The 49,345-nt window shown below is 53.5% G+C and carries 46 protein-coding genes, 2 tRNA genes and 2 riboswitches (1 of these 50 running past the window's edge); of the genes, 18 read left to right on the plus strand and 30 right to left on the minus strand.

What is annotated here, in order from left to right:
• The 4 genes from rarD to ggt form a co-directional block, all read left to right on the plus strand.
• Positions 1-319: the end of an EamA family transporter RarD gene (gene rarD, locus MD588_RS20130; protein ID WP_265699465.1), read on the plus strand. The gene continues 593 nt to the left of window position 1, outside the view; only the last 319 of its 912 coding nucleotides appear in the window; its start codon lies beyond the left edge, outside the window; its stop codon occupies positions 317-319.
• 123 nt (positions 320-442) lie between these two features.
• Positions 443-1,237, plus strand: a complete 795-nt coding sequence (locus tag MD588_RS20135; RefSeq protein ID WP_265699466.1) for an AraC family transcriptional regulator — start codon at positions 443-445, stop codon at positions 1,235-1,237.
• An 87-nt stretch (positions 1,238-1,324) separates the two neighbouring features.
• Positions 1,325-1,993: a LysE family translocator gene (locus MD588_RS20140; protein WP_265699518.1), complete on the plus strand. Its 669-nt coding sequence runs from the start codon at positions 1,325-1,327 to the stop codon at positions 1,991-1,993.
• 118 nt (positions 1,994-2,111) lie between these two features.
• Positions 2,112-3,878 (plus strand): gamma-glutamyltransferase, encoded by a 1,767-nt coding sequence (gene ggt, locus MD588_RS20145; RefSeq protein ID WP_265699467.1) that lies wholly within the window; start codon positions 2,112-2,114, stop codon positions 3,876-3,878.
• A gap of 133 nt (positions 3,879-4,011) precedes the next feature.
• On the opposite strand, the gene uvrD is transcribed toward ggt, so the two are convergent.
• Complete coding sequence (gene uvrD / locus MD588_RS20150; protein ID WP_265699468.1) at positions 4,012-6,183, minus strand: DNA helicase II; 2,172 nt, start codon at positions 6,181-6,183, stop codon at positions 4,012-4,014.
• Between the two features lie 372 nt (positions 6,184-6,555).
• Here uvrD and MD588_RS20155 point away from each other — a divergent pair, with 372 nt between their 5' ends.
• From MD588_RS20155 to MD588_RS20175, 5 genes are read left to right on the plus strand one after another with little or no spacing between them, the layout of a single operon-like run.
• Positions 6,556-6,822, plus strand: a complete 267-nt coding sequence (locus MD588_RS20155) for a BufA1 family periplasmic bufferin-type metallophore (protein ID WP_265699469.1) — start codon at positions 6,556-6,558, stop codon at positions 6,820-6,822.
• Positions 6,823-6,863: 41 nt separating this feature from the next.
• Positions 6,864-7,127 (plus strand): BufA1 family periplasmic bufferin-type metallophore, encoded by a 264-nt coding sequence (locus tag MD588_RS20160; protein WP_265699470.1) that lies wholly within the window; start codon positions 6,864-6,866, stop codon positions 7,125-7,127.
• Positions 7,128-7,988 carry an MNIO family bufferin maturase gene (gene bufB / locus MD588_RS20165; protein ID WP_265699471.1) on the plus strand — a complete coding sequence of 287 codons (861 nt, stop codon included), beginning with the start codon at positions 7,128-7,130 and terminating at the stop codon, positions 7,986-7,988. It abuts the gene before it with no gap.
• Positions 7,966-8,757 (plus strand): HvfC/BufC N-terminal domain-containing protein, encoded by a 792-nt coding sequence (locus tag MD588_RS20170; RefSeq protein WP_265699472.1) that lies wholly within the window; start codon positions 7,966-7,968, stop codon positions 8,755-8,757. Before bufB ends, MD588_RS20170 begins: the two co-directional genes overlap by 23 nt.
• Before the next feature lie 2 nt (positions 8,758-8,759).
• Complete coding sequence (locus MD588_RS20175; protein ID WP_265699473.1) at positions 8,760-9,215, plus strand: DoxX family protein; 456 nt, start codon at positions 8,760-8,762, stop codon at positions 9,213-9,215.
• A gap of 87 nt (positions 9,216-9,302) precedes the next feature.
• On the opposite strand, the gene yigB is transcribed toward MD588_RS20175, so the two are convergent.
• From yigB to lptM, 6 genes are read right to left on the minus strand one after another with little or no spacing between them, the layout of a single operon-like run.
• Positions 9,303-10,019, minus strand: coding sequence for a 5-amino-6-(5-phospho-D-ribitylamino)uracil phosphatase YigB (gene yigB, locus MD588_RS20180; protein ID WP_265699474.1), 717 nt, complete (start codon positions 10,017-10,019; stop codon positions 9,303-9,305).
• A 54-nt stretch (positions 10,020-10,073) separates the two neighbouring features.
• Entirely contained in the window at positions 10,074-10,988 is a 915-nt protein-coding gene (gene xerC / locus MD588_RS20185) for a tyrosine recombinase XerC (RefSeq protein WP_265699475.1), read from the minus strand.
• The gene (locus MD588_RS20190) at positions 10,985-11,686 is read right to left on the minus strand and encodes a DUF484 family protein (RefSeq protein WP_265699476.1); all 702 of its coding nucleotides are present in this window, start codon (positions 11,684-11,686) and stop codon (positions 10,985-10,987) included. Before MD588_RS20190 ends, xerC begins: the two co-directional genes overlap by 4 nt.
• Complete coding sequence (dapF, locus tag MD588_RS20195; protein ID WP_265699477.1) at positions 11,683-12,513, minus strand: diaminopimelate epimerase; 831 nt, start codon at positions 12,511-12,513, stop codon at positions 11,683-11,685. Before dapF ends, MD588_RS20190 begins: the two co-directional genes overlap by 4 nt.
• 14 nt (positions 12,514-12,527) lie before the next feature.
• Entirely contained in the window at positions 12,528-13,781 is a 1,254-nt protein-coding gene (lysA, locus tag MD588_RS20200; protein ID WP_265699478.1) for a diaminopimelate decarboxylase, read from the minus strand.
• 30 nt (positions 13,782-13,811) lie between these two features.
• On the minus strand, positions 13,812-13,928 hold the full coding sequence (gene lptM, locus MD588_RS20205) for an LPS translocon maturation chaperone LptM (protein WP_265699479.1): 117 nt from the start codon (positions 13,926-13,928) through the stop codon (positions 13,812-13,814).
• A 77-nt stretch (positions 13,929-14,005) separates the two neighbouring features.
• On the opposite strand from lptM, the gene cyaY reads away from it, so the two are divergent.
• Entirely contained in the window at positions 14,006-14,317 is a 312-nt protein-coding gene (gene cyaY, locus MD588_RS20210; protein ID WP_265699480.1) for an iron donor protein CyaY, read from the plus strand.
• A 64-nt stretch (positions 14,318-14,381) separates the two neighbouring features.
• On the opposite strand, the gene MD588_RS20215 is transcribed toward cyaY, so the two are convergent.
• Positions 14,382-16,946, minus strand: a complete 2,565-nt coding sequence (locus MD588_RS20215; protein ID WP_265699481.1) for a class I adenylate cyclase — start codon at positions 16,944-16,946, stop codon at positions 14,382-14,384.
• Between the two features lie 406 nt (positions 16,947-17,352).
• Here MD588_RS20215 and hemC point away from each other — a divergent pair, with 406 nt between their 5' ends.
• Genes hemC through MD588_RS20235 form a run of 4 tightly spaced genes read left to right on the plus strand, consistent with a single transcriptional unit; the run spans position 17,353 to position 21,431 of the window.
• Positions 17,353-18,285, plus strand: a complete 933-nt coding sequence (gene hemC / locus MD588_RS20220; RefSeq protein ID WP_265699482.1) for a hydroxymethylbilane synthase — start codon at positions 17,353-17,355, stop codon at positions 18,283-18,285.
• Positions 18,285-19,040 carry a uroporphyrinogen-III synthase gene (locus MD588_RS20225; protein ID WP_265699483.1) on the plus strand — a complete coding sequence of 252 codons (756 nt, stop codon included), beginning with the start codon at positions 18,285-18,287 and terminating at the stop codon, positions 19,038-19,040. The genes hemC and MD588_RS20225 overlap by 1 nt, the downstream gene beginning before the upstream one ends.
• Before the next feature lie 4 nt (positions 19,041-19,044).
• Entirely contained in the window at positions 19,045-20,247 is a 1,203-nt protein-coding gene (locus tag MD588_RS20230) for a uroporphyrinogen-III C-methyltransferase (RefSeq protein WP_265699484.1), read from the plus strand.
• Complete coding sequence (locus MD588_RS20235) at positions 20,244-21,431, plus strand: heme biosynthesis protein HemY (RefSeq protein ID WP_265699485.1); 1,188 nt, start codon at positions 20,244-20,246, stop codon at positions 21,429-21,431. Before MD588_RS20230 ends, MD588_RS20235 begins: the two co-directional genes overlap by 4 nt.
• A 361-nt stretch (positions 21,432-21,792) precedes the next feature.
• On the opposite strand, the gene MD588_RS20240 is transcribed toward MD588_RS20235, so the two are convergent.
• The 3 genes from MD588_RS20240 to MD588_RS20250 form a co-directional block, all read right to left on the minus strand.
• Positions 21,793-22,230: a hypothetical protein gene (locus tag MD588_RS20240; protein ID WP_265699486.1), complete on the minus strand. Its 438-nt coding sequence runs from the start codon at positions 22,228-22,230 to the stop codon at positions 21,793-21,795.
• A gap of 106 nt (positions 22,231-22,336) precedes the next feature.
• A complete protein-coding gene (locus MD588_RS20245; RefSeq protein WP_265699487.1) occupies positions 22,337-23,107 on the minus strand; it encodes a class I SAM-dependent methyltransferase in 771 nt (256 codons plus the stop codon).
• Between the two features lie 78 nt (positions 23,108-23,185).
• Complete coding sequence (locus MD588_RS20250; protein WP_265699488.1) at positions 23,186-26,341, minus strand: ABC transporter substrate binding protein; 3,156 nt, start codon at positions 26,339-26,341, stop codon at positions 23,186-23,188.
• 161 nt (positions 26,342-26,502) lie between these two features.
• Between MD588_RS20250 and asnC the strand changes: the two genes are divergently transcribed.
• Positions 26,503-26,964 (plus strand): transcriptional regulator AsnC, encoded by a 462-nt coding sequence (gene asnC / locus MD588_RS20255; RefSeq protein WP_265699489.1) that lies wholly within the window; start codon positions 26,503-26,505, stop codon positions 26,962-26,964.
• Positions 26,965-27,018: 54 nt separating this feature from the next.
• Here asnC and hemB read toward each other — a convergent pair whose 3' ends face one another.
• The 9 genes from hemB to rmuC all read right to left on the minus strand — a co-directional run bounded on the left by hemB (position 27,019) and on the right by rmuC (position 35,050).
• Entirely contained in the window at positions 27,019-28,068 is a 1,050-nt protein-coding gene (gene hemB, locus MD588_RS20260) for a porphobilinogen synthase (protein WP_265699490.1), read from the minus strand.
• Positions 28,069-28,120: 52 nt separating this feature from the next.
• A complete protein-coding gene (gene tatD, locus MD588_RS20265; RefSeq protein WP_265699491.1) occupies positions 28,121-28,915 on the minus strand; it encodes a 3'-5' ssDNA/RNA exonuclease TatD in 795 nt (264 codons plus the stop codon).
• A gap of 75 nt (positions 28,916-28,990) precedes the next feature.
• On the minus strand, positions 28,991-29,746 hold the full coding sequence (tatC, locus tag MD588_RS20270) for a Sec-independent protein translocase subunit TatC (RefSeq protein WP_265699492.1): 756 nt from the start codon (positions 29,744-29,746) through the stop codon (positions 28,991-28,993).
• A gap of 11 nt (positions 29,747-29,757) precedes the next feature.
• Entirely contained in the window at positions 29,758-30,096 is a 339-nt protein-coding gene (gene tatB, locus MD588_RS20275; protein WP_265699493.1) for a Sec-independent protein translocase protein TatB, read from the minus strand.
• A gap of 3 nt (positions 30,097-30,099) precedes the next feature.
• Complete coding sequence (tatA, locus tag MD588_RS20280; RefSeq protein WP_265699494.1) at positions 30,100-30,348, minus strand: Sec-independent protein translocase subunit TatA; 249 nt, start codon at positions 30,346-30,348, stop codon at positions 30,100-30,102.
• A gap of 68 nt (positions 30,349-30,416) precedes the next feature.
• Entirely contained in the window at positions 30,417-32,054 is a 1,638-nt protein-coding gene (ubiB, locus tag MD588_RS20285; RefSeq protein ID WP_265699495.1) for a ubiquinone biosynthesis regulatory protein kinase UbiB, read from the minus strand.
• Positions 32,055-32,057: 3 nt separating this feature from the next.
• On the minus strand, positions 32,058-32,663 hold the full coding sequence (locus tag MD588_RS20290) for a ubiquinone biosynthesis accessory factor UbiJ (protein WP_265699497.1): 606 nt from the start codon (positions 32,661-32,663) through the stop codon (positions 32,058-32,060).
• A gap of 7 nt (positions 32,664-32,670) precedes the next feature.
• Entirely contained in the window at positions 32,671-33,426 is a 756-nt protein-coding gene (gene ubiE, locus MD588_RS20295) for a bifunctional demethylmenaquinone methyltransferase/2-methoxy-6-polyprenyl-1,4-benzoquinol methylase UbiE (RefSeq protein WP_265699498.1), read from the minus strand.
• Positions 33,427-33,499: 73 nt separating this feature from the next.
• Positions 33,500-35,050, minus strand: coding sequence for a DNA recombination protein RmuC (gene rmuC, locus MD588_RS20300; RefSeq protein WP_265699500.1), 1,551 nt, complete (start codon positions 35,048-35,050; stop codon positions 33,500-33,502).
• Between the two features lie 311 nt (positions 35,051-35,361).
• On the opposite strand from rmuC, the gene MD588_RS20305 reads away from it, so the two are divergent.
• On the plus strand, positions 35,362-36,264 hold the full coding sequence (locus MD588_RS20305) for a DMT family transporter (RefSeq protein WP_265699501.1): 903 nt from the start codon (positions 35,362-35,364) through the stop codon (positions 36,262-36,264).
• 162 nt (positions 36,265-36,426) lie between these two features.
• Here the strand turns inward: MD588_RS20305 and MD588_RS20310 are convergent, their stop codons facing one another.
• Positions 36,427-37,629, minus strand: a complete 1,203-nt coding sequence (locus MD588_RS20310; RefSeq protein WP_265699502.1) for a multidrug effflux MFS transporter — start codon at positions 37,627-37,629, stop codon at positions 36,427-36,429.
• 116 nt (positions 37,630-37,745) lie between these two features.
• Here MD588_RS20310 and MD588_RS20315 point away from each other — a divergent pair, with 116 nt between their 5' ends.
• Together MD588_RS20315 and MD588_RS20320 are read left to right on the plus strand one after the other, a co-directional pair.
• A complete protein-coding gene (locus MD588_RS20315) occupies positions 37,746-38,702 on the plus strand; it encodes a LysR family transcriptional regulator (RefSeq protein ID WP_265699503.1) in 957 nt (318 codons plus the stop codon).
• A gap of 156 nt (positions 38,703-38,858) precedes the next feature.
• Positions 38,859-40,646 carry an aminopeptidase P family protein gene (locus MD588_RS20320; protein ID WP_265699504.1) on the plus strand — a complete coding sequence of 596 codons (1,788 nt, stop codon included), beginning with the start codon at positions 38,859-38,861 and terminating at the stop codon, positions 40,644-40,646.
• A 131-nt stretch (positions 40,647-40,777) separates the two neighbouring features.
• Here the strand turns inward: MD588_RS20320 and thiH are convergent, their stop codons facing one another.
• The 9 genes from thiH to MD588_RS20365 all read right to left on the minus strand — a co-directional run bounded on the left by thiH (position 40,778) and on the right by MD588_RS20365 (position 49,312).
• Positions 40,778-41,890, minus strand: coding sequence for a 2-iminoacetate synthase ThiH (gene thiH / locus MD588_RS20325; protein ID WP_265699505.1), 1,113 nt, complete (start codon positions 41,888-41,890; stop codon positions 40,778-40,780).
• A 10-nt stretch (positions 41,891-41,900) separates the two neighbouring features.
• Complete coding sequence (locus MD588_RS20330; RefSeq protein WP_265699506.1) at positions 41,901-42,671, minus strand: thiazole synthase; 771 nt, start codon at positions 42,669-42,671, stop codon at positions 41,901-41,903.
• Complete coding sequence (gene thiS, locus MD588_RS20335) at positions 42,672-42,893, minus strand: sulfur carrier protein ThiS (protein ID WP_265699507.1); 222 nt, start codon at positions 42,891-42,893, stop codon at positions 42,672-42,674.
• A gap of 7 nt (positions 42,894-42,900) precedes the next feature.
• Positions 42,901-43,662 (minus strand): HesA/MoeB/ThiF family protein, encoded by a 762-nt coding sequence (locus MD588_RS20340; protein ID WP_265699508.1) that lies wholly within the window; start codon positions 43,660-43,662, stop codon positions 42,901-42,903.
• The gene (locus MD588_RS20345) at positions 43,655-44,902 is read right to left on the minus strand and encodes a thiamine phosphate synthase (protein ID WP_265699509.1); all 1,248 of its coding nucleotides are present in this window, start codon (positions 44,900-44,902) and stop codon (positions 43,655-43,657) included. Before MD588_RS20345 ends, MD588_RS20340 begins: the two co-directional genes overlap by 8 nt.
• Entirely contained in the window at positions 44,902-46,824 is a 1,923-nt protein-coding gene (gene thiC / locus MD588_RS20350; RefSeq protein WP_265699510.1) for a phosphomethylpyrimidine synthase ThiC, read from the minus strand. Before thiC ends, MD588_RS20345 begins: the two co-directional genes overlap by 1 nt.
• Positions 46,825-46,962: 138 nt before the next feature.
• A riboswitch (TPP riboswitch) is annotated at positions 46,963-47,060 on the minus strand.
• Between the two features lie 103 nt (positions 47,061-47,163).
• The gene (locus MD588_RS20355) at positions 47,164-48,534 is read right to left on the minus strand and encodes a voltage-gated chloride channel family protein (protein ID WP_265699512.1); all 1,371 of its coding nucleotides are present in this window, start codon (positions 48,532-48,534) and stop codon (positions 47,164-47,166) included.
• Between the two features lie 83 nt (positions 48,535-48,617).
• Positions 48,618-48,681: riboswitch (Fluoride riboswitch) on the minus strand.
• 193 nt (positions 48,682-48,874) lie between these two features.
• A tRNA-Trp gene (locus MD588_RS20360) sits at positions 48,875-48,951 on the minus strand.
• A 284-nt stretch (positions 48,952-49,235) separates the two neighbouring features.
• Positions 49,236-49,312, minus strand: a tRNA-Trp gene (locus MD588_RS20365).
• Between the last annotated feature and the right edge of the window lie 33 nt (positions 49,313-49,345).

The following is a 49,345-nucleotide window of genomic DNA, read 5'->3' on the forward strand; positions in this document are numbered from 1 at the left end:
TGTCGCCGACAGCCCTACCGCCGACTGGCGTGCCAACCCGATGAATACCAACCTGCTGCTGATGGCTGCCGGGATTGTGACAACCTTGCCGTTGCTCTGTTTTACCGGCGCAGCAACCAAGCTTAAACTGTCGACACTGGGGTTCTTCCAATACATCGGTCCAAGCCTGATGTTCCTACTGGCAATCACGGTATATAACGAAAGCTTTACCCTGGACAAGGGCTACACATTTGCCTTCATCTGGGGAGCACTGCTGCTGTTTAGCTTCGACGGCATCAAAGGCCACCGTAAAGCAAGGCAACACGCCCGCGCCAGCTAGAACTCGTTGGCGGCTTGTCACTTTTTTACAAGCCGCCAGCCATCGTTTATGTTCTACTGATGGCCTCGCTTGAATTGACCAACGCTGTGTGCCAACTGCACCAGATCTATCATGGGGATCAGGATGAATACAGTCAGCCACCGCAAATCCTGTATTGATGACATCAGCCTGATTGATGCCCACTACCAGAACTTTGCCTTCAAGCGCCACTATCACCTGGACTACCACCTTGGTTTGATCACCGCCGGGCAACAGCAATACTATTTCAACGGAGCCAGCCATCAGGCGGGGGCCGGCCAGCTGGTGATCATGCCCCCCGGTGAAATTCACGACGGTCAGCCAGAGCAGCAACAAGGCTACAAGGTGAAGGTATTCAGCATCACCCCAGACTGGCTCGATCATCAGGCCTGCGAGCTGTCAGGCAATTGTCAGGTATACTTCCCTCAGCATAATGTGACTGACAGCCAGCTGTTTTGTCAGCTCAGTCAGCTCCATACCCAGCTAAGCGATCCCCATTTCCCACAGCTGGCCAAAGACTGTATGCCAATAGAGTACTTTTCCCAGTTCATCAGCCGCTATAGCCAAATCCGTCCCCAACACGTGGTACCTCTCGGCAGCAAAGATCTGCTTCAGCTGCGGGACTACCTGATGGCCAACCTAGATCAGAAAATTAGCCTCGATAACCTCGCGGCCCTGTGCGAACTCAGCCCGTCCCAGCTATTACGCCAGTTCAAGAAAGCAACCGGCATGACCCCCTATGCCTGGCTGGCCCGGCTACGGCTGGAACATGCCATGGCCTTGCTCAAGGCCGGATACAGCTGTACGGATGTCGCCTACCACGTCGGCTTTTACGATCAGGCCCATTTCACCCGTACTTTCAGGCTGACCTTCGGGGTGGCACCATCGGAAATTAAATAGCAGCGACTATTAATTTTTTACAAGCGCTTCCGCTCTGGCTAGGGCATGCTGGCACACGTTGTTCTCCAACCAGATGAAAAGCAAGAAATGAACGAAATAACGCCCCTTCTCACCTTACTGACCGTCCATGTGATCGCCCTGATGAGCCCGGGACCGGACTTTGCCCTGGTAGTTCAAAATGCCGGGCGCCACGGACGCCAGACCGGGATCACCATCGCGCTGGGATTATCCCTGGGGATCCTGCTGCACTCTATTCTTAGCCTGACCGGTGCCAGTCTGTTGATCCACCAGCAACCAACTCTGTTTGCGCTATTACAGGCCGTCGGTGGCGGTTACCTGCTCTGGCTGGGGATCGGAGCCGTCAAAAGCGTGCTGCGGCCACTGTGGAATAAATCCGACCAGCCTTCGTCCGGTGTGGCCACTATTACCAACACTGGCCGCCAGCCGTTGCTCGATAACCGCAAGCAAGCACTGGCAAGAGGGTTTACCACCAATATTCTCAACCCCAAAGCCCTGGTCTTTTTCCTCAGCTTGCTGTCTACCCTAGTGCCCGCCAGTATGTCCATCACCGGCAAAGTCACTGCGATCGGCCTGCTCTGGCTCACGTCTTTCCTGTGGTTTGCGATGCTGGCCTGGCTCCTGACCGGACAGCGGCTCCAGCAGAAGCTACAGCAGTGGACACCGTATATCGACGCCATGTGCGGCCTGCTGTTTGTCAGTATCGGCAGTATGATATTGCTCAATCTGGTGCTTTAGCTCTGCGTCGGCAAGCAATAAATTGTTGATTGCGAGCACAAAAAACGTGCAATAATTCGACAGTTCGCCGTTCCGCTCTTACGCTATTCGAGCCCCGTATGCGAAAAAGGAACGAGCTATGGAATGGAAGACCTCCCGTCTGGCGATAGCCCTGGCAACCTGCCTACTGGTATCACCAGCCTCCAGCAAAGAGCCCAGCAAACAAAGTGCCGACGACGTTGCCCCGGAGGCGACAACCGGGATCAGCCGCCAGCAGCAGATCAGCGGCAAAGACTGGATGGTGGCTTCTGCCAATCCCTATGCCAGTGAGGCCGGGGCAGCAATCCTGCGTCAGGGCGGCAATGCCATTGATGCCATGGTCGCAACCCAACTGGTGCTCGGGTTGACTGAGCCGCAATCCTCCGGCATCGGCGGCGGGGCCTTCCTGGTGTACTGGAATGCGAAAAAAGAAAAACTCACGACCTTTGATGGCCGGGAAAAAGCCCCCTATGCCGTCACGCCACGACTATTTCAGGATCAGCAAGGCCAACCGCTGGCCTTCTTCGATGCTGTGGTCGGAGGCCGCTCCGTCGGTACGCCGGGTACGGTCAAGCTCATGTGGTACACCCACCAACGCCACGGCAAGCTGCCTTGGCGCGACCTGTTCCAGCCGGCTATTACATTGGCTCGCGAAGGGTTCGCTGTCAGTCCTCGGCTGGCGAAGCTGGTTGCCAACGACCAGAAAAACCTCCAGCGCTGGGAGGCGACCAAAGCCTATTTCTTCAATCCTGACGGCAGTCCGCTCCAAGCCGGACAAACCCTCACCAACCCAGCCTACGCAGATACACTAAGCCTAATTGCCGAACGCGGTGCCAGCGCCTTCTACCATGGCGAGATAGCCAAGGACATCGTCAGCACCGTACGCAATGCCAAGGGTAACCCCGGTGTGCTAAGCGTGATGGATCTGGCAACCTACCAGGTCAAAGAGCGAGAGCCGGTCTGCGCGCCCTATCGCCAGTTTGAAATTTGCGGCATGGGCCCACCCAGCTCCGGTGCGCTGACCCTCGGCCAGATCATGGGAATGCTGAGCCACTATCCGCTCGACAAAATGGGCCGCAATGATATCAACAGCTGGCGCCTGATCGGGGACGCCTCGCGCCTGGCCTTTGCCGATCGCGGACACTACATGGCCGACAGCGACTATGTGCCCATGCCGACCAAAGGCCTGCTGGCGGATGACTACCTGGAACAACGTGCCGGATTGCTCAAGGGCAAAACAGCTCTTGCGGCGGCTAAGCCGGGCCAGCCGGCCTGGTCACACGCCATACGCTATACCATGGACGAGTCACTGGAGCTGCCTTCCACCAGCCACTTTTCGATTGTCGACAAGGATCGCAATGTGGTTTCCATAACCACCACGATTGAGAATGGTTTCGGCTCAAGACTGATGGTGCGCGGCTTCCTGCTCAATAACGAGCTGACCGACTTCTCATTCCGCAGCCATATTGACGGTAACCCGATAGCCAACCGCATTGAGCCTGGCAAACGCCCGCGCTCTTCCATGGCGCCCACCATCGTAATGAAAGAAAACAAGCCGTACCTGGCTCTCGGATCACCGGGTGGCAGCCAGATCATCGGCTTTGTCGCCAAGACGCTGATCGGCTATCTCGACTGGAACCTCGATCTGCAGCAGGCAATCAACCTACCCAATATGAACAACCGCTTCGGCGCCTTTGAACTGGAAAAAGGGACCTCGGCCGAACAGTGGGCACCCAAGCTGGAGCAGCTCGGCTTCGAGGTGAAGATAAAAGATCTGAACTCCGGTATCCAGGCGATCCGGATTGATGGCAGGCAGCTGACCGGCGCCGCCGATCCTCGCCGGGAAGGTAAGGTCGTCGCCAAGTAGCCCCGAGGATAACGGCACCTCCCAACATACAAGCAACGGGAAATGGCCTCCAACCAACAAAAAGCCCGCCGTGCAATACGCATAGCGGGCTTAATATCTTTCGCGGGTTAGCCACCAATACGGAGGCAGCAGATTACATCGGCTGCAGCTTGGCGTACTGGGTCACCAACCACTTGATCCCTTCACCGTTAAACGCAACCTGCACCCTGCTCTGGGCACCGCTGCCTTCAAAGTTGATGATCGTGCCCTCGCCAAACTTCGAATGTTGAACCCGCTGGCCAAGGCTAAAACCAGTCTGGTTGAAGTTGTCGTTGACCTGCGCCTGGCTGAACCGGCCGCTGCTGGCCGGCCGCGATACCTGTGCCTTCATTCGGACTTCTTCCACGTACTCGGTCGGGATTTCACGAATAAAGCGGGACGGTTTATGGAAGTTGTCCTTGCCGTACAGACGACGCATTTCGGCATAGGTAATATACAGCTTCTGCATCGCGCGGGTCATGCCTACGTAGCACAGGCGACGTTCTTCTTCCAAACGCCCGACCTCTTCGGTGGTCCGAGAGCTCGGGAACATCCCTTCTTCCACGCCCACCATGAAGACCACCGGGAACTCCAGTCCCTTGGCGCTGTGCATCGTCATTAGCTGCACCGCATCCTCAAAATCATCCGCCTGTCCTTCTCCGGCCTCCAGCGCCGCGTGTGAGAGAAACGCCGCCAACGGGCTCATCTCTTCAGCCTCTTCCGGCACCTCGAACTGGCGAGTCGCCGTGACCAGCTCTTCCAGGTTTTCGATACGCGCCTGGGCCTTTTCGCCTTTTTCCTGCTCGTACATTGCCCGCAGGCCGGAATTGCGGATCACTTCATCGGTCTGCTGGAACAGCGGCAGGTCACGGGTATCATCTTCCAGGGCATTGATCAGCTCGATAAAACGACGCAGTGAATTCGCTGCACGGCCTGCCAGCACCTGCTCTTCCAGCAGGGCGACACTGGCCTGCCACATCGTAGCACCACGGTCACGGGCCGCCATGCGGATCGTTTCCAGTGTGCGGTCGCCAAGCCCCCGGGTCGGAGTATTGACCACCCGCTCAAAAGAGGCATCATCATTGCGGTTCGACATCAGGCGCAGGTACGCCAGCGAGTCTTTGATTTCCTGGCGTTCGAAGAACCGCATACCGCCATAAATCCGGTACGGCAGGCCAGCCTGGATCAAGGCCTCTTCCAGCACCCGGGACTGAGCATTACTTCGGTACAGGAAGGCCGTTTCATTTAACGTACCACCTTGCTCGCGCCACTCCTTGATCTTACCGACCGCAAACCGCGCCTCATCCAGTTCATTGAAAGCCGAATACAGGGAGATCGGTTCGCCTTCTGCGCCCTCGGTCCACAAATTCTTGCCCATACGCTCGTTGTTATTGGCAATCAATTCGTTGGCAGCATTGAGGATATTGCCGGTCGAGCGGTAGTTTTGCTCAAGGAAAATCGAAGAAGCATTGGTGAAATCACGCAAGAAGCGCTGAATATTTTCGACCTGCGCGCCACGCCAGCCATAAATCGACTGGTCGTCATCGCCGACAATCATCACATTGCAATCTACCCCAGCCATCAGGCGCAACCAGGCAAACTGGATGTTGTTGGTATCCTGGAACTCGTCGACCAGAATATGCTTGAAGCGCGCCTGGTAATGCTCGCGAATGTGCTTGTTGTCGCGCACCAGCTCAAAGGCCCGCAACAATAGTTCAGCAAAGTCGACCAGGCCGGCACGGTCGCACGCTTCCTGGTAGGCGGTATACAACCGTAGCCAGGTCTGCTCGACCGGATCATTGAAAGTGTCAATATTGGCAGGGCGTAGACCTTCGTCTTTCTTGCCATTGATATACCACGCCGCCTGGCGGGCCGGCCAATGCTTCTCGTCAAGATTCTGCGCCTTGATCAAACGGCGCAGCAGGCGCATCTGATCGTCAGAATCAAGAATATTGAAATCATCAGGCAGGCGCGCATCAAGATAATGGGCGCGCAGCATACGGTGGCAAAGACCGTGGAACGTGCCGTTCCACATTCCGGCAGACGAGCCCTGCATCAGTTCGTTGATCCGGCCTCGCATCTCGGCCGCCGCCTTGTTGGTGAAGGTCACCGACATGATTGAATACGGCGAGGCCTGCTCAATCTGCATCAACCAGGCGATACGATGGACCAGTACGCGGGTTTTACCACTGCCCGCTCCGGCCAGAACCAGGTGATTACCTAGCGGCGCAGCCACCGCCTCTCGTTGCTTGTCATTAAGGCCATCTAACAGGAGTGAAGCGTCCATCGTTACCTACTGGTTATTTATACAATGCTGATGATTATACCCAAACCGTCTCAATATGCGAGATTCCAAGCTTTCCCGGCGGATTGAATGGCAGAAAAAGACAACCCGATGGCGCTCCGCCACCCCTAAGTACAACCCGAATTTATGGCCCCGTGATTAATTAACTCACCAGATTCAATCTCTTGCCCGAGAATTTTTGTTCTATGCTTGGAAATGGCGAAATGTTACACGCCAGAAAAAAAGTTAAGAAAGAGTGAAATTAAAATCCGGTTAGCCCTTTCTTATGTTCCGAGAGCGCCAATAAGCGCCAGCAACAACAAAAGGAAACGTTGCTGCAAGCAGCAACAGTCAGCGTAATTAAGAGGAATGATTATGAAGAAGACAACCAATATCGCCCTAGCCAGTGCCGTAACGGGTCTAATCGCGCTCGCAGGAACGGCTATGACCGCATCAACCGCCGTTGCAGCAGAAGCCAAAGAGAAGTGCTACGGCGTGGCGAAAGCGGGTAAAAACGACTGTGCCACCAAGACCAGCTCATGTGCCGGTACCGCCAAAACCGATGGCCAGAAAGATGCCTTCATCATGGTTCCCAAGGGCTTATGTGACCGTTTGGCCGGTGGCTCAACCTCATCATCTTAATCCCCCCCAACTATACCGTTAGTTCAAGCGAAGGAATGATTATGAAGAAAACCAACGTAGCCCTTGCCACTGCCGTTACCGGCCTGCTTGCCTTAGCCGGTACTGCGATGACTACCTCGACCGCTGTTGCCGCCGAAGCCAAAGAGAAATGCTACGGCGTGGCCAAGGCAGGCAAGAATGACTGCGCCACCAAGACCAGCTCATGCGCCGGTACCGCCAAAACAGATGGCCAGAAAGATGCCTTCATTATGGTACCCAAAGGACTGTGCGACCGCTTGGCCGGTGGCTCAACCGAGGCGAAATAATTGAATCGCTTAGCACAGCAACAGGTGGTTGGGGTGGGGTTACGCTCCCCCCACATCACCCAGATTATCGAACAGCAACCGGATATCGGCTGGCTGGAGGTGCACAGCGAAAACTATTTCATGGCTTCCTCTACCGCCCGCCAACAACTGCGGCATATCGCCGAACACTATCCCATTAGCTGCCATGGGATCGGGCTATCCCTCGGCTCTGCCGATCCGCTGGATCGCCAGCATCTGGTTCAGCTCAAGCACCTGGTGGACGAAATCAACCCGATTGCGGTATCGGACCATCTCAGCTGGAGTTCGGTCGACGGGCAGTTTTTCAATGATTTGCTGCCACTGCCGTATACCGAAGCGGCACTGCAGCACTTCTGCCGCAAAGTCGAGCAGGTACAGGAGTTTCTCGGTCGCCAAATGCTGATCGAAAACCCGTCCAGCTATTTGAGCTTTGCCCATTCGGAAATCCCCGAATGGGAGTTTCTGCACCAGGTCCAACAGCGCACCGGTTGTGGCTTGTTGCTTGATCTCAACAATATTTATGTCAGCGCCTTCAACCACGGCTTTGACTGCGACCAGTACATTGCTGCACTTGATGCGACGGCAGTGCAAGAAATCCATCTTGCCGGCTTTACCGTCAAGCAATTTGAGGACGGTGAAATCTGGATCGATACCCATAGCAAACCAGTCAGCGAGCCAGTATGGCAGCTCTATCGCCGCTGGGTACGGCAACATGGCTTAACCCCAACCCTGATTGAGTGGGATCTGGATATCCCGGAGCTGTCCATCCTGCTTGCAGAAGCCGACAAGGCACAGACCATCATTATGCAGGAGGCGCAGCATGGACAAATCCTCATCCCCTGACCGTTATCCTGATCCTGATAACAAACTACACCAACTGCAGCAAGACTTTGCCGCCGCCCTGCATTACCAACCTAGCGACGTGACGGCACAGATTGCTAGCGGCCGGTTTCCCGCCGAACAGCTGATCCAGATCTACCGCAATAATTTTATTATCAGCCTGTCGGAAATTCTCGAGGTGGTGTATCCGTGTGTCAAAGCGGTGGTCGGTGACGAGTGCTTCAGTCAGCTGGCCCGCCAGCACGTACTGACCCAGCCTCTGCAGCAAGGCGATGTCAGCCATTATGGCGAAGGCTTCAGTTGCACCATCAGCAACCAACCAGCTGTGATTGAGGCGGTACCTTATCTGGCTGATTTAGCGAGCCTAGAATGGTATCTCGACCGCGCGGCACACGCTCCGGCCATCAACCGTCCGTTTCCGTTTCACAAGCTGGGGCAACTCACCGAGACCAACCAGCCCCAGCTACGGCTTGAGGTTCCGGAACCGACATTCTGCCTGGACTCTGACTACCCGGTAGCCAGTATCTGGCAGATGATCACCGATAACCAGATTAAAGAAGTCGATCTCAACCAGCCAGAATCTGCGGTGATCCAGCATCGCCCGGACAGGATGCTGGTATTAAACACCCAGCCGGACGCCACCGGACTGATCCGGCTCAGCCAGCAGCAAGGCTGCCTGGGCGATGCCTCCGAGCCAATGCTGGCCATGCTCGGCGAATTGGTCCAGCAACATATTTTTTCCGATATTCACGGTCTGCCAGAGGGAGAGTGAGCATGCTAAGTTTCATTAAACAAATCGATAGCATCGGCCAGCGTATCGTCGAGCCACTGATCCCATTGCTATTGCTATTTACCCGGCTCTGGGTCGCCTGGGTATTCTTCAAATCCGGAATGGTGAAATATTCCAGCTGGGACAGTACCTTGTACCTGTTTGAGTATGAATATCAGGTCCCTTTGCTGCCCTGGCAACTCGCCGCCTACATGGGCACGGCCGCAGAGCTGATCCTGCCGGCCTTTATCGCCATAGGCCTGTTTACCCGCCCGATGACCCTGGTGCTGTTCGTCTTCAATATTATTGCCGTGGTATCTTACCCGCTGCTATGGGAAAAGGGCTTCTTTGACCATCAGCTATGGGGCATGATGATGCTGGTCAATATCTTCTGGGGAGCCGGCCTGATCTCGCTCGACAAGCTGATCAGCAGTGAGCCCAAACAAAGCTTAATCGAATAGCCGCCCACCGATAGATCAAAAAAGGCGCCCTCTGGGTGCCTTTTGTTTAACTCTCTTTGATGGCAGCTTGCGTTATACAGAGGCAGCTTAAACCAGTTCCAGCAGCTGCGCGAGAGTGTGAATCTCCACATCCGGCAGCCACTTGGCCTTTGGCTCACTATGCAGCTGACGCTGTTGATCATTATACCAACAGGCCTGCAAACCATGTTGCTTGGCCCCACCCACATCCGTCACCAAGTGATCGCCGATGTGGAGGATATCCTGTGCCGGTAGCCCCAGCAGCGCCACTGCCTGGGCAAACAAATCCGGCTCCGGTTTGGCCAGGCCGTCTCGACCCGCAACCAGTACCCGGGAGAAATACTGCCCCAGGCCAATTTTATCGGCATCGACATTGCCGTTGGTAATCGCCAATAGCGGCATCTTCTGTCCCAGCTCGGCTAGAACCCGATGGGTTTCCTGCGGCACATCCACCTGATTGCGAACCGCCAGCACCACATCCAACCCGTCTTGCGCGGCCTGCTCGGCCCGAGCCAGCGAATACCCCAGTTGCATAAGACCAATCTTGAGTAGCTCATAGCGCCATAAGGTCACATCGTGGCGCAGAAAAGGATTCTGAGCCAACAAGCGCATTTTTAGCTGATGCCAGTCTTCAGGTGCCACCTGATGACTACACGGGTGATTGTCAGCCAGCCAGTCATGCATTGCCTGCTCAGCCCGCCGGATCACCGGCCGGTTATCATACAGGGTATCATCTAAATCAAACGTCAGCGCCTTCGGCGACTGGAGGTTGCGGTAAAACTGCATGGCAGCCCTCTGTATCAATTACTCGAGCAATGGCTCGCCTTGGTCGCGTCAGTATCAACGCTTGCCACGTTTCGCCCGCGGGTGGGCTTCATCATACACCTGTGCCAGATGCTGAAAGTCGAGGTGGGTATAGATCTGGGTCGTCGACAGGTTAGCATGTCCCAGCAGTTCCTGCACGGCCCGCAGATCCCCGCTGGACTCCAGCATATGGGTCGCAAAGCTGTGACGCAGCTTATGCGGATTAATATGGCTGGAAACCGCCTGTTTCTGCCCCCATTCCGCCATTCGCTTCTGGACATTGCGATTAGAGATCCGCTGACCCAGCTTGGAGACAAACAAACCCGGCTCGCCACCAGCAGCCAGTTGCCCCCTGACCTTCAGCCATTGGCCAACCCATTCCCGGGCCAAACCCGCAAAAGGAACAATACGCTCTTTATCCCCTTTACCTATCACCCGAATATCGCCCTTGCTGAGGCTGATATCACGCACATCGAGATTCACCAGCTCTGACAGGCGCAAACCGGCACCGTACATCAGCTCCATCATCGCCCGATCACGGATGGACAAGGGATCATCCTCATCCACGCTTAGCAGCTGGTCCATCTCGTCAACATCGAGATTCTTCGGCAGCGGCCGGGCCTTGCGTGGTGCGGAAACCCCTTTGGCCGGATTGGCCTTAAGCACGCCTTGGTGCACCAGGTAATCAAAAAAGCTCCGCAAAGCAGACAGCCGCATCGACAGGCTGCTGGCCTTAAGACCATCACGCATCCCTTTACTGGCCAACTGGCGAACCCAACCGGCATCGACCACCCGCCAGTCACTGACCCCCAGATCCACCAGCTGCTCGGCCAACGTGGTTAGCTGACGCTTATAGTTCTGCTGGGTGTGCAGGCTCAGCTCGCGCTCACTGCGCAAGTACTCATAAAATCGCAGAAGCGGCTTTTCAAGGCCAGAAGGCAACGGGCTCAATCAATCACCTCGCGGGTATATTCCCAGTGATGGATCAAACGAGTCAGCACCAAGGCCAGCTGCTCAACGAACAAGGTGTCCATCGCAGGCTGAAAATGGCCACCATCAATACTGGCAAAGCTCAGGACGCCAATTTGATGCTCGATCCCAAGCGGCAGCACCACAAACGACCCCAGCTGCGGCGGCTGCTCGAACAACAGCTCACTTTCCTGTTTTCTCAACCGGCCGAGATAGACCGGACGCTGCGACAGGTGGGCAACACGGAAACTCTCGAACGCCTTGCGGTCCAGAAACAGCTTGTCATCCAGGCTGTCAAACAGACGCAAGCTACAGTCCAGCTGCAGCTGGCTACTGAGCTCTTCCAGGATCACCAGGGCCTGATAGATATTATGGGTCTGGAAGAGTTGCTGCTGGGCACGGGCAAAAGTGTCAAAAAGCTCACTATTTTTGCCGGCAGCCGCCACAAGGTTACTGATCTCGCCTTCCAAATCGCGCACCCGGTGGCGCAGTCTGTCGAGCTGGATCTCTACCAACGAGACCACCCCGCGCTCGCTATGGGAAACCTGCAATTGGGTCAGCAGTTCTGGCTGGCGGGTAAAGAAATCAGGATTGTTCAGCAGAAACTCAGCCACCGCCTGATCGGTCAACGGGGTGTCTGCCACCATCGGCAGCTCATCCAGTTGGGATACATCTGTCATAATACTATTTGTCCATCAAAGACATGCGCAACCGGGCCTGTCATATAAAGTGGTTTACCGATACCGGCCCAGCGAATATGGAGATCGCCGCCGGGCAACGTCACTTTGACATTTTCACCAAGCAGGCCCTGTACCTGGCCAACAGCTACCGCCGCGCAGGCACCGCTACCGCATGCTTGGGTTTCACCGGCCCCACGCTCGTAGACGCGCAGCTTCACCTCACCCCGCGAAAGCACCTGCATAAAGCCGGCGTTTACCCGCTCGGGAAAACGCTCGTGGGACTCCAGCAACGGGCCCAAGGTATCCACGTCAGCGGTATCGACATCATCCACCACGGTCACGCAGTGAGGATTGCCCATACTAACGGCTCCGCAGAACACGGTTTTATTATCCGCACGCAAGATATAGGTTTTCTCATACTGTTTGGCACGGAACGGGATCTTGGCCGGCTCGAACTCCGGAACGCCCATGTTCACGGTGACCTGGTTGTCATTTTCCAGTTTCAGCACCATTTTGCCGCCCTTGGTACTGACCGAAATATGGTACTTGTTGGTCAGCCCCTTCATCCAGACGAAGCGGGCAAAACAGCGCGCACCGTTACCGCACTGCTCCACCTCGCTACCGTCGGCGTTGAAGATCCGGTAATGAAAATCTGTCTCCGGATCATAAGGCGGTTCAACCACTAACAGCTGGTCAAAACCGATCCCCCGATGGCGATCGGCCAGCCGTCTGATGGCGTCTGGCGAAAAAAACACATTCTGTGTTACGCAATCCACCACCATGAAATCATTGCCCAAGCCATGCATTTTTGAAAAATTGATCTGCATGATGTCCCTTATCGTTATTCTGGCAACAGGTGCTCAGACTGCCACAGTTGCTCCAGCGTTTCACGCTCGCGGACAACATGGGCATGCTGACCATCCACCATGATCTCTGCTGCCCGTACCCGGGTATTATAGTTAGACGCCATCACGAAGCCATAGGCACCGGCCGAACGTACCGCCAGCACGTCGCCCGGCTCCAGACACAAGGCGCGATCTTTACCGATGAAATCCCCGGTTTCGCAAATAGGGCCGACAAAGTCATACACCTGTTCCTCGCCGTCACGCGGGGCCACCGGCACGATATCCTGCCAGGCTTGATACAGCGTCGGGCGGATCAAGTCGTTCATTGCCGCATCGACAATCGCAAAGTTCTTGTGCTCGGTATGCTTGAGGTATTCAACCCGCGTCAGCATCACCCCGGCATTGGCGGCAATCGCCCGACCCGGCTCAAATACCAGTTCCAGCTCAGGGTGAGCGACCAAACGGTCAAGCAGTGCCTTGGCATAGCCAGACGGCTGCGGCGGCTGCTCATCACGGTAGGTCACCCCAAGCCCCCCCCCCACATCGAGGTGATCGATAGCAATACCTTCGGCCTTCAGGGTATCAATCAGCGCCAGCAGGCGGTCGGTTGCATCAATGAACGGCTCGATGTCGGTCAGCTGAGAGCCGATATGGCAGTCCATCCCGGTCACCTGCAGGTTCGGCAGGCTATGGGCCAAACGGTAGACTTCCGGGGCACGGTCAAATGCAATGCCGAACTTGTTGTCACGCAGGCCGGTTGAGATATACGGATGGGTCTTAGCATCAACATCAGGGTTGATGCGCAGCGAAACAGGCGCAACTTTGCCCAGCTCAGCCGCGACGTCATTCAAGCGGATCAGCTCAGGCTCTGATTCAACATTAAAACACTTAATGCCCAGCTCCAACGCCCGCTTCATTTCAGCCGCCGTCTTGCCGACCCCGGAAAATACCACCCTGGCCGGATCGCCGCCAGCCGCGACCACACGCTCCAGCTCACCCTGTGACACAATATCAAACCCCGATCCCAGGCGAGCCAGTACGTTCAATACCCCTATGTTCGAGTTTGCCTTCACGGCATAGCAAATCAGGTGCGGATGGTTTGCCACCGCCTGGTCAAAGGCGTGCCAATGGCGCTCCAACGTCGCCCGCGAGTACACATACAAAGGTGTACCATAACGCTCAGCGAGTTCAGTCAGTGCAATGTCTTCGGCCCATAGCTGGCCGTCTTGCTGGTAATTAAAATAGTCCAATGTTGTCTCTTCCCTGTCGAATCGCTGTAGTTACTGTTGCTCTTGCTGCTGATCAGCGTCATCCGGCATGTATAACGCCCCGCTCTGACCACAACCGGTGAGAGCCAATACACCCAGTACTAAAATTGCCAATAAACCTTTACGCATTTTGAAAGCCAGTGATTATCATTTCATTGCCCTCTATAATCGCACCAAGAATACGAAAAGCAATAGGACGCAATGGGATGAATGATACAGAATTTCATAAGTTAGCCGATGAGGTTCTTATGAGCATCGAGGAAGGCATCGACGAATCCGGTGCTGATATCGACTATGAGACCATGGGTAACGTACTGACACTGGAGTTCGAGAACCGTAGCCAGATTGTCATCAACCGTCAGGAGCCACTACATGAGATTTGGCTAGCTTCTAAATCAGGCGGTTACCATTTCAAATACCAAGACGGTGAATGGCACTGTACCCGCAGCGGGGCCGAGCTGATCTCGCTGGTGAAGCAGGAATGCTCGCTGCATGCCGAAGAGCCGGTCGACTGGTAAGCCGTCATCACCAGAAAAAATCCAGAGATAAAAAAAGCTAGCCCGAGGCTAGCTTTTTTCATGGTTAACGCGGAGACAGCGACATCATGTTTGGGGCGGCTCCTGCCGCCGGGCGTCGCGGGGGTTGCTGGCCGCCCTTGAACGGGAGCACCTGCGGCTCGCCACCATCGCTGTGCACGATTTCGTAGAACTGCGGCAGGTTAAAGTTGATAAAGTTCGCACTGTAGCTAAAGCGATCCTGTGCCGAGGTGTAAAAACGGTTTACGCCGTGGACCATTTCATCTTTATCGCCGCTGCACTGACGGTAGACTTCAACCCGGTTCGATTCATCCAGGATATAAATATTGTACCCGGCATCGCAGTCTTCAAAGAAAAACTGGATTAAGCCTTCGCTGGCATACGAATCGACAATGGCCGGCGGATGCGGCTCGTCGGCTTTGCCCATCACCAGGTTCGCCGAGCCAATCAGTTTGTTGGTTGAAATACAGCTGTAGAAATCAACCGAGTTTTCCAGCTTCTGGACCGAGACCCCACGGCGTTCAAAGAACAGGCCATGGGTCTGATCGCCAATACGGATCGCTTTGAAGCGACGGCGCTTTTCCTGCTCCACCGGCTTCAGGCGCATCTCGATACACTCGGCCACCAACTGATAAACCAGATTACGGATCAGGCCACGCATATGTTTGCTGTAGCAGAACACATCCACCGACTCGGGCGGGATCGCATCCTGGTGCATCTTGCCCAGCACGGTCTTCAGCGCATCCAGCATCGCGTTTTCGCCGCTGAAGTTCAGGGTACGCACTTCATTCCAGGAATTGCGGTAGACCAGATCCACGCTACCGACCAGACACTTCTGATCCGCGCCATAGCTGAAAATATCGGTATTCTTGAAATCAAACCGCACCGAGCGGTTCTTCAGCTCGGTGGTCGGGTCATTTTCCAAGTTGATAAACAACCCCAGCTGGCGAATTTCACACGGGCTGGACAGCGCCTGCAGACCCGGCTGCGGGCGGCGGATCGGGAAGGTATTACGAATATCACTGACCAGCTGATACAGCTTGTCGATATCCATAGCCGAGTCCCGTACCACGTTATGCAGGCAAGTTGATTCGGTCAGCAGGCCATTAAAATAGGCCCAGGCCACCAGCTTGCTCAGGTAGCGGTTATGCTCCAGCGACGACCTTCCCAAAATGGCGTAAGGATCAAGCGACTGCTTATACAGATACCAACCCGCGGTATTGGTTCGCCCGGCTGGCACCTGGATCAGGGTCAGATCCGACTCGTGCAGATCCGGGGAGATTTGCGGATTCAGCAAGGTAACCTTGCCCGGCAGTACCTCAAACGCGGCATACAGCTTGCGCGCCAGAATGCTGATATCTTCCGGGCTAATCGCCGAGGTAATGTTGTTACGGCGGGCAAAGCGGATCAGGTTACGGTAGCTCAGCATCAGCGCATCAAGCAGCTCGTTATGCGCCTCCTTGACCTGCTCGACTTTCCAGTTACGGCGGTTATCGAGCTCTAGCAACACGCTCTCCGGCCACTGCCAGTCCGCTGTCAGCTTCTGCAGTACCTCACGACGCCATGCCACGGAGCCGGACGCCGGGTCTCGGGTCAGCTTTTCATGGGTCTTGAGGTAAAAACAGCGACGTACCAAGTCCAGACGACGATGGTCATCAATGCGCTCGAGGTAACGAGTCACCTTTTCCAGCATCAGATAATACGCATCCATGCAGTACTCGGTGCGATCTTCAGAAAAGAAACGACGCTTGCCGTCGACACTGAGCAGCTGGGTATGCGGATATTCCCAGGAGTAAGCTTCCAGCAAGATAGCTTTCAGCACCGACTTATAGGGCGAGTCGATACTCTTGTACAGCTGCCACAGGCTAGAGCCGAAATATTCCTCGGCCGGGATCCGGGTCAGGCCCCCAAAATCAATCCACTCTTCACGACGGATATACCCACTGGTATTGAGGTAATCGATATATTCGTCGTAACACTCCTCCATCTCCGGCGGCACCATAAACCACAGCAGGTGCTGGCCTGCGAGCCGCACGGCAGAGCGGTAGAACTCATCAAGCAGCAGCAGGTGCTGGCTCGAGCCGCAGTTGTCACCGGTCATCTGCTCCGAAAAATTCTCACGGAAGCGATTTTCGTCGATCAGGAAAAAGTTGGCCTCTACCCCCTGTGCCATTGCCCAGTCCGAGATCAGGGAGCATTTGCTCTCTAGTGCCTGACGTGCATCAAGCGCCATATCAGTACGGATACAGACCCAGATATCAAGATCACTGGTCAGGCTCTGACCCAGAGAGGAGGTGCTGCCCATCGCATACAGGCCCAGGATCGGGCATTGCGCATCAGTAAGCTGTGGTGAGGTAATGACAGATTGGCCAGTCAGCCCGCAATCATCAATAAACTGCTGCTGTTGTTCAGAAACGGCAAAGGCAGCAATGCCAACCGGAACCGCTTGGTCCAGATAGCCGGGTACCGCCGGATGATTGTAGTGAAGTAAGACCGTTAGCAAGTTGAACACCTGCTCGGACTGTGCATTCATCGCTGCACGGGCACGTTCCAGCCTGAGCTGATTGTGCTGTTCCAGTCTACTTTTAAGCGTCACGATATAATTATGCAAATTACTCTTCCAAGAGCTGCCAGCTTGAGAGCGGCCCAAATCTTGTCATTATTAGTGCAGTTATTGTTCTACACGCGAGCAAAAACGTGATCAATCTAACAGTTTTTGCTTTAACCGTAAAGTTAGTGACGATTTATGACAGCTTGTGAATGGCTCGCATTATTACAGAATGGCCCATCCTTAGCCCTATTTTCCCCTCAAGCTAGTAGAAAATCACCAGAAACCGCCAATTTCGGCACTGTAAAGAATTCTTCACTTAAAGGTTATGTGAGAAATATCACATTAATTGCAACACATATCAAGACAATACCGCTTGACCGCACTAGGGGCAACAAGTGAATTACCATCGCGGCGCAGGAGTGGTACGATTACGGTATAAAAGCAAGCGATTTATGGACCTGATTCTATGACCGATAAACCGATCCGCATTGCCACCCGCAAAAGCCCGCTGGCAATGTGGCAAGCAGAATTTGTAAAAGATGCCCTTGAGCAGGCCCATCCAGGCCTGACCGTCGAGCTGGTTCCTATGGTGACCAAAGGCGACATCATTCTGGATACCCCTCTGGCCAAGGTCGGTGGTAAAGGTCTGTTCGTGAAAGAGCTCGAAGTCGCCATGCTCGAAGACCGTGCCGACATCGCCGTTCACTCCATGAAAGATGTACCGGTGGAGTTCCCTGACGGGCTTGGCCTGGTGACCATCTGTGAGCGTGAAGATCCTCGAGATGCTTTCGTTTCCAATACCTATAACACCATTGACGATCTGCCTGCCGGTGCCGTCGTCGGTACCTCCAGCCTGCGCCGCCAGTGCCAGTTGCGTGCCCAGCGTCCGGATCTGGTGGTCAAAGATCTGCGTGGCAACGTCAATACTCGCCTGCGCAAACTCGATGACGGTGAGTACGATGCCATTATCCTGGCCTGTGCCGGACTCAAGCGCCTAAAAATGGAAGACCGTATCCGTGATGCCATTGCACCGGAAACGAGCCTGCCGGCCGTTGGACAAGGTGCTGTCGGTATTGAGTGCCGTCTGGACGATCAACGCGTCCGCACCCTGCTTGATGCGCTGAACCACCAGGAAACAGCAACCCGCGTACTTTGCGAACGCGCGATGAACAACCGCCTGCAAGGAGGCTGCCAGGTACCCATCGGCAGTTACTCAGAGCTTCAGGGCGATCAGATCTGGCTGCGCGCCCTGGTCGGTGAGCCTGACGGCAGCGAAATTGTCCGCGGCGAGATCAGCGGCCCAATCGCTGAGGCAGAAGCATTAGGCACCCAGCTGGCCGACGAGCTGCTTGAAAAAGGGGCCAAAGCCATCCTGGACAAGCTTTACGGCACCGCCTGATGACCATACTGATCACCCGCCCGGCTCCAGAATGCCATCAACTTGCCCGGCAGCTGAATGCGGCGGGGATCAGTGCAATTGCCCAACCTCTGCTGGATATTCAGCCAGGAGAGCAGCTTTCTACCCTCATTTCCCAGCTAAATCACCTACAACCTGATGATTTTCTGATTGCCGTCAGTGTTCATGCAGTGAACCTAGCGCACAATTACGTAACAACACAAGGTGTCAGCTGGCCAAAAAACGTGCATTATATGGCCGTGGGGCATAAAACTGCTGCAGCGCTGGCTGAGTGCACCGGTTGTGAGGTGCTGTCACCCCCTACGCGCTGTGACAGTGAGGGATTACTGGCATTACCTCCACTGGCAAACCTGCAGGGACGCCGGGTACTGATACTGCGCGGCAATGGCGGCCGTGAGCTGATCTACCAGACTTTGCAGCAACGTGGGGCCGATGTCAGCTACTGTGAGACGTACCGGCGCAGCTGGATCGCGCTGGACGGGGCACAGCTGTGTCAGACATGGCAGTCGCAGCAGGTCTCCTCACTGGTGATCACCAGTGGCGAACAGCTGGCACACCTGAGCAGTTTAATACCTGATGACACGAAGGCTTGGTTTCTTCAATGCCACCTTTTCGTACCAAGCCAACGAATCGCAGACCAGGCTCGCATGCTTGGTTTTACTACTATTTCCACCGTGGAAAGTGCGGCCAACCACCACCTTTTCACGACCCTAAGCAAGATAGGCACGATGGGATAATCGGATGACTGACAAAAAAACCAATAATGAAACCCCTGCAGATAAAAACCAATCAGCAGCGTCAAAAACAGCGGATAAGCCAGGTCAATCAAGTGCCAAAGCGCAAGCGCCTGAAACATCTGCCCCAAAAAAATCGGCAGCTAAAGCCGACAGCACCCCGCAACCCGCAGCCCCTCAGCCAGCCGAGAAAAAAAGCGGAAGCAAAACCGGTGCTATCGCGATTGCACTGGTCATCGCACTTGGTGCCGGCCTGTACTATCACGGCCACCAGCAAACCCTAGCGCAAAATGCCAAAATGGCCGATCTCCAGCAGCAGCTGGCGGGTATGCAAAACAACCTAGCGGCCAACCAGAAAGAAACCCTTAACCAGGTAGAGCAAAGCCTGCAGCGCACCGATGTGTCGCTGTCCCAGCAAAACAAGTCAATCACCGGCCTACAAATGGCACTGGCCGAAATGAAGGGACGCCGCCCGAACGACTGGCTATTGGCCGAAGCCGATTACCTGGTCAAAATGGCAGGTCGCAAGCTATGGCTTGAGCATGACACCGTTAGCGCGACTATCCTGCTGGAGTCTGCCGACCACCGGGTTGCCGAACTGAATGATCCGAGCATGACGCCAATCCGAGAAGCCATGCACAGTGACATTACGGCCCTGAAAGCGGTTGCCCGCATCGACCGAGACGGCCTGGTGCTCCGCCTGACCAGCCTACAAGAAGAAGTGGCGCAACTACCGCTGGCCAATGCCATCATGCCGGAGGCCGAAAAGGTCGAAGCAACGACAGTGTCAACGTCAGTTGACGACTGGAAAGAAAACCTGATGACCTCACTGAAAAACTTCAGCGAGCACTTCGTGACCTACCGTACCCGTGACGGCAGTGTGATCCCGCTACTTTCACCGAAGCAGGATTTCTACCTACAGGAAAACATTAAGTCGAAGCTGGAAACCGCCATCAAGTCGGTATACCGCGAGCAAGGCGAGCTATACAGCAAATCGCTGCTGATGGCGAAAGAGTGGGCCGAGCAGTTCTATGATATGGAAGATCCTGCCGCACAGAGCTTTGTCGCAACCCTCGATAAGCTAGCCAAAGAAGATGTTGAGGCCAGCTACCCAAGCAAGCTGAAATCACAGCCACTGATCACTGATGCCATCAGCGAACGCCTGCGTCAGCAGGTTAAGCCACTTAGCACAGAGGAGAACCCAGCATGATCAAACTATTACTGCTGGTCGCTGCGCTGATCGCCGGTATTGTTGTCGGTCCGATGCTAGCAGGCAACCAAGGCTATGTATTGATTTCTGTTGCCAACCAAACGCTGGAGATGAGCCTGACCACCCTGATCCTCTTGGTTGTGGTGCTGTTCGGTGCTTTCTTCCTGCTGGAAACAATCATCAAACGTCTTCTGTCAGTAAGCAGCTCAACTCGAGGCTGGTTCTCTGGCCGTAAGGCACGTAAAGCCCGTCATCAGACCTCAACCGGTCTGATGAAGGCAATTGAGGGTGACTGGAAACAGGCTGAGAAGTTGGTGGTCAAAGCCGCCAAACACAGCGATGCTCCGCTACTGAACTACCTGGCAGCTGCCGAAGCAGCACAAAGCCAAGGGGATACCACGCAGCGTGACGAATACCTCAAGCTAGCTGCTGATATCGATGGCCAGAATTTGGCTGTGGCACTCACCCGTGCCAAGCTGCAGTTCCGCCAGCAACAGTATGAGCAGGCCGTTGCCACGCTGCAGGATCTCAAGCAAAACAACAGTCGCAACCCGGTTCTTCTGGCGTTGCTGAAAGACTGCTACCTCAAGCTGGAAGACTGGAAACCACTACTGGCACTGCTGCCTCACCTGAGCAAGCTGGGTGTGATCAGCGCCGAGGAAGCAGCTGAGCTAGAAGTTAAGGCCGAATGCGGCCTGATGACCCACATCACTCAACAAAACGGCAGCGAAGGCCTAATGGGCCACTGGAATAGCCTTAATCGCAAGACCAAGCAACGCCCAGAGCTGATTGGCTGCTTTGTCAAACTGATGAGCCGCCACAATGCTGACAGTGAAGCGTACACAGTACTGCGTGACGCGCTGAAAAAGAGCTCGGACGAAGGCCTGATCAGCCTGGTACCGGCACTGAACTTGTCTGACTACCATCCGGCCATTGTCCGACTGCAGGATCTGCTCCGTTTTGACAGCAGCAACCCAAGCACTCACAGTGCCCTTGGACAGCTGTTCATGCGCGAGGAGAAGTGGGAAGAAGCCAAACAGCACTTCGAGCGAGCCATTGAGCTACGCCCGAATGTGGCAGACTACGGCTTCCTGATCGAGGTACTGGAAAAGCTCAATGACAGCAAGGCAGCCGCAGACCTATCACGCGAGGCGCTGACGCTGGCTCTACCGGCCAAAAGCTAACATTTAGGCAACATAATATTTTGAGACAAAAAGCACCCATAAGGGTGCTTTTTTATGCCTATTTACATAGATTTATGTGCCAAAATCCGATCATTTGTTTCCAAGTGTTAACAGCCATTTCATCTTATATCTACGCCATTGATAGCATAATGTAAAAGGTATTCAATACTGTCTCTCGTCGCTAACTGATGGATAACTAACAATGGATATGCTTCCTTGGATGATCGTTTCTGGCATTGTTGTATCTGTGATCACTTGTTTGATGACAGCGGTTTTGATCAAAGAATCATAATCAGCCGGAAAGAAAAAAGCCTCCAGGTCGGAGGCTTTTTTTATGGCACTTTTACAATGGCCGAACCCGCTATAACTGCAGGGCTTTTTGCAAAGCCTGATCATAGCGCTGTACCGCCTTGGCAGCCTTTTTCAGTCGCTTATTTTTCTTCTTAGCTAGCTTTTTCAGCTGCTTGGCTTGTTTTTTTGTCACCGTCGGCTGAACGGCCGCTTGCTCCTGTTCACTCACTGAAACCGCCGCCAAGTGCGCCTGGACAGTCGGGGACGGAGCCGGCAGTTTGCTTACCGTTGCCACGTTACCCGGCGCAGCTGAAGCTTTATCTGCCACCGTCGGTACGGCAACCGGAGGCCTGGCCTTTAAGGCACTCGGCTTACACAGGTAGGCTTTGTCGCTGGCAGAGCGGGCGCAACTGCTGCAGATATATTTAGGCTCACTGACCAGTTTGCTGATCATGGCAAACTGATCGGCAATTTCAACCCGGCGATATTTACATAGAGACTTTGCCATCAACCACTCCTTCAGCAACAACCAATTATTCTTATTATCTCCCAGCGTCTCACTGCGTAGCAGCCAGCAACAACTGACGACAATAGGATCAAAAGCGGTCCCGGCTTTATTTCATCGCCGCGATCACATAGACATCAAAGCGGTTCTTCTTGGTTTCAATCGCCGTCGAGGGTTTTTGGTCAGCCAGAAACTCCGCGTAATCCGGTCGCTTAACCACCACGCGCTTAGTGGCCAAGGCTAATGCCGGAGCCAACAGACTGTCAGCATCGTTATCGGCACCGACCAAGGTCTGGAAAACCCGCATCTCTTTTTTCACTAGGGCCGATTTTTTCTTGTGCGGGTACATCGGGTCGAGATAGACCACATCCGGCGCGGCAAAGTCAGGATCCGCCGCCAGCTTATCCAGTGCATCATGGCTGGAGGCATGCAGCAAGCTGAGCCGTTCGCTGATCCAACCACCAATGTCCGGGTCTTGCTTGGCCCGATTCAGGCCGTCATCAAGCAGGGCCGCCACGACCGGGTGTCGTTCCACCATCTGGACCTTGCATCCCAGCGACGCCAACACAAAGGCATCACGTCCCAGGCCTGCAGTCCCGTCGACCACTGTTGGCGTTACCCCGCCTTTGAGGCCAACCGCCTTGGCTATCGCCTGGCCACGACCACCACCAAACTTACGCCGATGCGCTGCCACACCACCCGCCAGGTCGACAAACACCGCTCCCAACTTAGGTTCATCGCGTTTGTGCAGCTCTAACCTGTCGGCAGTTAGCACCAAGGCAAAAGGGCTGTTTTCATCATGGCTCAGCCCCCAGCGCTGGGCTAATTCATCCAGTTCATGCTGGCGGTCTGGCGTGTCACAAATTAGGGCGAGTTGCACGGGATTCTCCGGTTCAGAAACAGTAAGCACCGCGGCATTTCGCTAATATCGAGCAACTCGGGTGCATCAGGCACGGGATTATACCACCGCCCCTGACGATTGCCGAAACTCTGACGCATGGCACAACTCACTAACCAGCTCCGCCAGCGGCTGCGGTTTACCAAACAGATATCCCTGAGCATAGTCGACCCCGAGATCCCTGAGGCGGTTTAGAATTGCTTCATTCTCAACAAATTCAGCCACAGTCTGCTTGCCCATTTTCTTGGCCAGCTCATTGATCGCCTTGACCATGGCAAAGTCCATCTCATCCTCAGCGATATCACGCACAAACATGCCGTCAATCTTAATAATATCGACCGGCATTCTTTTCAGATAACCAAACGAAGACAGCCCGGAGCCGAAGTCATCCAGTGAGATCAGGCAACCCAGAAATTTAAGCTGGGTAAAGAGCTGGATTGCCTCGCTCATATTGCCGATAGCTGCCGTTTCGGTGATTTCCAGGCACAGTTTATTCGTCGGCAATCCCGAACTGCGAATTTTTTCGACCAGAAAACAGACAAAGTCCCGGTTGCCCATTGACTGCCCCGACAAATTGATCGCACACAACTCCAACTGCTCAACAGCCTCAGGGTGTGCCACCAGCCAGTCAATGACCTCATTAACAACATAACGGTCGATCAGGTGAGCGAGGTTATAGCGCTCCGCCGCAGGCATAAACAACCCGGGGGAAACCATGGCACCATCGCTATCACGGATCCTGACCAATATTTCATAGTGCTGCTTGCGGCTTTGCGAGGACAGCGGGGAAATTTGCTGGGCATGCAGCTCCAGGCGCTTCTCGACCAGCGCCTTGCGGATCAGATTGACGCATTCCATTTCCAGTTCGCGGCGCTTCAGCTCTTCATCATCCGGATGATAGAGATGCAGTCGATTTCGCCCCTCATCTTTGGCAGCATAGCAGGCAGTATCGGCCTGGGCGTGTACCTGCTGCGGCGAGCCTGCGGTTTCGTCAATCAGCCGGATCCCTATCGAACCACTAAAACTAAACCGGGTGTTCTGCCAGTAGAACTCAGCATCTTCCAGTAGGCGCAGTACTTCACTACCAAACTTAACTGCTTCGTCCGGGCTACAATGGCGCAAGATAATTGCAAACTCATCGCCGCCAAGGCGGGACAAGGTGGCTTTGTCCGGGGTGATCCCTTGCAGCAGCAAAGCGACCTGTTTCAATGCCTCGTCACCCGCTTCATGGCCCGCGGTATCGTTAATGACCTTAAACTGATCGAGATCGATATAGAACATCGCATGACGAGCCCCTTTATCCCTTGCTTCCAGCAATACCGTCTCCAACTGCTGTTCAAAGTAATTACGGTTGAACAGATCAGTCAGGTAATCATGGCACGCCCGGTACTCCAACTTGGCTTCCAGTTCACGGGTAGAAGAAATATCCTCCCCCACTAACAAAAGTTGCAGTTTTGACTGGGTCGGGCGAATCGTCTCGCGAATCCATACCGTATGGCCATCAGCGCACCGGTACCTCAGCTTACGCCGCCAAACCTTTTGCTTCTCACTCTCACGAACCGTAGATATATATTGCTGCGGCAACGGCACATCATCGAAATAGAAGTCAGTAACTTTATGGCCCAGCATCTGCCGCTTGCTGTAGCCCAGTAGATCGGCTGCAAACTGGTTCACCGACTGGATCCGTGCCTGAGCATCCACTGCCAGCAATATCACCGGTTGCTGTTCGTAAAGCAGGCGGTAGCTCACCTCCCGCTCGCGTAGCTTTTCTTCCATCTGATGACGGGAAGTCACATCCCGTGCCTCGAACAGCAGCTGATCAGCTTCCCCTACCCACTCCGGCATCCGCTTCATGGCGATATCCAGCATTCGCCGTCCATCATCATGGCTCTGGATCTCTACCTCAAACCGCACAATTTTATCCTGCCACGCCGAACTAAAAGCACGGCTGAGCTGAATCGTGGTATCCGGCTCCCAGCAGTGCCAGCGCCACATCGGGCGATCGTATTTGATAATAGCCCGCCCAACCAAGCTCTGGAGGGCGAGGTTACCCGAAATCAGCACACCACTGTCGTCTAGGATCCCGATATACTGGAAGCTCTGATCAAAAACGCCTTCAAATAGCGCCTGACTCTGCTGCAGTTTCTGTTCACTCTTACGCAGCCGGCGTATCATCAGAACCAGCAACACGATAATTGTGCCCATGATCACCACTGCAACCGTCATGGCACGAAGCTCTTTGCGATAGCGCTCGAACCAGGTCTGTGGCTTATTCATCACCACCACATCCTCAGGCACACTCAGCCCCCAGCGCTGCAAAGCCTGGTGGTTAAACATTTCCTTGCCCGCGCTATGGGCAAACATTGGCAATTGATTGATATCACCATGAATGATCGCCACCAGCAACCTGCCGATTTGCTGTCCCTGCTCATAGCCACTGCCCATAACACCGCCGACGACACCATGCTCAAGCAAATACTGATATGAGGCATACACCGGCGCTGACGCGCCCTCGGTCAGTACCTCAACAAAAGAACGGCTCCCCATGTAATTTCCGCTACTGTCAAGAAAGTAACTCAGATAGATAATCGCAGAATGATCCGGCAGTAGGGATGCCTGGGAAAAGATATCGCTGAATTTCCCCTTCGACAGCCGGTGCACCGCCAAGTTTGAAGGATTGGCCTTCAAGTAATCATCAATCTCCTGCCACATCGCCTGGCCGGTATAAGTTTTATCGGCAATAACATAAATCTGCTGCAAATCCGGCTGCTGGGATAAAGCCAGAGAAATATTATCCGCCGGGTTCGTCACATCGAGTACCCCGGTCACCTGTGATAACCGGCTATGCTTCTGTGGCTGATAGTTGTTAATCCCCACCATCAATACCGGAGTCTCACCAACTTCGTCAGACAGCTGATTCACCAGCCATAAGGCATGATCGTCGGTGACGACAATCGCCCGATACTTTTCGCGGGTCAATTTGGTACGGTAAATATCCAGCAATTCGTTCAAGTAGCGTTCGGACTGATAGCGCTTGCTATCCATATAGCTGACATGGAGCGGAATATCGTAAGCTTTAGTGGCTGATTCCAAGCCTGCCTGTAACGAATCGGTCCAGCTCAATCCCTGGTGGTAGGAGTGAATAACTAAGGTATCTTTGACCTGCGCAGACACAGGGGCCGCCAGCAGCAATAGAAGTAAAACAAGCAAACGCATAAAACGTCGAGGATTCCTGTCGTGAAAGTCCATGAACAACACTGGCCAGGCGGTCAGGGCGTTATTCCTTTGGCGCGAAATTTATTGTTATCTTTAGGTAGTTCAGCGCGCCCAGTATAAGATATGACCAATGATGTATAAATAAGGGATTACCCAAAACCATGACCCAACCACCACGGATTGATGATTTAGACCGCGACATCCTGAACGCCCTGATGAATGATGCCCGGATCCCTTACGCGGAAATGGCCAAACGGTTCAATGTCAGCCCCGCGACAGTACATGTCCGGGTAGAAAAAATGCGGGCAGCCGAAATTATTACCGGAACCGAAGTGGTCGTGAATCCCAAGTTGCTCGGCTACGACGTCTGCTGTTTTATCGGTATCAACCTCAATGCCGCCAGGGACTACCACTCGGCACTGGCCAAGCTCAATGAGCTCGATGAAGTGGTCGAGGCCTATTACACCACTGGGGCCTATAATATTTTTGTGAAGCTGATGTGTAAGTCGATTGAAGAATTGCAGTATGTACTGATCGATAAGCTGCAGGCGATTGATGAGGTGCAATCCACCGAAACACTGATTTCGCTGCAAAACCCGATCAGCCGAAATGTCCGGCCCTAAAGAAAGAGGCGAGAATAACTTTCTCGCCTCCACCGTTAATCAATCATCGCTTGATTATTCTTCGCTGCTTTCGGCATCCGCCTGACGGGCAGCGGCTTCTTCAGCCAGCCACTCAGCAACGGGTTTGGCAAAATAAGTCAGGATACCGTCGGCACCAGCACGCTTGAAGCACAGCAGGGACTCCATCACGGTTTCACGCTCCTTCAGCCAACCATTCTGGATCGCCGCCATATGCATCGCGTACTCACCCGAAACCTGATAGGCAAAGGTCGGAACCTGAAGCTCGGTCTTCACCCGACGTACCACATCAAGGTATGGCATCCCCGGCTTCACCATCACCATATCCGCCCCTTCGTTGACGTCCATCGCCACTTCGTGCAGCGCTTCGTCGCTGTTAGCCGGATCCATCTGATAGGTTTTCTTGTCTCCACCTTTCAGGTTACCTGCCGAACCGACGGCATCACGGAAAGGGCCGTAGTAGTTCGAGGCATATTTTGCTGAATAAGCCATGATCTGAGTATGAATATAACCGGCCTCTTCCAGTGCTTCACGAATAGCACCAATACGACCGTCCATCATGTCTGACGGCGCCACGACATCGGCACCAGCCTCGGCATGCGACAACGCCTGCTTGATCAGCACCTCGGTGGTCACGTCATTCATCACATAACCGGTTTCATCAATGATGCCGTCCTGACCATGGATGGTAAACGGGTCAAGCGCGACATCGGTGATCACTCCCATCTGCGGTACATGCTCTTTCAGCAGGCGAACAGCACGCTGTACCAGACCTTCCGGGTTATATGCCTCGGCAGCACAGGTACTCTTGAAGTCCTGCGAGATCACCGGGAACAGAGCAATCGCTGGCACACCAAGTTTGGCCAGGTACTCCGCTTCCTGCAGCATCAGGTCAATAGACAGACGTTCGACACCCGGCATCGACTCAACCGTTTCGCGGCGGTTTTTACCCATCAGGATAAACATCGGGTAGATCAGATCATTCACGGAGATCTGGTTTTCAGCCATTAAACGACGGCTGAAGTCATGCTTGCGCATGCGACGCATACGGCGGGCCGGAAATGCGCCCTGGATAGATACAGACACTGCATACTCCTTGTATGGGTGGGTTCACTTTTTCCTGATGATACCACTCTCGTCAGGCGACGGGAGATCCGATTGCAAAAAATGCCTGAGTTGTAATATAGGAATTAGCTATCACATCAGCGGCTTCCTGTTCCCGGCACTGGGCAATCACCGAGGCAATGTGCGGCAGGAACTTAGGTTCATTACGGCTGGATTTCGGCTTCGGCCGGTAGTCACGCGGCAATAAGTAAGGACAATCCGTTTCAATCATCAACCGGTGATCCGGGATATGACGGACAATCTCACGAAGTTCGGTGCCACGGCGTTCATCACACACCCAGCCGGTAATACCGATATGCAAATCCAACGCCAGGCACTCTTTCAGCTCGGCCTCGGTACCGGTGAAACAGTGCAGCACCGCTGCCGGTAATTGGTCGCGCCACGGTTTCAGGATCGCCAGGAAACGTTCATGGGCATCACGACAGTGCATGAATACCGGCATATTCAATTCGGCGGCCAGTGCCAGCTGTGCCTCAAATACAGCTTCCTGCTGTGGCCGTGGCGAGAAGTCACGATTAAAATCCAACCCGCACTCCCCGATCGCAACCACCTCCGGCTCGGCTGCCAACAGGCGGATGGCCGGCAAGGTCAGATCAGAGACAGACTTGGCATCGTGCGGGTGTACCCCGGCGGTGCTATAACAATACTGTGGCCACTGGCGCGCCATGGCCTGCGCCTGCTGACTCTCTTCAATACTGGTACCGGTCAGGATCAGCCCCTGCACCCCGGCTTCTTTCGCTCGCGCGATGACCTCATCACGATCCTTGTCAAAGCGGCTGTTGGTCAAATTGACCCCGATATCTATCATTCAAAAATCCGTATCAATAGGTTGTTGGTTATAAAAAAACCGGCCTCTGGCCGGTTCTTTTTTCACTGACGTTGCTTATTGCTCGTCATGCTCAGCTGTCTCGTCTTCCTCTTCGCGGATATAGAACCGCGCGAAGAACAGACCGACCTCAAACAGCAAGCACATAGGCACAGCCAGCAGCGTCTGCGAAATGATGTCCGGCGGTGTCAGCATCATACCCACCACAAAGGCCGCCACAATAATGTATGGCCGCTTCTGCTTCAGGCTTTGCGGATCCGTTGCGCCAGTCCAGCACAGCAGAATAATCGCAACCGGGATCTCAAACGCGATACCGAAGGCCATAAACAGTGCCAGCACAAAATCGAGATAACTGGCAATATCTGTTGCTACCTGTACCCCTTCCGGTGCAATGCTGGTAAAAAAGCCAAATACCAACGGGAAGACCACAAAGTAAGCAAAGGATACACCGGCGTAAAACAGCAGTGAGCTGGAGAACAGCAACGGCATGATCAGCTTACGCTCATGCTTGTACAGACCCGGCGCAATAAAGCCCCATACCTGATACAAGATCATGGGTACAGCAACAAACACCGAGGTAACCAAAGTGAGTTTTATTGGTGTAAAGAAAGGCGATGCCACATCCGTTGCAATCATCGTCGCCCCATCTGGCAGACGTTCTACCAGCGGTGCCGACAAGAAGGCATAGATGTCATTAGCAAACCAAACCAGACCAAGAAAAACCACTATTACACTCAAAATTGAACGCAGCAGCCGATTACGCAGCTCTACCAAATGGCTGAATAATGGTTGCGTTTCTTCGACTGTAGACATAGTGATGTAATTTAATCCTGCTTTTGAGAAGTCGTTGCTGAGGTGTGCTCGTTTTTCTCAGCATAGGGACGCTGCACCTCTGAGGCGGCCTGTTTCAGCTCTTCCACAGAATCACGCAGTTCAGGTGATAAATCCTTCATCCCCATTTGCTCGGCCTTTTTCAGATTCTCCTGCAGCTCCTGAATTTTCAGCTCCTGCGACAGTTCATCTTTGACCGAGTTAGCCATATTACGAGCAGCGCCCACCCAGCGCGACACCGAACGGATCGCGACAGGAAGGCGTTCCGGCCCCAGTACTACCAATCCCACCACCGAGATCAGTATTAACTCCCAGAACCCGATATCAAACACGCGTTAAACCTGCTCTTTGTCTTTCTGGCTCTTTTGAGCCTGCTCGCCTTGCTGGTCATCAGCAAGTTTCTTTTGCTCGAAATCCGCGTCTGCATCTTTCTTAGCGGCCGGTTCATCTTCACCGATGGCTTTCTTGAAGCCCTTCACAGCAGAACCCAGATCGCCGCCTAGCGAGCGAAGCTTCTTGGTTCCGAACAGAAGCACAATGATCAGTGCAATGATAAGCAGTTGCCAGATACTAATACCACCCATGCTTGTTTTACCTCAGCTAATTGTGGTTGATAACAAAAACGATATGTGTTGGCTGCATACTTTACCCGCTATTTGCGGCAAGCACGCCACCCAAGTAACCAAAACGTGACCCCCGTAACGGCTGAGACCGCCGGATAAGTTTCAATATGATTACTAAAAAGTATGGCAGAACATACAACCAGGGTTGCACCAATGCCAAAATAGAACCTTGCCTGGCCCTGATAACGCCGACTATCCATGAAATTGTCGTAGAGTGTATCAATGCGCTGATTCAGTGCATTGCCCTGGCGCAAACTGTCATAAAGTAATTCCGGCAGTTCAGGCAGCTTTTCAGCCCAGAACGGTGCCCTACTTTTAACACCATCAATCACAGCCTGTGGTCCAACCTGACGTGACATCCAGTCTTCCAGGAAAGGCTTCGCCGTATCCCACAAATCCAGCTGCGGGTAGAGCTGACGCCCCAACCCTTCTACATACAACAGGGTTTTCTGCAATAGTACCAGCTGCGGCTGCACTTCCATATGGAAGCGGCGCGCGGTATTAAACAGATTCAGCAACACGTGGCCAAAGGAAATCTCAGCCAACGGCTTTTCAAAAATGGGTTCGCACACCGTACGGATGGCAAACTCAAAATCATCAACGTTGGTATCCTGCGGCACCCAGCCGGAATCGACATGCAACTCGGCAACTTTGCGGTAGTCGCGGTTGAAAAAGGCCAGTAGGTTTTCCGCCAGATAACGCTTGTCTTCGCGGTTCAGGGTGCCGACGATACCACAATCCAGCGCAATCCACTGCGGATTTTCCGGATTCTCGCGGGCAACAAAAATATTCCCTGGGTGCATGTCGGCATGAAAGAAGCTATCACGGAATACCTGGGTAAAGAAGATATTCACCGCATTTTCCGACAGCAGCTTCAGATCGGTGCCGTTCGCCACCAAGGCATCGACATCCGAAACCTGGATCCCGTAGATGCGCTCCATCACCAACAGTCGCTCACTGCTGAGATCGGTGTAAACCTCTGGCACATACAGCATATCGCTGTCTTCAAAGTTGCGGCGCAGCTGAATACCGTTAGCGGCTTCACGCATCAGATTCAGCTCATCGAGCAGCGTTTTTTCGTATTCCCGGACCACTTCAACCGGACGCAAGCGACGGGCTTCAGGCAACACACGCGACAGGATCCGGGCCATCCGGTACATCAGTTTAATATCAGCCTGGATCACCGGCAGAATATCAGGCCGAATAACTTTCAGCACCACCTCGCGACCATCCGATTTCAGGGTCGCGGTATGGACCTGGGCTATGGATGCCGAGGCCAGCGGCGTCTCGTCAAAATCATCAAACCAGGTTTCCAGCGGACCACCGAGTGACTCCTCCATGTGCTGCTTGGCCAGTTTGCCGTCAAACGGAGCCACCTGATCTTGCAGCATCGCCAGCTGATCGGCGATATGCGGCGGAAACAGATCGCGACGGGTTGACATCATCTGGCCGAATTTAATCCAGACAGGGCCAAGATCCTGCAGAGCCAGGCGCAAACGTTCGCCAAGCGGCTTGTCGGCATGCTGGTTCTTAACCCAAAACAGCGACTTTCGCGCTATCTTTGGCACTTTCACCCGTGGATCATCAGGCAGAAAATCATCCAGCCCATAGCGCAGCTTAACGGTGGTAATTTGATACAGACGCTTAAATTCCGAAAAAGTAACCATGATTTAAGACTGCCCTAACAGCTGGTTAAGGCGGGACTCAAAACGTGCCACATCCGATTTCAAATCATCAACCTGATCTGCAAAATAAGCAATTTCCAACGCCTGTGGCGCGAGCTTCCACTCTTCGGTGATCACTTCCGCCAGATCGCGCTGACGACGATCAATGCCCTTACGCAGCATTCGCGCCCCGGTTTTGGCGCCGCTCACCAATGTATGGGCGGCAATATCACCGGTATATTGCGAGAGCTTTTCTTCGACATCCGGCTTGAGCCCGCTCAGCAGTGCAGAAAACTGCTGAGCCAGCTGAATATCACCTTCGAGTGCCAGCTTATCGGCTTTGATCAGCTGGGTAAGGTTAGCCTGCTGCCGTAACTCCGGCAGGACGGTGAGGTTCAGTGCCAATTCGCAATCCACCTCACCTTCATATGCTGCCAGTACATCTATCTGCTGACTGAAGATAAAAATGAGCCTCTTGCCGAACTCATTGATGGTGACGCTAATCACCTTACCGCGCAAACGCCCAAGTCGACGCTGGCTTTCCGCGTCGCCTTTTAACAGGGTATTTAGCGAGGTTTCTACCGCGCCAGTCACAAAAGCATCAAATGGCATAATGTCCTCAGAACTTATAACCGCGGTGCAGGGCAACGATACCACCCGTCAAGTTGTAGTAGTTAGTCTGCTCAAAACCGGCATCCTTCATCATGCCTTCCAGGGTATCCTGATCCGGGTGCATGCGAATGGATTCTGCCAGGTAGCGGTAGCTCTCAGCATCATTGGCGATCAGCTCACCCATTTTTGGCAGCAAGTGGAAAGAATAGGCATCATAAACTTTCGACAGCGGCTCAAGCAGCGGCTTGGAAAACTCCAGTACCAGTAAACGGCCGCCCGGTTTCAGTACCCGATACATCGAGCGCAGTGCCTTGTTTTTGTCGGTTACGTTACGCAGACAGAAACTGATGGTAATACAGTCAAAATAATCATCCGGGAAAGGCAGCTCTTCGGCATTGGCCTGGACATAGCCGACATTACCCACAATGCCGATGTCGCGCAGCTTGCTGCGGCCCACTTTCAGCATCGAGTTGTTAATATCAGCCAGCACAACTTGGCCGTCATCCCCGACGATACGCGAGAACTTGGCAGTCAGGTCGCCAGTACCACCACCTAAGTCCAGCACACGGTGGCCACGGCGAACACCACTGCAATCAATGGTAAAACGCTTCCATACTCGATGGATACCCATCGACATCATATCGTTCATGATGTCGTATTTCGCGGCTACGGAGTGAAATACTTCCGCAACCAGATCCGCTTTTTCTTCCTTGGCTACAGTACGATAGCCAAAATGGGTCGTATCTTGTGTGGTGTCCGTCATGCTATATCCGTCATGCTATGTTTGTGTAAATAACCGGCTTAGTGTACTTGATGGTCGTGGTTTGCTCAAAGCACTACGGCAAATCATTTGCTGCAGCAATGCCTGGCGGCAATTCAGGTGTATCATCTTCCGTATTTTCCTGCTGACCAGCCTGGGCCTGCTCGGCAAGGATCGGGCTAATATCACGCTTAACCTCGACGCCCAGCATCTTGAAGCTCTCGGCCTGGCGGATCACGTTGCCCCGCCCCGTTACCAGTTTGTTCATCGCCCCCTGGTAGCTGACTGTTGCCTTATCCAGCGATGCTCCAACCGCTTCCATATCAGCAACAAACAACCGCAGCTTGTCATAAAGCTTACCGGCCCGTTCGGCAATTTGCTTGGCATTCTGGTTCTGGCGCTCATTGCGCCATAGGTTATTGATAGTACGCAGTGCCACCAGCAGGGTCGTCGGGCTGACCAACATGATATTCTGATCCATTGCATCGCGGATCAGGCTCGGGTCGGCTTCAATCGCCGCCTGAAAGGCCGGCTCCACCGGGATAAACATCAGCACGTAGTCCAGGCTGCGAATACCGTGCAGCTGATGATAGTCCTTGCGGCTCAGACCGCGAATATGACTACGCACCGAAGCCGTATGCTCACTGAGCGCAAGCTCCTGCTCGGCAGTGGTCTCGGCATTGAAGAATCGCTCATAGGCGATCAGCGACATCTTGGCATCAATCACCACCTCTTTGTCTTGCGGCAGGTGCACCACCACATCAGGCTGATAGCGCTTGCCGTCCTCATTTTCCAGGCTGATCTGGGTCTGATACTCATGGCCTTCCCGTAATCCGGACTCACTCAGTACCCGGGCCAGCACCACCTCGCCCCAGTTGCCCTGTGCCTTATTGTCCCCTTTAAGAGCCTGGGTCAGGTTCACCGCCTCACGCGCCATCTGCTCATTGAGCTGCTTGAGGTTATTGATTTCATGCACCAATGTATGGCGCTCACGGGCTTCCTGGCTGAAGTTATCAGTCACCTGCTTCTTGAAGCCCTCCAGCTGCTCTTTTAACGGGCTGAGCAAATGTTCCAGGCTGAGCTTGTTCTGTTCGTCGACGGTACGTGTTTTTTGTTCGAACAACCGGTTGGCCAGGCTTTCAAACTGTACCCGCAGCCGCTCCTCGGCATTCTCCAGCAAGGCAATCTTGTCATCGGCCGCCTTCTGCTCTTCAAAATGACGGGCTTCCTGCTCACGCAGATCCGCCTCGAGCCCGGCATTGGCCATCCGGGCATTTTCCAGCTGCTCGGTCAGGTACTGTTTCTCGTTTTTCAATGCCTCGAAATGGCGCATTTTCTCCAATGCGGCCGCCAGTCGGGCATGCATCTGGCGCAGCTCGGCCGTCAGGCGATCTCGCTCGACATCAAGTTCATCGAGATCCTGGTTTCGCTCTGCCAGCTGGGCCTGAAATTGTTGCTCGCGACTTTGAGCCAACCGCATCTCGGCCTCAGCCTGTTGGTTTAACAACTGCTCCTGATGCTGCCAACGGCCTTTCATCCACAATGCCGTGATCACACTGGCCACGGTAGCCCCAGATAAAGCGGCGATGACGGCCAGCCCGTTGCCGGAGAGCCATTCAGTTAACATGATTTACAACCCTGAATATAGAAAGAGTGATGATTGCCAAACGGATCCGTTGTCGGTTTGGTATGCGCTAAAGGCTAAGTGGATACTGGATAAATGTCCAGCCATTCTAAAGGCCTAACTGCGCCTTTAAAGTCGCGAACTACCTTCCATCATAATGATTGGGCTTGCTGTCACAGCCTGAGATGCGGTGATCTGGTCGGCCATTCGACAATCGCATAGACTGACGATCTAGAGCCTGTTGGCCCTAACTATGACGAATAACCCGTGCTGCTTCGCGAACCACAGGCAGCCCTGATGATTATGGATGAATGATGAACGAACGCTACGCGCTTGGATATGGACTGGCTGCCGTCTTGTTATGGTCAACAGTCGCCACGGCATTTAAGATCACCCTCGAGTATTTCACCCCGATCCAGATGATGGTGGCCGCCAGTATAGTTTCTGCCATTGCCCTGGCTGCCATCGCCTTTTGGCAAGGCAAGCTGCACTTGCTCGGCCGGACGTTCATGGCACGCCCGCTGTACTATTTGCTACTTGGGCTGATTAATCCCTTCGCCTACTATCTGGTACTGTTCAAGGCCTATGATTTGTTGCCGGCTTCGCAGGCCCAGCCACTCAACTATAGCTGGGCCATTACCCTAACGCTGATGGCGGCGGTCTTCCTCGGTCAGAAAATCCGCAAGCAGGATTGGGCTGCCTGTGGGCTGGGCTACCTGGGAGTCGTGGTTATCGCCACTAAGGGGGATGTGATGGCATTGCAATTTGACAACCCAGCCGGAGTAGCGCTGGCGCTGCTCTCGACCCTGCTCTGGGCTATGTACTGGATTTTGAATGCCAAGAACCAGGCCGATCCCGTACTGGGTGTCCTGCTGGGTTTCTTGCTGTCGCTGCCCTTTTCTGTCGGCCTCAGCCTGTATTCCGGCACCTGGCAGAGTGTGCCGTGGCAAGGCTGGGCGGCCGTCAGCTACGTCGGGCTGTTTGAGATGGGCGTCACTTTTGTCCTATGGCTTAATGCTCTGAAGCTGACCCACAATACTGCCCGGATCAGCAACCTAATCTTTATCTCACCGTTTATCTCGCTGTTACTACTGGCGACAATTATCGGCGAGGAGATCCATCCATCGACCCTGGCCGGGCTCGTTCTGATTGTCTGCGGCCTGCTGATCCAACAGTGGAAAGGAAAGAAGACCCGGGAAGCCGAGCCATCTTGCTGAACGTGCTTAAATAGAGCTATCAACACAGAGGAGCTAGCCGCTCCCTCTTTGCATTAACCCCAGAAAAAAAAGCCTGTCACCAAGTGACAGGCAAAGAAGAGAAGGGTTGTCGAGACCCGGCGCCCTAAAGGGAAAAGGCGTCTAGTTATAAATTAAAAAGTGTTAGCTACTCGCGGCGACGGCATGCCACCGGCGGCCAAGTCTAGACCACAAGATCAGCAGACCAGGTACCAGCAACCACATCTGCAGTGTCAGCAGCATCGGTGGGGTTAAATCCAGGCGCTGAGTCAGGCTCACCATCATTCCGGCGCCACTCATCTGGAACAATCCCAGCAATGCAGCCGCGGTTCCCGCACGGTCACCAAACGGCGCCAACGCTTTACCTGCCGCCGAGCCCAGTACAAAGGCAAAGCCGAAAGAAGACATAAAAATAGGTACCATAAAGGCCCACGCCTGATGGATGCTGCTCAGTACCAGCATTACCGCACCAGAGCCCACCAGCATTAGCAGGCCAAGGCTCAATGTATTGCGGGTGCCGAATTTATCCATATATTTCGGTGCCACCATGCAGGCCAGAATATTCAATCCGGCATTAACGCCAAACCATATCGTAAACTGCCCCATATCCTGTCCTAGCTTCATCATCAGCCATACCGGCGCGGAAGTGACATACGCCAGAATAACGGCCATTGCCAGCATGCAAAGGGTGGCATGGAATAAAAATACCGGCTCGCGCAACACCGACAGGTAGCGCTCAAGGCTGAACAACGCCCCGTCGGTATTCGTCTCTACCGGACGTGTCTCTTTAAAGAAAAGCATCAAGAAAGAGCCGGCAACCAGAGCGAATCCGGCCATGAAGCTAAAATTCGAACGCCAGCCAAACTCGTGAGTCAGCCATGAGCCCAAGATCGGAGCCAGGGCAGGAATAAAACAAATCGCACCGTTCAAGTAGCTGATCATCCGACCGCTACGCTCCGGGCCAAAGCTATCCCGGACAGCGGCAAAGGCGGCAACTGAGGTTGCGCAGGCGCCAAAGCCCTGTAGCAGGCGAGCAACCAGCAGCAAATCTAAAGTCTGCGCCCAGTACGCCATGGCAGCACTACAGCCGTAGATGGTTACGCCAGTCAATGCAATCGGACGGCGACCAAAGCGGTCTGCCAACGGCCCAGCCAACATCTGGCCAAGCCCCAGGCTGAACATAAACCAGGTAACAGTATCCTGCACCCGGGTCGTATCGACCGCGAATGTCTCAGCCATTGCTGGCAGGGCAGGTAAATAGATATCGATAGCCAGTGGGCTGAACAGAACAAGGGTTACCATTAAGGCGACAAGTCTTGTTCCGGATTGTGTAGTTTGAGGCTTCATGCAACTTTCCTTCTAGTGATGGCGGCAGTCTAAGTCCTTAGAGATATGAATAGAAATGGTTTATATTCAAATCAGAATTTCCTTTTGGGAATATCACTCTGCATGAGGTTTTTTTTGTGTCTTTTGAAAAGCTTGCCCGGCTCGATCTCAACTTATTAGTGTGCCTACACGTCTTGCTCGAAGAGTGCAGCGTGACCCATGCCGCGCGACGGCTGCATTTGAGCCAATCCGCAGTGAGCAAATCCCTGACCCGACTGCGCGAGCAGTTTAATGATCCGCTATTTATTCGCTCAGCCCACGGTATCAAACCAACATCTCGCGCGCTGGCGCTATTACCGGTACTGGAGCAACTGCTACGGGATATTGAACACCTAACCGCCCCCGCGGTATTTGAGCCGCAAAGCAGCGACCGCCACTTTAAAATGGCTCTCGTCGAAAGCGCCTACCCGCTTTTTCTCCCGCAATTTCTGGGCGATATATTTGCAAAAGGACCGAATATCATCCTCGATACCCAGTCCTGGGAGCCCAATACCTTTGATCGACTACAGCGGGGCGAAATAGACTTCGGGATCACCGGTAAAGATCTCAATCCCAAAGATGCCATGCTAACCCTGATGCCACCGAAAGGTATTATTTTCCAGGAGCTATGCCGTGATACCCAGCGCTGCATCGTCCGCAAAAACCACCCGATACTGACACAAACCGACAGACAGTGGGATCAGGACAACTATCTCGAGCAACGCCATATACAAGTCCGCTGCGGGCAAGATGATCGCTGGCTGCTGGACTATAAACTGGCCGAAAAAGGGCTGCACCGTGATATCGCGATGTACGTCCCTGACTTCAATAGTGCCGCCAGCCTGTGTACCCATACCGATCTTGTATTTACCGCACCGAGTCACTTTGCCCATTATATTGCCGCCCAGCTCGATTTGGTTGTGCTGCCATTACCGCCAGAACTTCCTGCTATGGCCTATACCCTTTTCTGGCATCAGCACCAGGAAAAAGACCTTGGACATAGTTGGTTAAGGGAGTTAATCATCAGTCGATGTCGTGATTTGTCTGCCACCTAATTGCAGCCAGCCAGCAAAAGCGATACCGTAATGTGATCAGCCTGAACAACTCAGTGCATGGCAATAAGTATCTGTGATACCTGCTTTGCTTTGAATTATTCAGGTTGGCATTCATTCCGTCACACGGACGGTGGCATACACAAGGAACCTCAAAACATGCAAGCAGTTATCTCACAACGTGTTGAGCAGATCCGCCAATGGCTGATTGAAAACCAGCTCGACGCTTTGCTTATTCCTCATGAAGATGAATACCTCGGCGAATACATCCCGGCCCACAACGAACGTTTACTGTGGGCAACTGGCTTCACGGGCTCGGCCGGTATGGCGGTGATCACGCGTGACAAGGCGGCAGTCTTTGTTGACGGCCGCTACGTCGTTCAAGTCCGCAAACAAGTACCAGGCGACGTGTTTGAGTACCGCCACCTGATTGATGAGCCACCAGTTCAGTGGACTCAGGATAACCTTGCAGCAGGCAGCAAAGTAGCTATCGACGCCCGCCTTCATAGCGGCGCCTGGCTAGCGCGTACCACCGAGAACCTAGCCGGTACGCTGGAGCTTGTTTGCATCGATGCAAATCCTATCGACACGCTATGGCATGATCGCCCGGCAGCAACGTTATCCGATGCAAAACTGATGGGCCTCGATTTCGTCGGCCAAAGCAGCGCCGACAAACGTACAGAGATCGCCGCAGAACTGAAACAGCAGAAGGCCGAAGCTGCGCTGCTAACCCAGGTCGACAGCATTGCCTGGCTACTGAATGTGCGCGGCAGTGATGTCCCAAGCCTGCCGGTATTATTATCCACAGCCATTATCCACGCTGATGAGAGCGTTGATTTCTACATTGATGCAGCCCGTCTACCCGAAGAGTTCGCGTCGCATGTTGGTGAAGGCGTTCGTATTCACCAGCCAGAGGCACTTGAAACTGGCCTGCAGGCGCTGGGCGGTAAGCTGGTACTGATTGACCCGGCCACCAGCAACGCATGGGCTGGCCAGGTATTACGAGCAGCCGGAGCCAGCCTGATCGAGGCAGCCGATCCTTGCTTGCTACCTAAAGCAGCAAAAAATCCAACAGAAATTGCCGGTATGAAAGCCTGTCATATCCGTGATGGGGTGGCAGTTTCCAAATTCCTGGCATGGGTGGACACGCAAGTGGCAGCGGGCAAGCTACTGGATGAAGGCACGCTATCAGACAAGCTGTGGCAGTTCCGTGTTCAGGACACCAGCTGTACCGATGTGAGCTTCGATACTATCTCGGCAGCCGGCGGCAACGCCGCGATGTGTCACTACAATCATCTAAACCAGCCAGAGCCAAGCGTACTGGAAATGAATAACGTCTACCTGGTCGATTCAGGCGGCCAGTACCCAGACGGCACTACCGATATCACCCGTACTATCGCCATTGGCCAACCGGGTGATGAAGTCAAACAAGCCTTCACGCTGGTGTTAAAAGGCCATATTGCCCTAGCATCTGCGCGCTTCCCGAAAGGCACAACAGGCTCCCAGCTTGATGCGCTGGCACGTCAGCACCTATGGGCACACGGCTTTGACTATGATCACGGTACCGGCCATGGTGTCGGCCACTTCCTGAGTGTGCACGAAGGGCCACAACGCATTGCGAAAGTGTATAACCCGACCGCGTTACTACCGGGCATGGTACTGTCCAATGAACCGGGCTACTATCGTGCCGATGCCTTTGGTATCCGTATCGAAAACCTGGAGCTTGTAGTGGAAGTGGCCACCCAGGGCGATATGACAGTCATGGGCTTTGAGTCCCTGACTCGCGCCCCGATTGACCGTCGCCTGATTGATATCGAACTACTGACTGATATCGAACTGGCATGGCTAAACAACTACCACAAGACAGTATTCGAGGTGATCAGCCCGTCGCTGGAAGGGGATGATTTGGCTTGGCTGGCACAAGCGACGACACCGCTTAAGCGCTAACAGATCGCAGCACTAAAACCCGGCCTAACCGGCTAGGAAGTTAAGACAACAACGCCCGCATCATTGCGGGCGTTTTATATGCGTAAACAAGTACTTCCGATGCCGATATTAAGCTAAATAGCAACAGTATGTTAGCCAGAATAAGCGTGGTGCCAGTCCTTCCACACCACCTCAAAGCCATGCTTTTTAACCGCCTCAGCCACCGCCGCCGCGGAACGCTCATCGCTAATAGAGAATTGCTCAAGTTCCGGCTCATCATCGGCATAACCGCCGGGCTGAGTTTTTGAGCCCGCCGACATACTGGTGATCCCAAGCGGCAGGGCATTATCCCTGAACTGCGGTGATTCACGCGTCGACAGCGACAACTCCACTTCCGGATTTAGCAACCGATAGGCACAGATCAGCTGAACCAACTGGCGATCATTCATCACTGATTTCGGCTGTAACCCACCTTCACACGGCCTCAACCGTGGGAATGAGATGGAGTAGCGAGTCTGCCAGTAGGTCCGCTCCAGATACTCGAGATGGCTTGCAACAAAGAAGCAGTCAGTACGCCACTCATCCAGTCCAATCAGAGCACCAATTCCGATTTTATCAATACCGGCTTTCGCCAGACGATCCGGGGTACCTAACCGGTATTCAAAGTCCATTTTGTTCCCGCGTAGGTGATGTTCGGCGTACGTTGATGCACTGTAGGTTTCCTGATACACCATGACAGCATCCAGGCCCAGGGTTTTCAGCTCGGCATACTCATCCTGATCCAGCGGTTGTACCTCCATAGCCAGGTAGCTAAACTGATTTTTAACCGCCGGCACCGCCTGGCGAAAGTAGTCCATCCCCACCTTGCGTTCATGCTCGCCCGTCACCAGCAACACGCTATCAAAATTCATCGCCTTGATAGCCTGGCACTCACGCTCGATCTCCGACACCGTTAATGTACGGCGCTTGATCCGGTTCTCCATCGAGAAGCCACAATAGGTGCAGGCGTTGGCACACAAGTTCGACAGGTACAAAGGCACATAAAATGAAATCGTATGACCGAACCGTTTGCGAGTCAGTGCTGCCGACTGCTGTGCCATCTGCTCGAGAAAAGGCTCGGCCGCAGGCGAAATCAATGCTTTGAAATCCTCCAGATCGCGCTTGGGCTTTCGCAGCGCACGCTCTACATCTGTCGCGGTTTTGCTATAAATCGATAGCCGGATATCATCCCACTCTAGCTGCTTCCAGACATCAACAAAACTCATGCCGAACCCCTTATGCGGTTTGATCTAAGAAAGCCGTCAGCGGACTTGAGGCAATGGCATGGTTCACCGTCCCCGCCAAACCGGCTTCATGCGCCATCCGACCACTTTCAACTGCCAGTTTGAAGGCTTTTCCCATCGCAACTGGATCGGCAGCGGCTGCAATCGCAGTATTTACCAATACGGCATCGGCCCCCATCTCCATAGCCTCGGCAGCATGGGAAGGTGCACCTATACCGGCATCCACAATCACCGGTACCCTTGCCTGATCGATAATAATTTCAAGGAAGTCACGCGATGCCAGGCCTTTATTCGAACCGATCGGTGCACCTAGCGGCATCACCGCGGCACAGCCGACTTCTTCCAGTCGTTTGCACAGTACCGGATCGGCATGACAATAAGGCAGTACGATAAACCCTTCGCGTACCAGTTCCTCGGCCGCAGCCAAGGTCTCAATCGGATCGGGCATCAGGTATTTCGGATCGGGATGAATTTCCAATTTCAGCCAGTTCGTCCCCAGCGCCTCGCGCGCCAGTTTGGCGGCAAATACCGCTTCTTTGGCATTTTTTGCCCCCGAGGTATTCGGTAGTAGATTTACCCCAGCAGCCAGCAACGGTGCCAAAATATCATCATCACGGTTCTCGATATCAACCCGTTTCAGCGCCATAGTGACCAGTTCGGACTCCGAGGCAATAATCGACTCGGCCATTGTCTGACTATTGGCATATTTGCCGGTACCGGTAAACAGGCGGGATGAGAATGTCTTGTCTGCAATAGTAAGCATTTAGCCTCCGGCAATAGCTTGAAATAGGGCAATACGATCGCCAGAACTGAGTAAGGTGCTGTCCCATTCGCTACGGGCAACAATATCGTCATTGAGGGCAACCGCTGTCGCCTGCAATGGCATATCCAGCATGGTCAGAAGTGCTGTCAGGCTTTGTCCTTCAGAACATTCGACAGGCTTTTCATTAACCTGAACCTGTATCACTGCCATGTTGACTGTCATAATTCTTCTACTCTCCTGTGCCGCACACCGGGCACCGTTTGTCTTTCGCGAGGTTAAATTTCTGCCAGGCCATCGTCAGACCGTCAAACTGCTGCAGCGAACCAAAGGCCACTTCGCCGGCACCGGTGATCACCTTGATGGTCTCCAGAGCCTGCATGGTCCCCATCATGCCAACCACCGGGCCGGCAACGCCTGAATTGCTGCAGTTCTGCGGCTCTTGCGGGGTCTCAGGTTGCCAGGGAAACAGGCAGTGATAGCAAGGGCCGTGACCTTGGCGAAAATCAAATGCCATCAGCTGCCCCTGCCAGCGAATTGATGCACCAGATATCAATGGTTTCTTGGCGTTAAAGCACGCCTGATTAACAGCATGACGGGTAGTAAGGTTGTCTGAACAGTCCAGCACGACATCAGCAAGGGCCACTTCCATCGTCAGTCGCTGCCCAGCCAGCCGAGCCTGAACCGGACGCACCCGGATATGGGGATTGAGCGCTTTGATCTGCTCCGCAGCCGCCTGCACCTTGCTCTGGCCCTGATGGCTGTCACGGTAAATCACCTGCCGCTGCAGGTTCGAGCTATCAACCTCATCATCATCGGCAATAATCAGGTTGCCAACCCCGGCACCAGCCAGATACAGGGCCGCCGGGGAACCTAATCCACCGGCACCGACCAGCAACACCTGCGCCTGGCCTAGCTGCTGCTGGCCCTCCTCCCCGATCTCGGGCAGCATGATCTGGCGGTTATAGCGCATGAATGCCTGATCACTAAGCATCTTCGCAACCCTTAGGGCTGTCATGACGTACCAGCAGCTGATTAAAGGCATCAACCACCTGCTGGGTATTTTCGGCTTGTGTCACCGCACGTACCACTGCGACACTACTCACCCCTGTACGCCAGACTTTTTCTGCCCGTGTCAGATCAATCCCACCAATAGCAACGGTCGGAAATGCATCCCCAATCAACTTCTGATAAAGCGCAAGACGATTCAGCCCCTGCGGCTTCGACGGCATGTCTTTGGTCGTGGTCGGAAAAATGTGCCCCAGCGCAATATAGCTCGGGGCAAATTCAGCAGCTCGCAGGATTTCATAGTAGCCATGGGTGGACAGGCCCAGACGCAAGCCAGCTTGCTGGATCGCAGCCAGATCGGCGGTTTCCAGATCTTCTTGCCCGAGGTGGACCCCGTAAGCCTGATGCTTAATAGCCAACGGCCAGTAGTCATTAACGTAAACCTGCGCCAGATGCTTCTCCCCAGCAGCAATGATCTGCTCGATTTGGGCTTCCAACGTCGGGTCCTCAGGGTCTTTGATCCGCAACTGGGTCGTGGCGACGCCCAAAGCCAGTAAGCGCTCAACCCACTCGGCAGAGTCCACCACCGGATACAAAGCCATTTGGGCAGCATCCGTGGAGGCAAAAGGTGCGACAGCCACTTCTTTGCTTACCCAGCCCAACTCATCCACTTCAGGGTGGTTGGCGGTCAACGGCCGAGGAAAAAGCTCACGGCGCATCGGCCAGCCTGTTTCCCCATAACCGTCAGCATGGGTTTCAAAGTAGCCACGGGCATGGGCCCGCGACAGCGTGACTGCATCTTCCAACGGGTAATCCAACGCCAACGCCACCAACAGCATTGCCCGCTGAGGCTCACTGGCTCCGGCATGGTGGCAGTAGACGGCCCGGGCTTCACCGTTATGGTGCCAGATATCAACACAACCCTTTTCAGTCGGCAGGCCGCAAACAACCAAAGACGGATCTTCGGCAACCACCTGCTGTAGTTCGCTTAGCTCTGGGTACGGCGCAATCCACTGATCCAGCACCATATAACCGGTAATATCAGCCTCGGCCTGGTTAAACACCAGACCGAACTGACGCTCTTCGATTTGAATATCGACAGTACCCGACTCGCTCCAGTCAACACTGACCTGCTCGCCCAGCTGATATTTATCAGCAGCTGCCAGCAAAGGTTCCACATGCATCAGCAGTGGCGTTAAGCTATCGGGTAGACATAAAGAGCTCATTAACTATCCTCTTGAATAGGGTGATATAACTCACTACCTCGGGATCGGAATTCATCGGCTTTCTGCTGCATACCTGCCAGTGGCTCATCAAGCACCTTAATCGCAAGCTCGCTGTCTTGCTCAAGGTTGCTGGCATAGTCGCGGACCTCTTGCGAAATCTTCATCGAACAGAATTTCGGCCCGCACATCGAACAGAAGTGCGCCACCTTTCCTGATTCCTGGGGTAGAGTTTCATCATGATAGGCTCGCGCCGTATCAGGATCTAATCCTAGGTTAAATTGGTCTTCCCAGCGGAATTCAAAACGGGCTTTTGACAAGGCATTGTCGCGTACTTGGGCTCCCGGGTGACCTTTTGCCAAGTCTGCCGCATGGGCACATAACTTGTACGTGATCAGACCCACCTTTACATCTTCTTTATTGGGAAGTCCCAAATGTTCTTTCGGAGTGACATAGCACAACATAGCACAGCCATACCAACCAATGATGGCGGCACCAATCCCCGAGGTAATATGATCATAGCCCGGAGCGATATCGGTAGTCAGCGGGCCAAGGGTATAAAACGGCGCCTCATGGCAATGCTTCAGCTGCTCTTCCATGTTCTCTTTTATCATGTGCATCGGCACATGGCCCGGGCCTTCAATCATGACCTGAACATCATATTCCCAGGCAATCTTGGTGAGCTCACCGAGGGTACGCAGTTCACTGAACTGGGCTTCATCATTGGCATCCGCCACCGAGCCCGGACGCAAGCCGTCGCCCAATGACAGGGAAATATCGTACTGGGCACAGATTTCGCAAATATCACGAAAGTGTTCGTAGAGAAAACTTTCTTTATGGTGGGCCAGACACCACTTGGCCATGATCGAACCACCACGGGACACGATTCCGGTTACTCGCTTGGCGGTCATCGGCACGTAGCGCAGCAATACCCCAGCATGGATCGTAAAATAGTCAACACCCTGCTCGGCCTGCTCCAGCAGCGTATCGCGGAAAACGTCCCAGTTCAGGTTCTCGGCAATCCCGTTCACCTTCTCCAGCGCCTGATACATTGGCACCGTACCAATCGGTACCGGGCTGTTACGGATGATCCACTCGCGGGTTTCATGAATATTTCGCCCAGTCGACAAATCCATCACCGTGTCGCCCCCCCAACGGGTTGACCACACCAGTTTCTCTACTTCTTCTTCAATAGACGAGCTGACAGCAGAGTTACCGATATTGGCATTCACTTTCACCAGAAAGTTACGACCAATGATCATCGGCTCAGTCTCAGGGTGATTAATATTGGCAGGAATGATCGCCCGGCCTTCAGCGACTTCTTTGCGCACGAATTCGGGGGTAATTTCTTCGGGTAGGTTGGCACCAAAGCTGATCCCGGGATGCTGCTGGTTCAGCACTTCATCACGGTACTTTGCCCGGCCCATATTTTCGCGGATAGCAATGTATTCCATTTCAGGAGTAACGATACCCTGGCGAGCGTAATGTAACTGAGTCACACACTGACCAACTTTAGCCCTGCGAATACGGTTTGATACACCAAAACGCAGCTCATCCAATGTATCATCAGCCAGGCGCTCTTTCGAATAAGCAGAGCTTAGCTCATCAAGCAGCTCAGTATCTGCACGCTCAATGATCCAGTTTTCACGTACTTTGGGTAGGCCGGCATAAATATCTACCGCCTGTTCCGGATCGGTATAATAGCCCGACGTATCATAAACACGTATCGGTTCATTGGGCTCAAAGATAGGGTCGGTTTTGGTTCCGCCTACTAGGCTGTCTGACAGTGCAATTTCACGCATCGGTACCTGGAGATCAGGCCGACTACCTTCAACATACACTTTCCGTGAGTTGGGATAAGGTTGAGTAGTGAGTGAATCAATAAATTGTTTAGCTTCCAGTCTCGCTTGTTTGCGACTCGACATAGCAATTTCCTTTAGTTCCATATAGGGGGGAAGTTGCTTGACGGATTGGTGCTTAAACAAGAGGCATGCACGTAGGGTGTGCACGCGTCATCTGATACCGCAGCTGCAACCTATCAGTCCTAATAGTGCAGCTAAACAGAAGATTTATCTCTTGTTCCCTTCGCAGGTATTAGCCCGATCAGGTTCTACGGATCCCGCAAAGCGGTCTCAGCCAGTTGGCACTCCGACAAGTTGAGTCAAGAGTATAGGTAAGCAAGCTATCAGCAGCAAGCGCTATCCGCAGAAAACAATGAACTGATGCCAAAACAGCTCAAGCCACACAAATGTGCGGCCTGATCATTATTTCGTATACTTTTTTACCAAACTTTTGAGTAAAGACGAATGAGTATCCCGAAGCTCACCGAGCTTATGGATTATTTGGGGAGCTCCGTCTAAATCGAACAATTTAGGAACAGCAACCCGCTGCGAAGAGTAAATGCCCGTATGGCCACTAAAGTAATAAGCGGTATAGCAAGCAATAGCAAAGTACAGCATATGATTGGCCCCAAACAGTTCGACACCCATAATAGTACAGGCTAATGGCGTATTGGTTGCAGCCGCAAATACTGCCAGGAAGCCCAAAGCAGCAAACAGATCCACCGGAGCTCCCAGCACCCAAGCCATAGTATTACCTAGCGTCGCCCCGACAAAAAACAGCGGAGTCACCTCACCGCCTTTATAACCGGCAGCCAGGGTAATCGCGGTCAGCAGCAGTTTTAACAACCAGCTGTACCATTCCGCTCCCCCTTCGGTAAACGCACTAAGAATACTGACGCCCCCTTCACGGCTAGAATAGACCCCCAGACCGATATAGTCATAATTGCCAATGAGATGAACAGCAGCAATCACTATCAGGCCGCCGACAACAACTATCAGATATGGGTTCTTCAGCGTCGCCTTGAAAATATCTTTAAACGCATGGGTCAGTTCACCAAACAGATAACCCGCCAGACCAAAGGCAATCGCCGCCAGCACAATCTTGGCGACCATGACAATATCAACTTTGACCGCATGTTCGAACAGGGTAATGGTCTCAAGAAAATCTATTCGATAATGCGTATGGTGCGCGCCCCAGGCACTGCTAACCACATCCGCCAAAATCGCTGCAAACAAGGCAGGAATAATAGCATCATAGCGAAGGCGCCCGATCGCCAAAACCTCAAGGGCAAAAATAGCCCCCGTCAACGGCGTGCCAAATACGGCCCCAAAGCCCGCAGCCACCCCGGCAATCAAGATTAGCCGTGTATCAGCCTCATTAAGCTTGAACAAACGAGCCAGCCAGTGGGTGGTGGCGCCACCAATCTGTACCGCCGTTCCTTCTCGCCCGGCCGAACCACCGAACAAATGGGTGATAACTGTCGTGATCAACACGAGTGGCCCCATACGGGTCGGAATACCGGCTCCGGGCTCATGGATCTCATCCATGATAAGGTTGTTGCCTCCCTCGGAATTCTTACCCAGATTACGGTAGCAATAGACGATGACAATACCAGCAAGCGGCAGCAAATAAATCAGCCATGGGTTATCAATACGAGTAACTGTGGCTAGATTTAGGAGCCACAGGAAGAAAGCATTTAGCGAGCCGACAATAACGGCAACAGGAATAATAAGGAGCGTCCATCTCAGGATCTGGACAAATATTTTTGGATTAGCGCTTAATGGGTGTGCCATACCAGTATCTATCTTTATCAGGAATATATTCAGGATAGATGCTATGGCAAATGACCGGGCCCCACCATAGACGGATCTATCCTACTACAGCAGGAGTCATTATCTCAGTTGAGCGGTTAAAGGTGGAACTCCATCACCCGTAATGAACAAACCTGTTCATTAACAAAAATGAATGCTAGCGAGAAAAAGTCATAGCAACAAGTCCTAATAGCAACTTTCGGCCATTGACTGAACTTTGATTGATACAGAGCAGGAAAAGTAGAGGGCGGAGAGGTAAGGGCATTTTTGTCGTCAACAAATGCAGCAAAGCCCCCGGGGCTGTTGCCGAGGCCTTCGAAGGTGGCAGGGGTGGAGGGATTCGAACCCCCAACACGCGGATTTGGAATCCGCTGCTCTGCCAATTGGAGCTACACCCCTAATATGTATGAAAGTTATTCTACTGAGTAATATTTTAAGATCAAACAGGTTTGCTTTAGCTCTATCACACTATTGAGAAAATCACGGCTTCTACTTTGTACTTCCTTCAAGAGCATTAACTGAGCAGCGATTAAAGGGATAGAAAATTAGAATAATGAAATTCAAAGCTATGAACGAGCAGGGGAGTCTAGGGGACGACTAGTCTGAGGCTATTACGCAGTAAAACAAACTTTAATACTGCGCATACGAAAAAGGCTCCAGTCTTTCGACTAGAGCCTTGAAGGTGGCAGGGGTGGAGAGATTCGAACTCCCAACACGCGGATTTGGAATCCGCTGCTCTGCCAATTGGAGCTACACCCCTGTAGTTATTTTTAAGACTTAACTCTGTCTGAAT

It is taken from the genome of Photobacterium obscurum (genome assembly GCF_026191635.1).
GTDB classification, from domain to species: Bacteria; Pseudomonadota; Gammaproteobacteria; order Enterobacterales; family Vibrionaceae; genus Photobacterium; species Photobacterium obscurum.

Excerpts from the sequence above, each read along its gene's own strand:
- MD588_RS20175 (WP_265699473.1), top strand. The coding sequence starts at position 8,760 with ATGCTAAGTTTCATTAAACAAATCGATAGCATCGGCCAGCGTATCGTC.
- MD588_RS20230 (WP_265699484.1), top strand. The coding sequence starts at position 19,045 with ATGACTGACAAAAAAACCAATAATGAAACCCCTGCAGATAAAAACCAA.
- ubiE (WP_265699498.1), bottom strand. The coding sequence starts at position 33,426 with ATGACGGACACCACACAAGATACGACCCATTTTGGCTATCGTACTGTA.
- ubiB (WP_265699495.1), bottom strand. The coding sequence starts at position 32,054 with ATGGTTACTTTTTCGGAATTTAAGCGTCTGTATCAAATTACCACCGTT.
- ggt (WP_265699467.1), top strand. The coding sequence starts at position 2,112 with ATGGAATGGAAGACCTCCCGTCTGGCGATAGCCCTGGCAACCTGCCTA.
- tatD (WP_265699491.1), bottom strand. The coding sequence starts at position 28,915 with ATGATAGATATCGGGGTCAATTTGACCAACAGCCGCTTTGACAAGGAT.
- MD588_RS20190 (WP_265699476.1), bottom strand. The coding sequence starts at position 11,686 with ATGACAGATGTATCCCAACTGGATGAGCTGCCGATGGTGGCAGACACC.
- MD588_RS20310 (WP_265699502.1), bottom strand. The coding sequence starts at position 37,629 with ATGAAGCCTCAAACTACACAATCCGGAACAAGACTTGTCGCCTTAATG.
- MD588_RS20135 (WP_265699466.1), top strand. The coding sequence starts at position 443 with ATGAATACAGTCAGCCACCGCAAATCCTGTATTGATGACATCAGCCTG.
- MD588_RS20140 (WP_265699518.1), top strand. The coding sequence starts at position 1,325 with ATGAACGAAATAACGCCCCTTCTCACCTTACTGACCGTCCATGTGATC.
- MD588_RS20155 (WP_265699469.1), top strand. The coding sequence starts at position 6,556 with ATGAAGAAGACAACCAATATCGCCCTAGCCAGTGCCGTAACGGGTCTA.
- MD588_RS20340 (WP_265699508.1), bottom strand. The coding sequence starts at position 43,662 with ATGCTTAGTGATCAGGCATTCATGCGCTATAACCGCCAGATCATGCTG.
- thiH (WP_265699505.1), bottom strand. The coding sequence starts at position 41,890 with ATGAGTTTTGTTGATGTCTGGAAGCAGCTAGAGTGGGATGATATCCGG.
- MD588_RS20170 (WP_265699472.1), top strand. The coding sequence starts at position 7,966 with ATGGACAAATCCTCATCCCCTGACCGTTATCCTGATCCTGATAACAAA.
- tatA (WP_265699494.1), bottom strand. The coding sequence starts at position 30,348 with ATGGGTGGTATTAGTATCTGGCAACTGCTTATCATTGCACTGATCATT.
- thiS (WP_265699507.1), bottom strand. The coding sequence starts at position 42,893 with ATGACAGTCAACATGGCAGTGATACAGGTTCAGGTTAATGAAAAGCCT.
- uvrD (WP_265699468.1), bottom strand. The coding sequence starts at position 6,183 with ATGGACGCTTCACTCCTGTTAGATGGCCTTAATGACAAGCAACGAGAG.
- thiC (WP_265699510.1), bottom strand. The coding sequence starts at position 46,824 with ATGTCGAGTCGCAAACAAGCGAGACTGGAAGCTAAACAATTTATTGAT.
- MD588_RS20305 (WP_265699501.1), top strand. The coding sequence starts at position 35,362 with ATGAACGAACGCTACGCGCTTGGATATGGACTGGCTGCCGTCTTGTTA.
- MD588_RS20225 (WP_265699483.1), top strand. The coding sequence starts at position 18,285 with ATGACCATACTGATCACCCGCCCGGCTCCAGAATGCCATCAACTTGCC.
- tatC (WP_265699492.1), bottom strand. The coding sequence starts at position 29,746 with ATGTCTACAGTCGAAGAAACGCAACCATTATTCAGCCATTTGGTAGAG.
- rmuC (WP_265699500.1), bottom strand. The coding sequence starts at position 35,050 with ATGTTAACTGAATGGCTCTCCGGCAACGGGCTGGCCGTCATCGCCGCT.
- MD588_RS20355 (WP_265699512.1), bottom strand. The coding sequence starts at position 48,534 with ATGGCACACCCATTAAGCGCTAATCCAAAAATATTTGTCCAGATCCTG.
- MD588_RS20250 (WP_265699488.1), bottom strand. The coding sequence starts at position 26,341 with ATGCGTTTGCTTGTTTTACTTCTATTGCTGCTGGCGGCCCCTGTGTCT.
- hemC (WP_265699482.1), top strand. The coding sequence starts at position 17,353 with ATGACCGATAAACCGATCCGCATTGCCACCCGCAAAAGCCCGCTGGCA.
- MD588_RS20320 (WP_265699504.1), top strand. The coding sequence starts at position 38,859 with ATGCAAGCAGTTATCTCACAACGTGTTGAGCAGATCCGCCAATGGCTG.
- MD588_RS20235 (WP_265699485.1), top strand. The coding sequence starts at position 20,244 with ATGATCAAACTATTACTGCTGGTCGCTGCGCTGATCGCCGGTATTGTT.
- MD588_RS20240 (WP_265699486.1), bottom strand. The coding sequence starts at position 22,230 with ATGGCAAAGTCTCTATGTAAATATCGCCGGGTTGAAATTGCCGATCAG.
- MD588_RS20160 (WP_265699470.1), top strand. The coding sequence starts at position 6,864 with ATGAAGAAAACCAACGTAGCCCTTGCCACTGCCGTTACCGGCCTGCTT.
- asnC (WP_265699489.1), top strand. The coding sequence starts at position 26,503 with ATGACCCAACCACCACGGATTGATGATTTAGACCGCGACATCCTGAAC.
- lptM (WP_265699479.1), bottom strand. The coding sequence starts at position 13,928 with ATGCGTAAAGGTTTATTGGCAATTTTAGTACTGGGTGTATTGGCTCTC.
- cyaY (WP_265699480.1), top strand. The coding sequence starts at position 14,006 with ATGAATGATACAGAATTTCATAAGTTAGCCGATGAGGTTCTTATGAGC.
- MD588_RS20345 (WP_265699509.1), bottom strand. The coding sequence starts at position 44,902 with ATGAGCTCTTTATGTCTACCCGATAGCTTAACGCCACTGCTGATGCAT.
- MD588_RS20330 (WP_265699506.1), bottom strand. The coding sequence starts at position 42,671 with ATGCTTACTATTGCAGACAAGACATTCTCATCCCGCCTGTTTACCGGT.
- dapF (WP_265699477.1), bottom strand. The coding sequence starts at position 12,513 with ATGCAGATCAATTTTTCAAAAATGCATGGCTTGGGCAATGATTTCATG.
- yigB (WP_265699474.1), bottom strand. The coding sequence starts at position 10,019 with ATGCAGTTTTACCGCAACCTCCAGTCGCCGAAGGCGCTGACGTTTGAT.
- MD588_RS20290 (WP_265699497.1), bottom strand. The coding sequence starts at position 32,663 with ATGCCATTTGATGCTTTTGTGACTGGCGCGGTAGAAACCTCGCTAAAT.